Below are 55,774 nucleotides of genomic sequence, written 5' to 3' on the forward strand. Positions count from 1 at the left end.
AACGGGCTCGCGGTGCCGGAAGAGCCTGCAACCGACAAAAATTGATGCATTTCCCTCTCGGACTGGCATAGCTGCGTCACCGGCACCGGGTCGCACGCGGGCGCCGCGACAAAATAGGGGGAACTGCCATGGACAAATTTTTCGGAAATCTGCACGCCGTACTGGGCACCGGCCTTGTGCTTGCGATCATCCTGATGCTCTGCCTCAACGGCCAGAATTTTGAGGATGGGGTCGCGGCGGGCAACGCGATCATGCGCTGGCTGCACACCTTCTTCGGCGTGCTGTGGATCGGCCTGCTTTACTATTTCAACTTCGTCCAGATTCCGACGATGCCGAAAATCCCGGCCGAACTGAAACCCGCCGTCGGCAAGCATATCGCGCCCGCCGCGCTGTTCTGGTTCCGCTGGGCGGCGCTGGTCACCGTGCTGCTCGGCCTCGCGATCGCCGGCCACGCCAAATATCTGGCACCCGCGCTGGGGCTCCAGGACCCGTACAAGCTGATCGGCGTCGGCATGTGGCTGGGCCTGATCATGGCGTTCAACGTGTGGTTCGTGATCTGGCCGAACCAGAAGAAGGCGCTGGGCATCGTCGAGGCCGACGATGCGACCAAGGCGAAGGCCGCAAAGACCGCGATGATCTTTTCGCGGACCAACACCTTGCTGTCGATCCCGATGCTCTATGCGATGGTGAACTTCAGCTAAGTCAGCGAAGCTAGTCGAAAGGGCGTCCCAGGAAACCAGGGCGCCCTTTTTCTTGGGCCATCAGCCCTCGATCGCCGCCTTGTGCATGCGGCCGTTCATCACATAATGCGCGACGCCCATCTGCATTCCCGCAGCCTGCGCATCGTCGATCTCGCGCACGCGCCGCGCGGGCGATCCGGCCCATAGCTCACGCCCCGGAATTTCCTTGTTCTCGGTCAGCAGCGCACCCGCGGCGAGCATCGCGTCGCTGCCGATGCGGCACCCGTTCATCACCGTCGCCTTGAGGCCCACGAAGGCGCGATCCGCCAGCGTGCAGCCATGCACCATCGCCATATGGCCGATCAGCACATCCTCGCCGATGATCGTCGGGAAGCCGTCGGGGCGGTGCGGCATCTGGCCGTCGCAATGGACGACGCTGCCGTCCTGGATGTTCGAGCGCGCGCCGACGACGATGCGGCTGACATCGGCGCGCAGCACGCAATTATACCAGATGCTGACATCGGGCCCGATCGTCACGTCGCCGATGATCCGGCACCCCGGCGCGATAAAGGCGCTGGGGTCGATCTGCGGCGTCTTGCCGTTCACGCTGATGATGCTGACGTCCTGATAGGTCATTCGTCGCGGCCTCCGATGATATTCTTCCAGATCAGCACCGGTAGCGTCGAGGCATAATCGTCGGTCCAGCGCTCGAAACCGGGACGCGCCGCCAGCGGCACCCACGCATCGAGGTCCATCGCGTCCTTGCGCGGACGAATGCCGCCGGTCAATTGTTGCATCCGGGCAGGCGTCGCGGTCAGCGCGACCCAGTTCGATCCGGTGAGGTCGCCATATTCGTCGCCGATCGGGCCGGGGTCCATGCGGATCGCACTGGTCCAGCCCCGCGCCTTCGCCTCCGCCGCCAGCACCGGCTCCAGATCGAAGAAACGGTTCGAGATGTGGATGAGCAATATGCCGTCGGGCTTCATCGCGCGCGCATAGATGCCGATCGCCTCTTCGGTCAGCAGGTGCAGCGGGATCGCGTCGGACGAGAAGGCGTCGATGACGATGACGTCGAAGCGCCCCGCGGGTTGGTTGGCGAGTTGCAGCCGCGCGTCGCCGATGACGATCGGCGTGTCACCCGCGCAATCCGACAGGAAAGTGAATTTGGACGGATCGCGCGCAATATCGACCATCACCGGATCGATTTCGAAGATCGTCCAATGCTGGCCAGGCTTGCGATAACAGGCGAGCGTGCCCGCCCCCAGCCCGACGATGCCGATCGACGCACCCGGTCCCGCGAGCGCCCCAGCCTTGTCGAGCGTCAGCCCGACCCCCGACTGATGACCATAATAGGTCGTCGGATCGCGCCGGTGCGCGGCGTCGGTGCGCTGGAGGCCGTGGAGCGTCGTGCCATGCGCCAGGCGGCGCTGGTTCGACTGGGGATAGTCGGTGACGGTATAAACGCCGAAATAGCTGCGGACGCGCGCGTCGGTGAAGCTTTCCTGAATCGTGTCCCAGCCGCCGACGCCGATCATGAGCAATCCGAGCACGGGCACAAAGGCCCAGCGCCAGCCGATGACGAGGATGCCGATGACGAAGATCGCGATGCCCCACGAGGTCGTCGCGCCGTCGAGCCGGCCGGTCCAATCGCCGACCATATGCCAGGCGCCGAAGGCGGCGATCAGGACGAGAACTGCCGCAGTAATCCGCGCCGTCTTCGCCTCGAGCCCCAACCATTTGTCCCACGGGAGCAGCGCGGGGAGCGGCAACAGCACCCCCGCAGCGAGGATCAGGATCGGATGCTCATACACCCAATCGAAGATCAGCGGCGCGAACAGCGCGGCGAACAACCCGCCGAGCACGCCGCCTGCCGACATGATGAGGTAGAAAAGCGTCAGATACTGCGCCCCCGGCCGAAGATGATAGAGATAGCCGTGGAGCGCGGTCGCGACGACGAACAGCATCGCGAGGCTGGCGAGCGCGACCATCATCGACCCGCCGCCCGAGCTGAGCAGCCCAAGTCCGCCGACCGCGAGCAGCACGACGGGCGCAACCAGCGTGACGATCTGCGTCGGCCGCTCCATCGTCGAAAACGCGATCACGAAGCTCAGGAGATAGAGGCCGAGCGGCAACACCCAGAGCAGGGGCATCGCGACGATGTCGGTGGTGAGATGCGTCGTCGTCGACAGCATCAGCCCCGACGGCACCGCCGCGATCAGCAACCAGTGGAGCTGACGCCGCAGCGTCGGACGCGGTTCGTCGGTGGCCGCCGCATGGGCTTCGGCGCCGCCCTGCCAACGCGCTGCAGCCGCGCCCGCGACGAGCAGGACGAGCAGCGCGTAACCCGCAGTCCAGCCCCAGCTTTGCGTCGCAAGCGGCATCGTCGGTTCGACGAGCGCCGGATAGCTGATGAGGCCGGCAAAGCTGCCGAGGTTCGACGCCGCGTAGAGATAATAGGGATCGCCTGCGCGCGTGTCGGCGGCGAACCAGCGCTGCATCAGCGGCGCCTGCGCCGATACCACAAAGAAAACGGGGCCGATCGACGCAAGCAGAAGCAAGGGCACCCACAGCGCCTCCTGCCCTGGCCCGGGCGGCGCGATCTGCGCAATACCGATCGGGAGCCACAGCGCCGCGACGAGAAATAGCGCGAGGTGAATCGTCGCCTGACGCCGCACAGTGAACCGGCCCAGCCAATGAGCATAGGCATAGCCGCCAAGCAGCAGCGCCTGATAGACGAGCATCGCGCTGTTCCACACCGCGGGCGCGCCGCCCAGCTTGGGCAGCACCATGCGCGCGACCATCGGCTGGACGAGGAAGAGGAGGAAACTGCCGACGAGGATCGTCAGCACGAACAGCCAGCGGCGCGGCGATGCGGAAGCGATCATATTGTCAGGCGCCGAGGAGCCGCGCCGCGTGCAGCGCGTGATAGCTCAAAACCCCCGATGCGCCCGCACGGCGGAACGCAAGCAAGGTTTCGAAAACGAGCGCATCGCGGTCGCCCGCACCCGCGGCAGCCGCGGCCTCGATCATCGCATATTCGCCCGACACCTGATAGGCATAGACGGGCACGGCAAAATTGTCCTTCACCGCGCGGACGATGTCGAGATAGGGCAGGCCGGGCTTCACCATCACGCTGTCCGCACCCTCGGCGAGGTCCTGCGCCACTTCGCGCAAGGCTTCCTCGCTGTTCGCGGGATCCATCTGATAGGTCTTCTTGTCGCCTTTCAGCAGCCCGCGCGAACCGACCGCGTCGCGGAACGGGCCATAGAAGGCCGAGGCATATTTGGCGGCGTAGCTCATGATCTGGACATGCCCGAAGCCCTCGGCCTCCAGCGCCTGCCGGATCGCACCGATGCGGCCGTCCATCATGTCGCTGGGAGCGATGATGTCGGCCCCGGCGCGTGCCTGGTTGAGCGCCTGCCCGACCAGCACCTCGACCGTTTCGTCGTTGAGCACATAGCCCGCATCGTCGATCAGCCCGTCCTGCCCATGGCTGGTATAGGGATCGAGTGCGACGTCGGTAAGAATGCCGATATCGTCGCCGAGCGCCTGCTTGATCGCGGCGGTGGCGCGGCACATGAGATTGTCGGGATTAAGCGCCTCGCCGCCGTCCGCGCTGCGCCGCTCGGGCTGCGTATATGGAAAGAGCGCGAGGCACGGGATGCCCGCGGCAACCGCGTCACGCGCGCGTTCGACGAGCAGGTCGACCGACCAGCGCGATACGCCGGGAAGGCTCGATATCGGTTCCTCGGTGCCCGAACCATCGGCGACGAAGAGCGGCCAGATCAGGTTCGAAGGCGAAAGCTGGGTTTCGCGCACCATCGCGCGGCTCCAGCCGGTGCGGCGGGTGCGGCGCAGGCGCAGGTCGGGGAAAGCGGCTTGGGTCATGCGGGGTGCATAGCGGCGCCGGGCCGCGGGGCAAATGTTTCTTCTATAGCCCCTCCCCTCAAGGGGAGGGCTTGAGCATATTCAAATCCCGTCGCCCGCGCGTTTCGAGGCGACGTCGGCGAGGCTGCCGAGCTTCGGTCCCTCGACCTGTTTCGGCGCGATCGGGGTCAGCGCGGCGCCGGGCGCGATCGACGTCAGCGATCGAATGCGCGCGCGGAAATCGGCGAGCGCCTTGCCCTCGAGCAGCGCGCGGGTAACGAAAGTCACCGACGACGGGTTCACCGCGCGGCCGTTGCGATAGAGTTCGTAGTGGAGGTGCGGACCAGTCGAGAGGCCGGTCGAGCCGATATAGCCGATCACCTGCCCGCGATTGACGCGCTGGCCGGGCCGCACCGCGATGCGGCTCATATGGCCATAGCCTGTGCCAAGCCCGTTGCCATGGTTGAGCTTCACATAATTGCCGAAGCCGCCATGGCGACCGGCAATCGTCACGATGCCGTCGGTGACGGCATAGATCGGCGCGCCATAGCCGCCGCCGAAATCCATGCCGCTGTGCATGCGCTTATACCCGAGAATCGGGTGGCGGCGCATGCCGAAGGTCGACGTGACGCGTCCGTTGGTCGGCCGCGCCATCCCGCCGCGCTGTTCGCCGACCCCCGATGCCTCGAACCATTGGGTCCGGCCGTCGACATTCCATTCGAGCATCGAAAGCTTTGATTTTCCGCCCCGGATCAGCCCGGCATAGAGCAGCTTGCCCGTCTCGCTCTCACCCGTTTCGGCGCGGCGATGGTCGACGATGATGTCGAACTCATCGCCGGCGCGGATATCGCTGCCGACCGAAATCTGTTTGCCGACGACGCGCAGATAGGACTGGATCGCCGCGGGCGGCGCCCCGGCGGCGCGCGCCGAACGGTAAAGGCTGTCGCCGACCCGGCCGCGGATGCGCAGCGGCGTCGCGTCGACCGCGATCGGAATGCGGCGCATCACCAGCTGGCCGCCCTGCCGCTCCATCTCGATGCGGAGGTCGAAGCGCGCACGCATGGCCAGCGCCTCTACCGGGCGCGGCATGGTCCGCGCGGCACGGCGGCCAAGGATCAAGTCGATGCGCGTGCCCGGCGCGATATCGGCGAGCGGAACCGCGCCCGACACCTGATTTGCGAGCGCCTGCGCCTCGCTGCTGCCGACGCCCGAGCGTTCGAGCAGGCGCGCGAAGCTGTCACCGCGGCCAAGCGTGGCGGTCAGCTCGATTTGCGGGCGTTCGGGGGTTTGCGTCAGCGGGCGAACCGCGTCGGTCGCCGCCATATGGCGCCCCGTGTCGCCGCCGAACGCGAGCGGCACGATCATCTGCGCACGCGCTTCGTTGAAATCGGCGGCATCGAGCGCAGGCGTGCCCCCGATCTCGAACGGCTGGATTCCGGGGAAGGTCGCGATCGCCGTTCCGCAGAGCAAGGTTAATGTCGCAAGACCGCGCCACCACTCCGCCGAACCGATATTGTCGCCAAGGTCGGGAACGAGGTCGAACTGCGCCAGCCGGTCGCGCCAGCCGAGCTGCGGTTCGGCATCGGAATCGGCGCGCCGCAGCGGGATCGCCTGCGACATCGTGAGGGCGGCCGCGTTGCCGGACATCCCCGCGATCGGTTCGTGACGCTGAAACAAATTGCAACCCCCGCTCGGCAACCAAACCCTACACCCGGCCGCCGAATGATGTTTTCGAGGCGTTGTCTGTAAAGAAAGGTCGTTAAAGTCAATTTAATGGCGGATTTGCCGCAGTTCGTTGCGGCGAGGCGTGGCGGGGTCGGGATATTATGCAACACTGCGGGAAAAATCGGCCTCCACCCTGCGGTTCGACGATAGGCTGTTGCGCGTGGACCCCGCGCATGCCAGCGTGGCTTTCAAGAAAATGACCTCTTCCTCTTCCCAGCCGGTCAAGGCTGTCCTTGGCCCCACCAACACCGGCAAAACCCATTTGGCGGTTGAGCGCCTGACCGCCCATTCGAGCGGCATGATCGGCTTTCCGCTGCGCCTGCTGGCGCGCGAGGTTTACGACCGGGTGGTCGCGATCAAGGGCCCGGCGCAGGTCGGGCTGGTCACCGGCGAAGAGCGAATCATCCCGCCCGATGCCCGCTACCTGCTCGGTACGATGGAGGCTTTGCCCGTCGAGCGCGACGTCGCCTTCGTCGGGATCGACGAGGCGCAGCTGGGCGCCGACCCCGAACGCGGCCATGTCTTCACCGACCGGCTGCTGCGCGCACGCGGGCGCGAAGAAACGATGATCCTGGGCTCGGCGAGCATAAGGGGACTGGTCAAGGGGTTGGTGCCCGAGGCCGAGATCATCACCCGGCCCCGCTTTTCGACCTTGAGCTATGCGGGATCGTCGAAGCTGTCGCGCCTGCCCAAGCGGTCCGCGATCGTCGCCTTCTCGGCCGAGGAGGTGTATGCGATCGCCGAAATGCTGCGCCGCTTTTCGGGGGGCGCGGCGGTGGTGATGGGCGCACTCAGCCCGCGGACGCGCAATGCCCAGGTTGCGATGTTCGAGGCGGGCGAGGTCGACTATCTCGTTGCAACCGACGCGATCGGCATGGGCCTGAACCTGAACGTCCAGCACGTCGCCTTCGCTAGCCTGCAGAAATTCGACGGACGGCGCCTGCGGCGGCTGACGATTTCTGAAATGGCGCAGATCGCGGGCCGTGCCGGGCGGCACCAGCAGGACGGCAGCTTCGGCACCGTCGGCCTGCCGCAAGGCGGCTTCACGCCCGAGGAAATCGCGGCGATCGAGGGGCATCATTTCCCGCCACTACCAAGCCTGTTCTGGCGCAACCCGACGCCGGGCTTCGGATCGCTCGACCAGCTCCTGTCCGACCTTGCGCAGCCGCCGACGCAGCCGATGCTTCGCACAGCCCCGGAGGCGGTCGATATCGCGGTGCTCAAGCATCTGGCGGGCGATATGGAAGTGCGCGCGCGCGGCGGCGATTTCGACGCGGTGCAGCGCCTGTGGGACGTATGCGGGCTTCCCGATTTCGAGCAATTGGGCGCCGAGCATCACAGCCGCACCGTGTTCAAGCTGTGGCAGTGGCGCACGACCGGCGACGGCATGATCGACCCCGACTGGTTCGCGCGGCGCCTTGCCCGGCTGAGCGACGTCGAGGGCGATATCGACCAACTCGCGAGCCGCATCGCCGCGGTGCGGACACTCTGCTTCATCGCACAGCGCGGCGACTGGATCGCGGGCGCGGCGGGCTGGACCGAACGGACGCAGGCGCTCGAATCGCGATTGTCCGACGCGCTGCACGCGGCGCTTGCGCAGCGTTTCGTCGACCGGCGACTCGCCCTGTTGCTCCGCGACGCGGGGCAGCGCGACGCCGCCTTGCCGGTCGCTGTCGGCGCCGATGGCACCGTCGCGGTCGACGGCGAGCCGATCGGCACGCTGAAGGGCTTTCAGTTCAAGGTCGATCCGGTGGCCAAGGCGAGTGATCATCGCATGCTGCTCGCGGCGGCCGAGAAACATCTGCGCGCCGAACTCGCGCGCCGCGCGACCGCGCTTGCCGAGGGTGACGACAGCGCGCTGTCGCTGATCGCCGAACCGGGGACGGTGCCGCGCCTTGCCTGGCATGGCCATGCCATTGCAACGCTCGCGCGCGGGCCGACGCTCGTCCAGCCGGCGATCCAGATCGACCCCTCGTTGCGGCGGCTCGAGCTTCATCAGGTGCAGGCGATTTCCGAACGGTTGCAGCGCTTCGTCGCCGCGCAGCTCGCGCGTCATGCGGGGCCGCTTGCCGCGATGGGCGAGGCGGCGGGTGACCTATTCACCCCGCCGCGCGTGCGGGCGCTGCTTGCGGCGCTCACCGACAACAGCGGCACGATCGGCCGCGCGGCCGTCGAGGATCAGCTCAGCGCCCTTACCCCCGAAGAACGCCCCCAACTGCGAAAGCTTGGCTTCACGATCGGGTCGCTCGACCTGTTCCACCCGCTGCTCTTGAAGCCGGAGGCGGTACGCTGGCGCGCCGCGCTGACCGCCGCACAGCAAGGCGCGACCGTTCCCGCGCTGCCGCAGCACGGCGCAGTGCTGCAAAAAACAGGCAGCCACGCCGGATTGGTGATCGCGGGCTTCCGCCGCTGCGCGTCGGGCTGGCTGCGCATCGACATGGCCGAAAAGCTCGCACGCCAGGCGCACGCCGCGCGAATGCAGGCCGCAGCGCCGCCGACCGCACCGCTCGCCGGGCGCGACGAGCATCACGACGACCACGGCAATGACGACAGCGAAGGCCATCCCTCCGCCCTCCCCCCCGGCTTCATCATCGACCCGGCCCTCGCGACCTCGCTCGGGCTCGACGAGGAAACGCGCCGCGCGCTACTCGGCAGCTTCGGCTTTCGCGCCGTGGGCGAGCCCGCGCTCCAGCGCTGGCGCTGGTCGGGGCTGCGCAAGCCCGAGAAAAGGCCGCGCCGGAAGCCGCACCCGCATCGCAAGAATGCCGACGCGCCGCAGCGTCCCGCGGCGAACGGCGAGGCCCGGCGCGCGCCTGCCCATCAGGTAAAGGGCAAGCGTGGCAAGCCGGACAAGCCCAGGATCGATGGACCGCGCCCACCGCGTCCCGATCGTCCTGAGAGGCAGCCGCGTCGTGGCCCCTCGCCCAACAGCCCCTTCGCGGGCCTCGCCGCGCTCCTCGCGGACGCCCGCAAAGACTGATGGCGAGTCCGGGCGCCGCAGGGAGTATCCGGCTGGACAAGCTGCTATGGTTCCTGCGCTTCGCCCGCTCGCGCAGCGTCGCGCAGGCGATGGTCGAGGCGGGGCATATCCGGCTAGATGGGCGGCGGATCACGCGCTCGTCGTGCGCGGTGCATGCCGGGGCGACGCTGGTGCTACCCGTCGGCGAACGGATCGAGGTGATCCGCCTGCTGTCGATCCCCCTGCGCCGCGGCCCCGCGCCTGAGGCGCAGGCCTGCTACGTTCGCCTTGAGGCGCAGACGCCCGCCGCCTCCAGCTGAGCTATTGGGCCGACAGGAAAAGCTGTCACCCGAAAGCCGGCGCTTTTGCGTATCGAGTGAGAGTGATTCGCAACTGTCGCTTTGCGTTGACGTGCCGCGTCAACGCGGAATAGAGGCGTTTCCGATGGATGTCGGACGGCAAGGGTGCCGCCGACAAAGGGAGCTGAACCCATGACCTATGTCGTCACCGATGCCTGCGTCCGGTGCAAATATATGGACTGTGTCGAGGTGTGCCCCGTCGACTGTTTCTATGAGGGCGAGAATATGCTCGTCATCAACCCCAATGAATGCATCGACTGCGGCGTGTGCGAACCCGAATGCCCGGCCGAGGCGATCCTGCCCGACACCGAGAGCGGGCTCGAAAAATGGCTCGAAGTGAACAGCAAGTTCAGCGCCGAATGGCCGAACATCACGGTCAAGAAAGAAACGCCGGCCGATGCCGATGAATTCAAGGGCGTCGAGAACAAGTTCGAGACGCTCTTCTCGCCGGAACCCGGCGAAGGCGACTGAACCGAAATCGGACAATCGGAACGGGGCGGGACTTTCCCGCCCCTTCTTTTTGCCCCCTTGAAAGAGCTCCGCTTGGCGACGATGTAGGAGCCTAGAGGGGCCAGCCTGCCGGATTCTCCGGTGCGGCGTCCCGATAAACATAAGGACGAATTTCCAATGATCGACCCGCTCGCCGCTCTGGTTCCCGTCGTCGTCGAGCAGACGAGCCGCGGCGAACGCAGCTTCGATATTTTCTCCCGCCTGCTGCGCGAACGGATCGTCTTCGTCACTGGAGAGGTCGAGGACAATATGGCCTCGCTGATCGTCGCCCAGCTCCTGTTCCTCGAATCGGAAAATCCGAAGAAGGACATCTATATGTACATCAACTCGCCGGGCGGTGTCGTCACGGCGGGCATGGCGATCCACGACACGATGCAATATATCCGTCCGCGCGTCGGCACGGTGTGCATCGGCCAGGCAGCGTCGATGGGCAGCTTCCTTCTTGCCGCAGGCGAACCCGGGATGCGCGTCGCGCTCACCAACGCCCGCGTGATGGTTCACCAGCCTTCGGGCGGCGCGCGCGGCATGGCGTCGGATATCGAAATCCAGGCCAAGGAAATCCTGCGCATCCGCAAGCGGATGAACGATCTCTATGTAAAATATACCGGCAAGTCGCTGAAAGAGATCGAAAAGGCGATGGATCGCGACACGTTCCTCGAAGCCGACGAGGCGAAGGAATTCGGTCTCGTCGACCATGTCTACGACCGCCGTCCGGGCCTGCCCGGCGATGACGCGGCGAAGGACGTGAGCGAAGGCCCGACGCCCTGATACGGGCGCGGGACGACTCGGCATGCCGACGAAAGTTCCCGGTAACCGCGTTTCTTGACGTCCGCTTGGTACCTCGGTGCCAGGCTGGACATTGAACCGATGTCACCCAATTGCCATATTGTAATTGGGTGACCGGGGGCTAGGATAAGAAAGGCGACGCCCCTTTTGGGCCCGCCATAGGAATGTTTATGACGAAATTGAGTGGCTCGGACAGCAAGAGCACCCTTTACTGCTCCTTCTGCGGCAAGTCGCAGCACGAAGTCCGCAAGCTGATTGCCGGGCCGACCGTGTTCATCTGCGACGAATGCGTCGAGCTGTGCAACGACATCATCCGCGAAGAGATCAAGGGCGGTATCGCCGCGCGCAAGGACGGCGCGGTGCCGACGCCGCTCGAAATCTGCCAGCATCTCGATTCCTATGTGATCGGCCAGAACACCGCCAAGCGCGTGCTGTCGGTCGCGGTGCACAACCATTACAAGCGCCTGGCGAACAGCGGGCGCGGCGACGACGTCGAACTGGCGAAGTCGAACATCCTTCTCGTCGGCCCGACCGGCAGCGGCAAGACGCTGCTCGCGCAGACGCTGGCACGCTTCCTCGACGTGCCCTTCACCATGGCCGATGCCACGACACTGACCGAGGCGGGCTATGTCGGCGAGGATGTCGAGAACATCATCCTGAAGCTGCTGCAGGCCAGCGACTATAATGTCGAAAAGGCGCAGCGCGGCATCGTCTATATCGACGAAATCGACAAGATCAGCCGCAAGGCCGAAAATCCGTCGATCACGCGCGATGTGTCGGGCGAAGGCGTGCAGCAGGCGCTTCTGAAGCTGATGGAAGGCACCACCGCGAGCGTTCCGCCGCAGGGCGGCCGTAAGCATCCGCAGCAGGAATTCCTCCAGGTCGACACGACGAACATCCTGTTCATCGCGGGCGGCGCGTTCAGCGGCCTCGAAAAGATCATCGGCGACCGCCTGCAGGGCAAGTCGATCGGTTTCGGCGCGCATGTCGCCGGCCCCGACGAGCGCCGCAGCGGCGAAGTATTGAAGCAGATCGAGCCAGAGGATCTCCTCAAGTTCGGCCTTATCCCCGAATTTGTCGGCCGCCTGCCGGTCATCGCGACGCTTGAGGATCTCGATGTCGATGCGCTGGTCAAGATTCTTGGTGAGCCCAAGAACGCGCTGGTCAAGCAGTATAAGAAGCTGTTCGACCTTGAAGAAGTTGCGCTGACCTTCACCGACGACGCGCTCGTCGCGGTCGCCAAGAAGGCGATCGAACGCAAGACCGGCGCGCGCGGATTGCGCTCGATCGTCGAGGCGATCCTGCTCGACACGATGTTCGACCTGCCCGACCTGACCGATGTGGTCGAGATCGTCGTCGACAAGGATGTTGTCGAAGGCCGCAAGGATCCCGTGCGCGTCTATGCCGACAAGGCGAAGGAAGCGGCCGGCGACGCCGCCTGAGTCGCAAATGGGGCGCCTTTCGAGGCGCCCTTTTATGTTGCATTGCAGCAACAGTTTCCGGAAAAAACACATCTGCGCCTGTGGATAAAATTTGCTGCGCGACGGAAAATAGCGCTTTTTTAGCCCCGAGCTGACCCGCGCGCCCCTCCCCACTTGCACTGTCACAATTGCTGTCACAATCGTGCCACATGCGGGCTTCAGGGGCGCTCGCAGGTCAGGCGCGCCCCATTCGGGCGCCTGCCAAATGCACCACCAAAGGGGACAATCCAAATGCATTTCCGTCACTATCTGGCTGCGAGCGCTGCTGCGCTCAGCATGAGCGTTGCGCTCGCCGCTCCCGCGGCCGCCCAGGAAACCTCATCGTCGGTTCGCGGTACCGTCGAATCGGCAAGCGGGCCGGTCGCCGGAGCGACCGTCTCCGTGACGCACGTCCCGTCGGGCACCGTATCGCGCACAACCACTGACGGCAGCGGCAATTTCGGCGCCAATGGCCTTCGCGTTGGCGGCCCCTACACGGTCGAAGTAACCTCTGACGGGTTCGACAGTGCGCAGGTTACCGATCTCTTCCTGCAGGCCGGTCAGCCTTTCCGCCTGCCGATCACGCTCGAAGACACGGCGATTGTCGTGACGGCATCGTCGGTCAAGGGCGCAGTCGAAACCTCGAACGGCCCGATCACCGCGCTCAACCGCGAAGCGATCGAAGGCGCCGCCTCGATCAACCGTGATATCCGCGACCTTGCGCGCCGTGACCCGCTCGTCACGCTCGACCTGACGAACGCCCGCACGATCGAAGTCGCCGGCAACAACGGCCGTCTAAACCGCTTCTCGGTCGACGGCGTCCAGATGAGCGACGACTTCGGCCTCAACAACGGCGGCCTGCCGACCTCGCGCGGCCCGGTTCCCTTCGACGCGATCGAGCAATTCTCCGTGAAGGTCGCACCGTTCGACATCGCCGAGGGCGATTTCCAGGGCGGCGCGGTCAATGTCATTCTCCGCTCGGGCGGCAACAAGTTCCACGGCGGCGCTTTCTTCACTTATACTGACGACAGTCTGACCGGCAACCGCACCCGTGGCCGCGACGTCAATCTTGATTTCGACAGCAAGCAATATGGCGCCAACCTCAGCGGCCCGCTGATCAAGGACAAGCTGTTCTTCATGCTTGCCTATGAAAAGACCAAGGAAACTGATCCGTTCGACAGCGGCTTTGGTCCGGGCTTCGCCAATCAGGTCCCCGGCCTGACGCAGGCGGTGATCGACCAGGTCAGCAGCATCGCGCAGTCGCGCTATGGCTATGACACGCTTGGCCTGTCGCCAAACGCCACCGAGGAAGATGAAAAGATCATCGGCAAGCTCGACTGGAACATCAGCGACACGCAGCGCGCGTCGCTGACCTATATCCGCAACGTCGGCACGCAGCAGTTCCAGCAGAACACCTTCCTGACCACGCCCTTCGCGCTGGGTTTCCAGTCGAACGGCTATGAGTTGGCCGAAGAAGTCAATTCGGGGGCGTTCGAACTGAACTCGACCTGGTCGGACAGTTTCTCAACGACCTTCCGCGCTTCATACCGCGACTATAATCGCGACCAAACGCCTTTCGGCGGCCGCGATTTCGCGCAGATGGAGGTCTGCACCGATCCCGTTGCAACCAGCGCCAGCACGGCAACGGGCTGCAACGGCACGCGCCTGTTCTTCGGTCCCGACGTCAGCCGCCATTCAAACGACCTGAACACCGAAAACCTGTCGTTCGACCTGACGGCGCGCCTCGACGCCGGCAATCATTCGTTCCGCCTGCTCGCGGGTTACACCGATGTGTCGGTTTACAACCTGTTTGTGCAGCGTTCGCTCGGCGATTTCTATTTCGACAGCCTCGCCGATTTCGCCGCCGGCAATGCGAATCGTCTGCGCTACGGCAACGCGGTGCCAAGCCTCGACCCGGACGATGCCGCAGCCCGTTTCAGCACGCAGAACTATACCGTTGGCATCCAGGACGACTGGCAGGTCACCCCCGATCTCACGCTGTCGCTCGGCGTTCGTTACGACCTGTTCGGCAACGATGTGAAGCCGCCGCTGAACCCCAACTTCCTGGCACGCTATGGTTTCCACAACCGCGAAACCTTCAACGGCCGCGACGTTCTTCAGCCGCGCTTCGGTTTCAACTGGCAGGCCACCGACAAGCTGATCGTCCGTGGCGGCGTCGGCATCTTCTCGGGCGGCACGCCCGACGTCTATCTGTCGAACAGCTTCTCGAACACCGGCCTGCTCACCAACTCGGTCGATATCAACCGCACGAACTGCGCGGCTTCGGCCACCTGTAATGCGCTGAACGGTATTACCGGCGGCACCATTCCGAGCAGTGTCGACACCTTCCTCATTGGCGGTTCGCAGAGCCTCGCGCCGACCGATAATATCGATCCCGAGCTGAAGGTCGCGCGCAAGTGGAAGGCCTCGCTGCAGGCCGACTATGAAATCGGCGACGGCTGGTTCGTTGGTGGCCAGTTCCTGTACGACAAGAACATCTATGGTTACACGTGGACCGACCTGCGTTCGGTACCGAACGGCACACTGCCCGACGGTCGCCCGCGTTATAATGTGCTTGGCCCGGCCACGACTAACCGCGATCTTCAACTGACCAACAGCGAAAAGGGTCGCTCCTTCTTTGCGACCGCCCGTTTCGCCAAGGCTTGGGACTTCGGCTTGTCGATCGACGGCAGCTACACCTATTCGAACGTCAAGGATGAAGGGGCCATGACCTCTTCGACCTCGTCGTCGAACTATGGCAACAACGCCTTCGTGGACCCGAACCGTGCAGCCTATGGCCGGTCGATCTATGAATATACCCATCAGTGGAAGTTCAGCGCGGACTTCAAGCGTGACTTCTTTGGCGACAATGAAACGCGCATCAGCCTGTTCGGCGAATATCGTTCGGGCCGGCCGTACAGCGCGACGATGCTGGACAACAGTGGCAATCGTGGCACCACCTTCGGCACGGTCGGGAACCTTGGCAACATGCTGCTGTATGTTCCGACGGCCGGAGGCGATTCGAAGGTCAGCTTCGACTCGGCCGCTAGCGAGACGGCGTTCAACAACCTCATTTCGCAGCTCGGCCTCGAAAAATATCGCGGCCGGATCGTGAAGAAGAACAGCCAGACCTCGCCCGATTTCTTCAAGGTCGATCTCCACTTTAGCCAGGAAATTCCGGCCTTTGTCGGCAATGCGAAGTTCAAGCTGTTCGCCGACGTCGAGAATGTCCTGAACCTGATCGATAGCGATTGGGGTTCGCTTCGTCAGGTCGACTTCCCGTACAACGCGGCGATCGCGCGGGTTACCTGCCTGACGGCTGCTACTCCGACGGGAACGGCGGGAACGACGGCGTCCTTGTCACAAACCTGTGCGCAGTATCGCTACAGCAACGTTCTTGCACCGAACGAAGTGCTCACGAACCGCGTGTCGCTGTATGGCATCCGCGTCGGTGTGAAGGTCAACTTCTAAGCCATCCGGCTTCGACCGAAAGAAAAGGGCGCGGGAGGAAACTCCCGCGCCCTTTTTTCTTGCGCGTGGCGAAATGACAAGCCGCGCCGATGGCGGCAGGGGAAATCAGTCCGCGGCGATGCGGCGCGCAGTATCCTGAACCAGCGCGATCATGTTCGGAACGCCCTGCGTGCGGTTCGACGATAGCTGGCGCGTGAGGTCGAAGGGGGCGAGCGCTGCGGCGACGTCCATGTCGGCCACTTCGGCCGCGGACTTGTCCTGCACCGCGGCCAGCACGAGCGCGACGATCCCTTTGGTAATCGCCGCATTGCTGTCGGCGAGAAAATGTAGCTGTCCGTCCTCGCGCGGGACCGGATAGACCCAGACGCTCGCCGAGCAGCCGCGCACCAGTGTCGCATCGGTCTTAAGGGCGTCGGGCATCGGCTCGAGCGTCCGGCCGAGGTCGATCAACAGGCGATAGCGATCGTCGCCGTCGAGAAACTCATATTCTTCGAAGATGTCGTCGAGACTGCGCATGGCCGCGCCCCTCGCACAGATGGCGCCGGGTTGGAAGGCCCCGAAACAACATCGGCCCGCTCCCCTGTCAGCCGCCGGACGGATGGCGCCTGACAGGGGAGCGGGCCGGTGCCGCGCGGGGCGGGGTGTTTAAAGGTCGACCCCCGCCGCGATGGCTTCGAGCTTGCGCAGCCGTTCCTTAAGGTCGGCGATCTCGATCCGCGACCCGGCGTGCGGAACGCCGGGATCCTGCGCCAGCGGCGCGTGCCCCGCGGCGAGCTCCTCACGCTTGAGCTGGATCCAGTCGCGCCAGCCGCGGAGCGCGACAAGGCTGACGATGCTCAGCGCGGTGAGCGCGACGGCCGCGGCAGTGAAGTCTGGAGTGATGAAAGCCATGAGCGTTGCTCCTTTTCCGGCATTCAGATTTTGCTGCTGTCGCGCAGCTTCTCGATTTCCTGATCGAGCGTAACGGCGCGATTATTGTCGGTGGCGATGCGTTCAAGCACCTGGATGCGATCCTTGAGCGCGCGTATTTCGGCCTGCAGCGCCTTGGTCTCTGCATTGTCCGCAGCGTTGCCGACAAAAAATTCATTGCCCTTATTGTCGCGGCGGATGCCGTGCTTGGCGCGAATGATGCTGCCGATCGTCACGATCAGAACGATGCCGATGACCATTTCAAAGGGGTTCATGGGGAAGAATCCTTTCGTTTATTATTCAGTTCAGCGGGGCGTCGCGCAGCTTTTCGATCTCGTCGGCGACATCAATTCCCTTGTCGGTAACGATGCGCTCGAGAACGCGGACGCGTGCCTCCAGCCGTTCAGTTTGCGCCGCATATTGCGCGGCCTTTTCGGCGGTCTCGTTGGTGATCGCCTTGAACTGCCGTTCCTTGAACTTGAGGTGGCGTTCATAGGCAGCGTAGCCGATGCCGAGCGTGACGGGCAGACCGACGACGATAATGAGGATGACAATCGCTTCCATATTCCGTTTCCTCAGTTCGACGGGCGCCGCAGCGCCTCGATCTCGTGGCTCAGCCGGTGGCCCTCGTCGGTGACGATGCGCTCGATCACCGCGAGGCGATCTTTCACCGAACCAAGTTCGGCGCGCAGTTGGGCATTTTCCTGGCTGATCAGCTTGACGCGTTCCATCGCTTCGTCGCTGGTCTTGGGATAGATCGCCTTGCCCCAGCTGTTTTCGAGCGGATAGCCATTCTTGACGCGGATCCAGGTCGTGAAGACCCAACCGCCGACCCCGGCCAGGCCGACGACGGCGGCGACGGGGGCGATGGTATTCAGGACATCCAGATTCATGCTCTCAAATCCTCTCAGCGCAGGCGGTCGATCTGGTCGGCGAGCTGCGCCGCCTGACCGTTGTTCTCGGTCGCGATGCGTTCGAGCACCGAGATCCGCTCTTCCAGCCGGCTGACCTGCCCCGCCAGCTTGGCGTTGTCATCGGTCAGCAGGGCGATTTTTCGATCAGCGTCGGGGTCGGTTCGATGAACCGTGCCGCCCCATTCATTCTCAACGGGATAGCCGTGCTTTGCGCGGATCCAGGTGGTGAACATCCAGCCGCCGATCGACAATGCGATGATGGCGAGGACAAAACCGGTACCACCGAAATTCATTTTCTATCTCCCTGTTTGCGCCCCAAGGATCTTTGGGTGCCGCTCAGCGCAGCGCGTCGATCTCGTCGGCGAGGCGGCGATTGTGGCTCGTGTAATATTGCTCGATGTCGGCAAGCCGGCGGTCGATGTCGCGGAAGCGCGACTTGATGTCGCGGGTCGATGCCGTCGGATTGCTTCGCACCCCCTGCCAGAATTTCGCTTCCTCGGTCGAACCATAGAGCGCGAACGGCTTGGGCGTGCCCATCCATGCAACCATCCAGTAAGCGATCAGCGTCCAGGGGAAGCCGCCCATCAGCGTGAGGAGCACCGCCCCGACGCGAACCCAGAGGACATCGATCCCACTATAGTCGGCGATCCCGGCGCACACACCGCTCCATTTGGCGTTCTGCTTGTCGAGGTAGAATTTTGTGCGGCTGGCAGACATCTCAGTTCCTCCGGCTGTTGTTTTCGAGTTGCGCCAGCTCTTCATCGCTGCGTACCGCGGGGCGGAAGTCGGGATGGTCGGCGCTGATGATGCGTTCGACAGTGTGCAGGCGATTTTCGAGGCGCCGTGCGGTATCGTAAAGTTCGTCGAGCAGTTGTTCGTCTTCCCCGGTCAGTGTCTTGGCCTGCTTCCACTTCGTGATGTAGTGGAGGATCAGCCAGGGCAGACCGAGGAAGAGGGTTCCGATAACGATCGGGACGATAATGATCTCTTCCATCGGTCAGGCTCCTTACTGTTTGCTGGCCTGCGCGGCTTTCAGCGCGGCGAGTTCGTCGGCGACCTTGTCGGCGGCCTGCAGTTCGGCGATTTCCTCGTCGAGCGACTTTTTATAGCCAAGGCCCAGCGCATCGGCGCGGCCTTCGGCTTCGTCGACGCGGCGTTCGAGGATCTCGAAGCGCGAGAAGGCATCTTCGACCCGGTCGCCGTTCGTCATCTCGCGCAGCTTGTAGCGGTTCTCGGCGCTTTCGAGGCGGTTGACGACACTCGACTGGCGCGCGCGCGCTTCGCTGAGTTTTTTCTGCAGCTTGGTGATATCGGCTTCATAACCGGTCAGCGCGTCATCGAGGACGGCAATCTCGGCTTTCAGCTTCTCCGCCATGTCGCCAGCCTTTTGCTTTTCGACGAGCGCAGCGGTGGCGAGGTCTTCGCGGTCCTTCGACAGTGCGAGTTCGGCCTTTTCCTTCCAGCTATCCTGCAGGCTTTCGAGCTTGGCGATATGGCGGCGCATTTCCTTCTGGTCCGCGATCGTGCGGGCGGCGGAAGCGCGGACTTCGACGAGCGTTTCGTTCATCTCGAAGATGATCTGGCGGATCATCTTTTCCGGGTCTTCGGCCCGGTCGAGCAGGTCGGTGACGTTGGCGGCGATGATGTCGCGGGTTCGTGAAAAAATACCCATTTTGAAACTCCTGTCGAAAATCTTGAGACCATTGTCTTTTATAAAAAGCTGGTGCCGGGGCGGGGCAAGGGGGGAGAGTGCCCCGGCACCAGTGCCGGTCAGGCCAAAGCGCTGACCGCCGGGGACATGACAGCGGCAACCAGCGGGCCGGCGGGGGTGCCGGTGACGCTGGCAGCAACCTGGGGCTGGTCGATCACGCCGACGAGAATGGCCAGCGCTCCGGCCGCGCTGAGCGCGAAAGTGGCGGCCTGGGCAAACATCGTTTTCATGGATCAACCTTCCCTGTGTTTTTCGCTGCACCGACGCATCGTGCGCCGGTTCACAGAAATCTTTGCAGGAGGCGTGCCAATTGCGCAAAGGCGCACAAAACCGCCGAACTTCACTCGCAAATCGAGCCTTCAATCGATTTAACTTGCCAATCAACGGGAAAATTTGCCAATGATTGGGAATGGAACGCGAGACGCAATTCATTGGCCAGTCGGCGGCATTTCAGGACGCGGTCGAACGCGCCAGCCTCGCCGCCTCGCTCGACCGTCCGGTGCTCGTGATCGGCGAGCGCGGGACGGGCAAGGAACTCATCGCCGAGCGCCTCCACCGCCTGTCGACACGCTGGGATCGCCCCTATGTCATCATGAACTGCGCGGCGATGCCCGAAACGCTGATCGAGTCCGAACTTTTCGGGCACGAGGCCGGCGCCTTCACCGGCGCGACGCGCACGCGTGCAGGACGTTTCGAAGAAGCCGACGGTGGCACGCTGTTTCTCGACGAACTCGCAACGATGTCGATGGGCGCGCAGGAACGGCTGCTGCGTGCGGTCGAATATGGCGAGGTGACGCGCGTCGGATCGTCGCGTCCGATTCGCGTCGATGTGCGCATCGTCGCGGCGACCAACGAACATCTGCCCGCGCTGGTCGAGGACAATCGCTTCCGCGCCGACCTGCTCGACCGACTGTCGTTCGAAGTCATCACCCTGCCCCCCTTGCGCGCGCGCGAAGGCGATATCGAGGTGCTGGCTACCTATTTCGGCCAACGCATGGCGGCGGTGATCGGCTGGGACGAATGGCCCGGCTTCGGGCCGCGCGCGCTCGCGGCTATGGAGGGGCACGACTGGCCCGGCAATGTCCGCGAATTGAGGAACGTCATCGAACGCGCAATCTATCGATGGGCCGACCCCGAAAAGCCGGTCGATGCGCTGAGCTTCGATCCGTTCGCGAGCCCCTGGCAGCCGGTGGTGCGCAAGGCGCCCGCAAAATCCGAAGCGTCTGCGCCGGGCCCCGCGAGCGACGCGGTGCAAGCGCCTGCGACCGCGCCGTCAGGCTCGGTCAGCGACCTGCGGGCGGCGGTCGACGCTTATGAAAAGCAGATATTGTCGGACACGATGGCGCGCTGCCGTTTCAACCAGAAAGTCGCCGCCGAGGCGCTGGCGCTGAGTTACGACCAGATTCGCCACGCGCTGAAGAAACATGGGCTGAACCAATAGGCACGATGATCCTCCCTGCCGCAAAGCGACGGGAGGATATAAACTACTGCCCCGGCAGTTGCGCGTTCAGCGCCTCCAGCACCGCATCCTGCGTCGAGGCGAGATCGGCGAGCCGGTCGCGCAGCGCATAAATGTCCGGAAGCCCGTCGATCTGATCGTCGACACTGCGCTCGATATAGAGACGATCGATGTCGGCAAGCGCCGTCGTGAGCGGCGCGCGCGCGGCGATCAGGCGCGTAATCGCTTGTTGCGCCACGACCCAGCGCTCGCTGGAGACGGGAGCACCTGCGGCGGCCGAAACCGCCGATGCCGTCGCGGCGCGCTCGGCGGCAAAGGCTTGCTGCCCGGCAGCACCATCAGCTTCCCAGCGCTGGAGACGTCCGGCAAGGTCGGTGGGCAGCGGCCCCGGCGGCGCGACGACGACCGCGGGCGGCGCGACATCGAATCGCCCCTCGACCGCGCGCTTCGCGAGCGAGGGGCCATCATTGGCCTGTGTCCCGGCGCAAGCGGGCAGCGACAGGAGCAGCGGGGCAAAAAGAAGGGCGCGCTTCATTGCCGTCCCTGATATGGGCGCACCGACGGCGCAGCAAGTGCCGAATCGGCAGCGTGGGCGATAATCGACCTCGCCCCGCGCTTTTGGACGAAAAGCACGGGATTTGGCGGTTGACAGCGACGCCCTGTCTCGCTAGTGGCGCTGACTTTCCCGCATGCCGGAAAAATCGCCTGCTTTGGCGGGTGACTGGCAGCGTGGGTGTTTTAGTTTCTGATTGGATGGAAGACCATGTTCGCAATCGTGCGCACGGGCGGCAAGCAGTATCGCGTCGCCGCTGGAGACAAGATCGCCGTTGAAAAGATCGACGGCGAAGCTGGCGACACCGTGTCGCTGGGCGACATCCTGCTGGCCGGTGACGGCGGCGAAGTGAAGAGCGCCGAAGGCCTCGTCGTTTCGGCCGAGATCATCGCCCAGACGCGCGGCGAAAAGGTCATCGTCTTCAAGAAGCGCCGCCGGCATAACTACCGTCGCCGCAACGGTCACCGTCAGTCGCTGACGCTGCTGCGCATCCTCGCTGTCGGCGATGCCAAGAAGGCCGCGCCGAAGAAGGAAGCCGCTCCGAAGGCTGAGGCCGCTCCGGCTGCCGAAGCCAAGGCTGCAGCACCCGCCAAGGAAGCCGCACCTAAAAAGGCTGCTGCTCCGAAGGCCGAAGCCGCTGCCGAAGCGCCCGCAAAGAAGCCCGCTGCCAAGAAGGCAGCCCCCAAGAAGGAAGCCTGAGCGCGGCAACGCGGCTCGGCCTCTCGAACGAACGAATTAAGGAGCATCAGTCATGGCACATAAGAAAGCAGGCGGTTCTTCGCGCAACGGTCGCGACTCAGCCGGCCGCCGCCTTGGCGTGAAGAAGTTCGGCGGTCAGGAAGTGATCGGCGGCAACATTATCGTGCGCCAGCGCGGCACCCGGGTCTACCCGGGCGTCAACGTTGGCATGGGCAAGGACCACACGCTGTTCGCAACCGCCGACGGCCAGGTCCGATTCCACGATGGCAAGCTTGGCCGCAAATATGTGTCGGTCGACGCCATGGCGGAAGCCGCCGAATAAGGACGATCTTCCAGGGTCGTCCACCAGGGATGACCCGGAACGGTCCTTTCCGCCCCAAGCGGAAACCAGTTCGAAAAGAGGGAGACGGGTCACCCCGGGCTCCCTTTTTTCTTGCCTGAAATCCGCGCTCTAGCGGTCAGGCGCGAAAATCGGGCCATCCATCTCCCTCCGTATCGAATGTCGTCAAAGCGTCACCATCTGGCGCCAAGGCGACAGGCAATTGGGAGTTAGAAAAGATGTTCGCGCGTACCGAAAGACTGTTGCTGCGGCCCGGCTGGCTGGAAGACGCCCCCGCGCTCGCCCAAGCGATCGGCGAAGAGGCGGTGGTCCGCAACCTCGCGACCGCACCCTGGCCCTATGGCGAGGATCAGGCGCAGGAGTTTCTGAGCAAACCGCTCGACCCCGACCAGCCGCGTTTCCTGATCTTTGCCCGCACCGGCGGCGCGCCGCGCCTTGTCGGCGGCTGCGGCATTTCGCCGAGCCCCGAAGGCGGCCCCGAAATGGGATATTGGATCGCCCGTCCCTATTGGGGCCTGGGTTTCGCGACCGAGGCGGGGCGTCAGCTCGTCCATATCGCGCGGGCAATGAACCTGCCGAAACTGTCGGCGGGCCATTTCCTCGACAATCCGGCGTCGGGTGCGGTGCTGCGCAAGCTTGGTTTCAAGCCCACCGGCAAGGTCGCGCCGCGTTACAGCCTCGCGCGCGGCGGCGAAGCGCCCTGCGCGCTGTTCGAGGAAGGCGACGCCGATTCCGATGGCGCCGTCACCCCGATGCGAAGCCGCATCGGGGTGGACGAGGATTTCCGTGAGGAATTGCGCCTGATGGCAGCGTAAAGCCGATCGCGCGGTGAGCTGAGGCGACATGGCGGCTTAGGGGTGGGGAGCGGGCGTTGCCTCCCCCCACTTCCGTCATCCCGGGCTTGACCCGGGATCCCGCTTTTTTGACGCACTCACTGGCATCGACTTCAAGCGGGACCCCGGATCAAGTCCGGGGTGACGAGGACGTGGACGGCAGCAATCGGTCGAAAGGGAACCGTCCGACTGCGGCCGCCTATCCCCGCATCTTGTTGACCATGCCCATGATATCGTCGAGCGGATTGCCGTCGCCGTCCATGTCGAGCATTTTTCCCAAACCGCCAAGGCCTCCCGCCGATGGCGCCGCGCCGCCGCCCATCGCGCCGCCGAGCACATTGCCGAGCATGCCGCCCAGACCGCCGGAAAGTCCGCCGCTTTCGCCGGACTGGCCGCCCTGCTTCGCCATATAGCCCGCAACCATCATCGCGAGCATCGGCAGCATCTGTTTGAGAATGCCCGAATCGAGTCCGGTCTGTGCTGCGGCCTGCCCTGCGACAGTGCGGCTCACATCTTTCGACCCGAAAATCTGCCCAAGCACATCATTGCCCTGTTGAACGGGAGTCGGCTGCGATCCGAGTACCGAGTCGAGCAGGCCGCCGCCGCCGAGTTGGCCGAGGAGACCTCCAAGCGCTCCAAGCCCTTCGGCTCCGCCGCCGGCCGATTGAGCCTGCTTTTTGAATCCGCCGAGAATCGCGGGAAGCAGCGCGTCGGCGCCCTGTTTCGCCATCGCGGGAGGAATGCCCAGCTCCTTCGCCATCGATTCGATGCCGCCGGCTTGCGCCAATATGTCGGTGAGATTCATGTCGTCATACTCCCGCTTCGGCACGGATCGGACGCCGCGCCGATGCAAATGAGTATAGCAGCAGGCAGGACGAGGAGGAGTCGTTCATTTGGCTGTCATTCTCAAATGCATAGTCCTAGCCTGCGACTGTACGACTCGCCTTTCGGCGATGCGCCATGGTTTCTAGTGGGAGCTAAACAATGAGCATTTTCGGCAAGATCAAGGACGCCATCTTCGGCAAGAAGGCCGTCGCCGCAGAACCCGCCGCCCCGGCCGCGCCCAGCCCCGTCGGCACCGCGCTGGACGCCGCGACGCAAGCCATGGCCGCGGCCGCCGCCGCGCCCGTCGATGTCGATGCCATCCTCACCGCCGAGGCCGCGAACGCCGGACAGGATCTCAACTGGCGCACGTCTATCGTCGACCTCATGAAGCTGCTCGGCATTGATTCGAGCCTCGCCAACCGCAAGGAACTGGCGCAGGAACTGGGTTACACCGGCGAACTCGACGGCAGCGCCGAAATGAACATCTGGCTGCACAAGGCGGTTATGCGCGAACTCGCGGCGAACGGCGGCAAGGTGCCCGCCGATCTTACCGACTGATAGACAGCCGATAATTTTCGACGGGGGTCGGGAGGGCGCAAGCTTTCCCGGCCCCTTTTCGTTGACCGCCGCGCGGGTGTGCCTAGACAGGTTTCACAAGAAACAAGTCGCCAGGGAGCTGCCCGTGTCTAATCCGCTTTCCACCCCCGTCAGTCGCCGCCAGACGCTTGCCACGCTCGGCGCGGGCACCGCGGGGCTTGCCATCGCCGGTCCCGCAGCCGCTCTTCAGTCGGCGCCAAAGAGCGACGCGCAGCAACTGCTCGATTCGATCGCCGACAATCTGCTCGCGCTCTCGCCCGAAGGTGCGACTTCGCTCGGCATCGACACCGGTGCACGCGCGGCCGAACGCGGCAAGCTCGGCGACCGGTCTGCAGCAGGCCAGAAAGCCGTCGCCGATACGCTGAAGGCCGATGTCGCGCGCGTCCGCGCGTTCGACAAGGCAGGGCTCGATCACAAGACGCGCACCAGCCTTGCGGTCGTGGAGAGCGCCTATGGCGTTGCGCTCGACGGCTTTGCCCTGCCCTATGGCGACGTCGCGGTCGGCGGCTGGCGCAACACGCCCTATGTCGTGATCCAGAATGTCGGCGCCTATCTCGACGTCCCCAAATTCCTCGACAGCGATCATCCGGTGAAAAATACCGCCGACGCCGAAGCCTATCTGTCGCGCCTCAACGCTTTCCCCGGCGTCCTCGACGGTGAGACCGGCCGGCTGAAAGCCGCCGGCGGACAAGGGCTGATCGCCCCTGCCTTCTTGATCGACAAGGCGGTGAAGCAGATGGAAGCAACGATCGCCGACGCAAAAGCGGGCGGATCGATGGTCGAAAGCCTCGTCCGCCGCACGGGCGAAGCGAAGATCGCGGGCGACTGGTCGACACGCTCGGCGAAGATCGTGCAGGGTCCCGTCGCTGCGGCGCTCGAACGCCAGCTCGCCGAACTCAAGGCGCAGCGCGCGAAGGCGACGATGGACGCGGGCATGTGGGCGCGTCCCGGCGGCGACGAATTCTACGCCTGGGCATTGCGCGCTTCGACGACGACGCGGATGACGCCCGAAGAGGTCCACCAGATGGGCCGCCATGAACTCGCCGAACTCCACGGCAGGATGGATCCGATCCTCAAGAAGCTTGGTTATACGCAAGGCTCGGTCGGCGACCGCATGAACGCGCTCGCCAAGGATCCCAAATATAAGTTCCCCGACAACGACGCGGGTCGCGCCGAAATCACCGCCTATATCCAGACTTGGCTCGGCAAGATCCGCGCGCAGCTACCGCGCGCGTTCCGCACGCTGGTAAAGGGCAATGTCGAGGTGAAGCGCCTGCCGCTGGCCGAAGAACCCGGTGCACCTGCGGCCTATGGCGGCGCGGGATCGATCGACGGGACGGTGCCGGGCAAATTCTGGATCAACCTGCGCACCACAGAGCTGCACAGCAAGTATTCGCTCCCCGATTTGACGATGCACGAGGCGATTCCCGGCCATGTGTGGCAGGGCGAATATGCGAACCAGATGCCGCTCATTCGCACGATGCTGGCGTTCAATGCTTACTCCGAAGGCTGGGCGCTCTATGCCGAGCAACTCGCCGATGAGCTTGGCCTCTACGACGATTTCGAGGTCGGGCGTCTGGGCTATCTCCAGTCGCTGGCATTCCGCGCCTGCCGCCTCGTCGTCGACACCGGCATCCACGCCAAGCGCTGGACACGCGAGCAGGGCGTCGAGTTTTTCGTCAAGGAAAATGGCTCGAACCCGCTCGAGGTGTCGAGCGAGGTCGACCGCTATTGCAGCTGGGCCGGGCAGGCGTGCGGCTACAAGGTCGGGCACAGCGAGATCGTGCGGCAGCGCGGGCTGGCGCAAAAGGCGTTGGGCGCGAAATATGACCTCCGCGATTTCGACAATGTCGTCGTCGAGGGCGGCAACGTCCCGCTCGACGTGCTCGCGCAAAATGTCGACGCCTATGTGGCGGAGAAAAAGGGCTGATGCGTCGCGCCGCCTTGCTGGCGGTACTCGCCGCCAGCATGACTTGGAACCCGGCCAGCCGCGCTGCCGATCAGCCGGCCTCTCCGGCGCGCGTCGCGATCGTGACCTCGGACGTCGAGCGTTTCTTCGCGCTCGCCGATGATCCGGCGCTTGCGGCGCAGCCCGAGCAGCTCGCCATACGCTATCTCGCCGATCCCTCACCGGGGCTGGTCGAGTTCATGGCGCTGCGCCGTATCACACCCGAAAAGCTGGCCGCAGCGCTGCGCACCAAACCGCAACTCTTTGCCGATGCGCGCGGCTGCGCGGCAAAACTCGGCAATGTCCGGACGCGGCTGGTCGCAGCGACCGACCGGCTCGCTGAAATCTATCCTGCCGCCAAATTCCCGCCGATCACCATCGCGATCGGGCGCGGGACGACCGCAGGCACTGCAAACGCCAAGGGGCTTTATATCGGGCTCGAAACCCTGTGCATGGCAAAGTTCATCGAGGCTGACGACGAAGACCGCTTCGTCCACATCATCGCGCACGAATATGTCCATGCACAGCAGCCGCTCGCGCAGGTCGAGAGCGAGGACGATACCGTCCTCCACGCCGCGCTTGTCGAGGGCGCTGCCGAGTTCGTCGCCGAGCGGATGAGCGGTTCGGTCGGCTATCCGCTGCTCCACCAATGGGCGAAGGGACGCGAAGCCGAGTTGGAAACCGCCTTTCTTGCCGAAAAGGACGGCAAGGCGATCGGGTCACGCTGGCTCTATAACCAGCAGGGCAAGGACGGTTGGCCCGGCGACCTCGGCTATTGGGTCGGTTACCGCGTCGCCAAAAGCTACTATGATCGCGCACCCGACAAGGCCGCGGCGATCAAGGCGATTATCGAGATGCGCGACCCCGCCGCCTTCCTTGCGGAAAGCGGCTGGGCGCCCGGAATGAAGCTTTAGGCCGGAAAGGGCACAAGATCGGGTTCGACAAAGCCGCGCCGCGCCGGGACCGAAAAGAGCAGGTCGCGGGTGTAGAAGCGCAGCGGCCAGTCGCGGCCGCCCATGTCGGAAAGCAACAGCGCGTTGACGCGCGCAGCCAGCCCGACCTCGGCGGTTTCCGACAGGAACAGCCGCACCCCTGCGACATAGGCACGCGTGATAGTGTCATGATAGCCCTGTGTGTCGTCGTTCACACCACCGACACTCTCGTTATAGCGGCTGATGATCGTCGCAATCTCGGCATCGATGTCGATGTCGGGGCGCTCGCTGACAAGCCAGAGGCAGGCGCCCAGATGCGCCTCATGCGTCCACGCTTCGCGCGGCAGGCTGCGCGCGAGCAGGCCACTGCCGATCGCGCGTATGTCTTCGTCGCGCTCGAACAGGCGCGGGCGATATTCGGTGGTCATTGGTCCGGTCCTTCCGGGTGAATGAACACCCGGAAGGTTCCGGGTAGGTTATGCTGCGACGGCCGCCTGCGGCGCGGCTTGGCGGACGCCTTCGTCGACATGATCCGCAAATTGCGCGAAATTGTCGATGAATTGTCCGACGAGCGTTTGCGCCGTGCGGTCATAGGCTTGTTTGTCGGCCCAGGCTTCGCGCGGATCGAGCAAGGCACTGTCGACGCCCGGAACCGCGACGGGCACCATGAAGCCGAAATTCGGATCCTTGCGGAATTCGGCGTCGTTGAGGCTGCCGTCGAGCGCGGCGTTGAGCAGCGCGCGCGTCGCCTTGATCGGCATGCGCTTGATGCCGTCCATCGTCGCCATGCCGCCGGTCCAGCCGGTGTTGACGAGCCAGCACTGGACACCGCCCTTGGCGATGCGCTCTTTCAGCAAATTGCCATAGACCGACGGGTGACGCGGCATGAAGGGTGCGCCGAAGCAGGTCGAGAAGGTCGCCTCGGGCTCGGTCACGCCGATCTCGGTCCCCGCGACGCGCGCGGTGTAACCCGAAAGGAAATGATACATCGCCTGGTCGGGCGTCAGCTTCGCGATCGGGGGCAAGACGCCATAGGCATCGGCGGTGAGCATGATGATGTTCTGCGGGACCGGACCCATATTCCGTTCCGACGTGTTCGGAATGAAATCGATCGGGTACGAACCACGGCTGTTCTCTGCGAGGCTCGCGTCGTCGAAATCGAGTTCGCGCGTGACCGGATCGATCACGACATTTTCGAGCACGGTGCCAAAACGCTTGGTCGTCGCGAAAATCTCGGGCTCGGCCTCCGGCGAAAGGCGGATCATCTTGGCGTAGCAGCCGCCTTCGAAATTGAAGACCGCGGTGTCCGACCAGCCATGCTCGTCGTCGCCGATCAGCGTGCGCGAGGCGTCGGCCGACAGCGTCGTCTTGCCGGTGCCGCTGAGGCCGAAGAAGACTGCGGTGTCGCCCTTGGGTCCCATGTTCGCCGAGCAGTGCATGGGCATCACGCCCTTAACCGGGAGCAGATAGTTGAGGATGCCGAACACCGACTTCTTCATCTCGCCCGCGTACTGCGTGCCGCCGATCAGCACGAGCTTCTCCGAGAAATTCACCGCAACGACAGTCTCGGTCCGCGTGCCGTGGCGCGCCGGGTCGGCGCGGAAGCTCGGCAGGTCGATGATCGTATATTCGCTCGCGAACGCCGCGAGCTCGGCCGCGGTCGGGCGGCAGAGCAAGGTGCGGATGAACTGGCTGTGCCAGGCGAATTCGGTGACGACCTGAACCGCGACGCGGTGCTCGGGCTGCGAGCCGCCGAAAAGCTGCTGACGGAACAGGCGCGGGCGCTGCGCCAGATGCGCGAAGAAATCGGCCTTCAATGCCGCGAAATTATCAGGGGTCATCGCGACGTTCGTCTTGCCCCACCAGATCGTATCGGCGGTCTCTGCGTCCTTGACGATGAACTTGTCCTTGGCGCTGCGGCCGGTGTGCTTGCCGGTTTCGACGACGAGCGGGCCGTCCTTGGCGAGCACGCCCTCCCCGTGGCGAACCGCATCCTCGATCAACTGCGGAGTGCCCCAGTTTTCGGCGACTTCCGCCTTCGTCTCGACGGTGTCCGCGCCGATCACAACCTTGGTCATTTGCCTTCGCCTTTCCTTGTCCGGCGGCGTCGTTGCATACCTATGCAATGCTTAGCGCACTAATGGGTTGGCCCGCATTCGCATGGGTGCCGACGTGACCGCCGATTCCGAAATCTCGGCCGCGTTAGCCCGCTTGGCGGGGGAGGTCAAAAGATTAAAGCGGAGCTGCGCGGCGCTTGCGATGAGCGCTTGCGGCGGGCGTGCCAAAAGGGAACTGTACTAACGCCCCGATGTTGTCGCTGAACCGCGGATAGGCTAATCGCTGCTTGGGCCCGCCAAACGGAAAGAGCATGACGGCAACCATCGCGCTGGTCGACGACGACCGCAATATCCTGCAATCCCTGTCTATCGCGCTTCAAGCCGAAGGCTTTGTGACGCGCGTCTATTCGGACGGCGAGGCGGCGTTGAAGCCGCTGATCGACAATCCGCCCGATCTGGCCGTGTTCGACGTCAAGATGCCGCGAATGGACGGACTCGAACTGCTGCGTCGCCTGCGCGAGAAGAGCCAGCTTCCCGTCATATTCCTGACCAGCAAGGATGACGAGATCGACGAGGCACTGGGCCTGGCGATGGGCGCCGACGATTATATCGCCAAACCCTTTTCGCAGCGGCTGGTGATCGCCCGCATCCGCGCCATCCTGCGCCGCGTCGAACTCAACCGGTCGGCACCCAGCGAAGACGACGAACCCGTCGCCGAGCCGATCACCCGCGGACGGCTGCAGATGGACCCGGCGCGCCACAAGGTCGCGTGGGACGGCAAGGACGTCACGCTGACCGTCACCGAATTCCTGATCCTCGAAACGCTTGCCGCACGCCCCGGTATCGTGCGCAGCCGCAATCAATTGATGGACGCCGCCTATCAGGACGACGTCTATATCGACGATCGCACGATCGACAGCCACATCAAGCGCCTGCGCCGCAAGTTCCGCGAGGTCGACCCCGAGTTCGACGCGATCGCAACCCTTTATGGCGCAGGGTATCGCTTTGCAGACGAGAGCTGATGCCATGAAGCCCGACGCCAGCATCGCCGAACAGGAGGAATCGCCGCTGGTCTGGTCGGCGCGCTGGTCGCTGACCACGCGTATCCTTGCGGTGAACATCCTCGCCATCGCGCTGCTTGCCGGCGGCTTCTATTATCTCGACTCCTATCGGAGCCGACTGGTCGATACGCGCATCGAGGTGATGAAGGACCAGCTCGCAATGCTCGACAGCGCGCTGGAAGCGGCGCGGCCCGAAGAGCGCACGCGGCTGATCGATGAATTTACCGCCGCGACCGAGTCGCGCCTGCGCTTCTATGCCGCCGACGGCCGGCGCATTTCGGACAGTTTCGAGACGGGTCCGCCGACCTATACGTTGCGCGATCCCGATCTGCAGCCCTGGAAGCGCGACGCCGCGCGCGCGATGGATCGCGGCATCGACTGGATCGTCGGCGCGCCGGCCTATCCCGAGTTCGAGGAACCGCGCGTCGACAATGCGAAATCCTGGCCTGAGGTCCTCGAAGCGCAACGCAGCGACATCGAGACGAGCCGTTTCCGCTATGCCCCCGAACGCACCCCGCTGCTCAGCGCGGCACGCGTCGTCGACCTCGATACGCCGCAAACGGTGCTGATGACGCTCAATGCGCGCGACATCACGCGCACCGTGCGCGCCGAACGCTTTCGCATCGCCGTCGTCGTCGCAATGGTGCTTATGGCGTCGGTCCTCCTGTCCCTGTTCCTTGCCCGCACCATCGTCCGCCCGCTCCGCCGCCTTGCGCGCGCCGCAGTTCGCGTCCGCCTCGGCCGCGCCCGTGAGGTTGTCGTACCGCGCCTGCCCAGCCGCCGTGACGAGATCGGAACGCTCGCCCGCGCGCTCAGCGACATGACGCAGGCGCTGCGCGAACGTATCGACGCGGGCGAACATTTCGCTGCCGATGTGACGCACGAGCTCAAGAATCCGATCGCCTCGGTCCGCTCCGCGATCGAGGGGCTGGGACGCGTCAAAAGCGACGAGCAGCGCGCGCAACTCCTGGCGATCGCCGACGAGGATGTCCGCCGGCTCGACCGGCTGGTGAACGACATCAGCGAGGCGAGCCGGGTCGACGCGCAACTGTCGCGTACGCTGTTCGAACCGATCGACGTCGGCATCATGATCGAATCGATGCTCGCGGCGCGCGCGGCGCGCGTCGACACGACCGTGCCCCAGCCGCGCGTCGCCTTCGCGCGTCCCCGCAAAGGTACGACAGTGGTGATGGGCGATGGCCATCGGCTTGAACGCGCGATCGACAATGTGATCGACAATGCGATCAGCTTTTCGCCCGATACCGGCCTCGTCTGCATTTCGGCGACCCGCCTCGGCGATGAGGTTCATGTCAAGGTCGACGACGACGGCCCCGGCATCGACCCTACGCAGCGCGACGCCATTTTCCGCCGTTTTCATAGCGAACGCCCCGCGGGCGAGGCCTTCGGTCGCCATAGCGGGCTGGGCCTGGCGATCGCGCGCACGATCGTCGAGGGGCATAGCGGTACGATCAATGCCAAGGATCGCGATGACGGCAGGTCGGGCGCCAGCCTGCTCATCACCCTGCCCGCGCGCGAAGGTACGACCGAAACCGGCTGACGCCGTCATCCTATCGTCTTGCGGCACCGCACCGTCGCCGGTAAGCCATGCGACATGCTTCCGAGCCGGACCAACACGCAAATCGTCAATATCCATGCGAGCTGCGTCGCAGCGGGCAATGGCGGCGTGCTGATCCTCGGCAATTCGGGACAGGGCAAATCGGACCTGGCGCTGCGGCTGATCGATCGCGGCGCGCGGCTGGTTGCCGACGACCGCTGCGATATCTGGTTCGAACGCGGCCGGCTGTGGTGCCGGCCGCCCGAAAACCTGGCGGGCAAGCTGGAAGTGCGCGGGATCGGGATCGTCGAGCGGCCGTGGACGGCACCCGTCCCGCTCGCGCTCGCGGTGCGCCTGACCGACCGCTACGACCGCATGCCAGCAGTCAATCAGGTCGAGACGGTCGCGGGCCACCCGCTGCCCGCGCTGTTGCTGTCGGCGTTCGAGGCGTCGGCGCCGATCAAGATCCTGCTCGCGCTCGAACGACTGGCACCCGCGGCATGAGGCATCGACGATGAGCGCGGCCGCCGAATCGCGCCTGTTGCTGGTCACCGGCCTGTCGGGTGCGGGCAAATCGACCGTGCTGAAGGTGCTCGAGGACCTTGGCTGGGAAGTGGTCGACAATCTGCCACTCGCGCTGCTCGAAACGCTGATCGACGCGCCGATGCAGCGCAGCGAGGCGGGGCGCCCGCTCGCGATCGGCATCGACAGCCGTAGCCGCGGCTTCCGTCCCGCGCTGCTCGTGCGCCGAATCAAGGATTTGCGCGAGGCGGGCGGACGCGACATCCAGACCCTGTTCCTCGATTGCGCCGGTGCCGAACTCGAACGCCGTTTCTCTGAAACGCGCCGCCGCCATCCCATGGCCGAGGACCGCCCCGCCGCCGACGGGATCGCGCGGGAGCGCGAGATGATGGAGCCGCTCCGCCGCTGGGCCGAGCATGTCGTCGACACGACCAACTACAGCAGCAACGATCTGCAGCAGGAAATCCGCCAACGGTTCGGCGATGCCGACGAGGGCGAACCCGTCCTCAATGTGATGAGCTTCGGCTTCGCGCGCGGGCTGCCGCGCAACGCCGACCTCGTCTTCGACATGCGTTATCTGCGCAACCCGCACTGGGATCCGAAGCTCAAGCCCGGAACCGGGCTCGATTCCGATGTCGCCGCCTATGTGATTGCCGATCCCGCCTATGAAGACAGCCTGTCGCAGATCGAGAAGTTGATCCTCACCTTGCTGCCGCGCTACCGCGCCGAGGGCAAAAGCTATGTCACCATTGCCTTCGGCTGTACGGGGGGACGCCACCGATCGGTCCATGTCGCGAGCCGTGTTGCCCAAACGCTACGCGAGTCCGGATATGAGCCAACGCTGACCCACCGCAATCTTGACTCTGCCCCGCAAGATGGGCTTGAGGGCAGGCCCCCGCCCGCGGCTTCCGCGCCCGGCGGCAACATATAAGGGTCGACGACTGCATGGCGAACGATAAGGCTCTGCCGCTTCTGGGAATGGTGCTCGTCACCCACGGCCGCCTTGCCGAGGAAATGGTGCGCGCGATGGAGCATGTCGTCGGTCCGCAAAGGGCGGTCGCGACCGTGTGCATCGGCCCGAACGACAATATGGAGATGCGCCGCAAGGAAATCGCCGACGCGATTCGCAAGGTCGACGAAGGCCGCGGCGTCGTGATGCTGACCGACCTGTTCGGCGGCACCCCGTCGAACCTCGCGATCAGCCTGCTCGAGGCGGGGCGCACCGAAGTGATCGCAGGCGTCAACCTGCCGATGCTGATCCGCCTCGAAAGCGCGCGCAAGACGATGGAACTTCGCGCCGCGGTGATCGCGGCGAAGGAAGCCGGCCAGAAATATATTTCGGTCGCGTCGGAAATGCTGGGAGTGGGCCCTTGAACGAAAATTCCGAGACGGTCGAAATCACCAATCAGCGCGGCCTTCACGCGCGTGCGAGCGCCAAGTTCGTGACCTTTGTCAGCCGCTTGCCCGAAAGCGTGTCGGTTGAGGTCGAAAAGGGCGGATCGCGCGTCAACGGCACCTCGATCATGGGACTGATGATGCTCGGCGCCGCAAAGGGCGACTCGATCACGATCCACACCAAGGGCGACGGCGCCGACGCGGCGCTGCTGAAGCTGGTCGGGCTGGTCAAGGACAGCTTCGGCGAGGATTGACCGGATGACCGGTCGCCGTTCAACCATCGAAAGCCTATCGAACCCGCTGGTGAAGCGGATGCGGCTGTTGCGCGAAAAACGCCACCGCCGCGCCGAGGGACTGTTCCTCGCCGAGGGGCTGCGTATCGCGACCGAGGCGCGCGAGGCGGGCGTGCTCCCGCAATGGCTGTTCCTGGGCCCCGAGGGTGACGCGCACCCTCTCGCGGCGGCGCTGGTCGCCGACACGCTGGCCGCGGGCGGCGAAGTCATCGACACGACGGGCGCGATCCTTTCGAAACTGTCGGGCAAGGATAATCCGCAGACCATCGTCGGCATCTATGCCGAGCCGCAGACGACGCTTGCCGACATCGACCGCGATGCCGCGCCGATCTGGCTCGTCGCCGAGCGGCTGCGCGATCCCGGCAATCTGGGCACGATGCTTCGTACCGGCGACGCGGTCGGCGCGGGCGGGCTGATCCTGCTCGATGAAAGTACCGATCCCTATGCGGTCGAGGCAGTGCGCGCGAGCATGGGCGCGATCTTTACGCAGAAGCTGGTGGTGACGCGCTGGGAGGAGTTTCTCCCATGGCTGCGCCAGGGGACCGGCCAACTCGTCGCGACGTGGCTCGGCGACGATACCGAGGATTATCAGGCAGTGCGCTACGCCGCGCCGACCTTCATCCTCACCGGCAATGAATCGCAGGGCATGCCCGCCGACTATGCCGCCGCCGCAGATGTGCGGGTGAAGATGCCGATGATGGGCAAGGCCGACAGCCTGAACGCGGCGGTCGCGACGGCGGTGATGGCTTATGAGGTGTTGAACCAGCGGCGGAACCAATAGCCGGCCGCGCGGTTCATCGATCGATCAGCATGAAGCGTTCAGGAGATGCCGCATGATCAGGATCCTACCCGCCGCTTCGCTGCTCGCGCTCGCCGCCTGCACCCCCGTTGCCGATACGCCGCCGCAAGGTCCGGGCGATCAGCCCGCCGCCTATATGGCGCTCGGCACCGAACCCGGCTGGACGCTCGAAATCACGCCGTCGCGGCTGAATTATGATGGCGACTATGGCGAGACGAAGATCATGGTGCCGAACCCCGGCGCGAAGTCGTCGTCAAACGGACGCTCCTATGTAACCGACCGGCTGTCGGTCACCATCCAGAAGACGAAGTGCAGCGACGGGATGAGCGATCGGCTTTATTCCGACACGGTGCGCGTCGTCGCCGATGGCAAGAGCGTGCAAGGCTGCGGCGGCGCGGTGCTGCCGCCCGACACGCTCGCGGGGTCGAACTGGACCTTCGTGTCGATCGGCGGAAAGCCGGTCACCTCGGACCGCCCGACCTCGCTGCAATTCGGCGGCGACCGGCTCAGCGGCAGCGCGGGCTGCAACCGCTTTTCGGGCCGCTATTCGGCGACCGGCGACACGCTGACAGCGGGGCCGCTGATGGCGACCGAAATGGCCTGTCCAGGCATGGAGCTGGAACAGCTCTTCTTCAAATTGATGACGACAACGGTCAATCTGACCTTCGCCGACGACGGCACGCTCGTCCTGACGGGCAGCGGCGATCGAACGGCGGTGTTGCGGCGGGTGATCTAGACGCAGCCCCATCCTCCGTTCGTGTCGAGCGAAGTCGAGACACCGTGAAGGCATGCGCTGCTGATGGGTGTCTCGACTTCGCTCGACACAAACGGGTTGGGGGCGGCTCAATTCCCCCGCAGCCCCTATTCCCCCGCGTCGTTGACCGCCGCGGGCGTCCCAGCCAGCTTGGCCAGCGGGCGCGCCGCCTGTTCGGCGACGGGGAGCGCCGGGATTTCCTTGTCGCCGGTTTCGATGTCGAGCGCCTCGAAACGCTTTGCCTGCGTCAGCACCTGCGATTCGAAGCTGCCGACGAAAGCGTTGTACGCCCCCGTCGCCTGATCGAGATTGCGCCCGACCTTGGCGATATGCCCGCCCATCACCGACATGCGCGCGTAAAGCTCCTTGCCCAGCGCGGCGATCTCGCGCGCCTGATTGGCGAGCTTTTCCTGCCGCCACACCGCCGCGACGGTGCGCGCGATCGCGATGAGGTTGGTCGGGGTCGCGAGCAGCACCTTGCGCTCGAACGCATAATCCCAAAGCCCCGCGTCCTGATCGAGCGCGGCGGCAAGGAAATGCTCGCCGGGCACGAACATCACGACGAAGTCGGGGGTGTCGTCGAACTGGTTCCAATAGGCTTTGGCGCCAAGCGTATTCACATGCGCCTTCATCGCCGCAGCGTGCGCGACGAGATGTGCCGCTTTCTCTCGCTCCTCCACCGCGCCGAACGCATCCTGATAGGCGTTCAAGGACACTTTGGCGTCGATCACGAGATTCTGCCCGCCGGGTACGCGCACGACGACGTCCGGGCGCAGCCGCCCGCCGTCGCCGTCGTTCACGCTAACCTCGGTCTGGAAATCGGCGTGCTCGGAGAGGCCGCAGCTTTCGAGCACGTTGCGCAGTTGCTGCTCGCCCCAGCGCCCCCGCGCCTTGGGCGCGTTGCGCAGTGCGTTGACGAGTTTCGCAGCCTCGCTCGACACGCGTTCGGTGCCCTCGCGCATCGCCGCGATCTGGCCATGGAGCAGGCCAAAGGCGTCGCGGCGCTCGGCCTCGACCTTCGCCACCGCCGCCTCATATTTTTCGAGCCGGTCGTGGACCGGATGCAGCAGCGCTTTCAGATTCTGCCCTGCGGTCGCCTCGCTCTCCTTAAAGCGCGCCTCGGCGCGTTCGAGGAACGCTTTTTGCGCACCATCGAGCATCACCTGCCCGACCTCACGAAACTGCGCCGTCAGCGCGGCCTGCGCGTCTTTCAGTTGCGCGATCTGCGCATCATGCGCCTCGTCGCGCGCGCGCTGTTCGCTGAGCAAAGCCGCAAGCTGGATATCGGCTGCCTTGCGCGCCTCGGCCTCGGCCGCGAGGTCCGTCACCGCGGTCTTGAACCGCTCCGAAAGCCCGTCGCGCTCGGCCTTGAGCGCGCCCGACTGGCGGCCGGCAAAAAGCCAGCCGATCAGGCCCCCGATGGCGAGGGCAACAAGGGCGACGACGAGGGCGGTTCCATCCATGAGAGGAACATAGGACGAACGCCGCCCCTCTGGCTAGCCGGTAATTGTCGCATCCATCATGCCGCGTCCCATGATGACGGCAGTATCGCACGATAGGCCTCGATTCCCGGCGCGCCGCCGACGACCAGCCCCTGGGTCAGCAACCAATAATGACGAACGATCTCGGCCTGTTGTTCGAGCCCGTAGCGTTCGAGCAGCCAACCGGGTTTGAGGCTGTAGCTGTAGGTCGCGAAGGGATGGCGCATCAGCACCAGATACCAGCGTCCGCGCGTCTGCGCCTGCCAGACATGCGTCATCTCGTGGATGAACAGCCCCTGCAATCGCTGCGACGCGACGCTGAAATCGTCGCAATAAAGATCGCCATGCGGGTTGAAATGCAGGCTGCCCATCGGCGCCATGACGATGTGGCGCGGCTGGAAGAAAATCCACTTATGGTGGTTCACGCGCACGCGGTCATAGGCGATCCCGCCCCCGAACACCGTCCGGGCAAGCGCGACCTCGCCAGGCGTGAGCGGTCGCGACGGACGCGGCATTAAAACCCCGTCATTGCGAGGAGCGAAGCGACGCGGCAATCCAGAGTGGCGTAAACCGCTCTGGATTGCTTCGCTTCGCTCGCAATGACGAAGTGTCGGAATGCATCCCTATTTCTTCGCAGCGTCCGGGGCCGCTTGGTCGGCGCCCTTTTCCATCGCGCCATGGTCCATCGCGCCATGATCGGCGGCTGCCTCGGCACCCTCGGCAGGCTTGATCACCATGTCGAAGAGGATGCGTTCATTATTGTTGTTGGTGAAAACGAACGCCATCGGCAACTTGCCCGCGCGGACCGCGGCGCCGTTGATGCCCCAGATCATCAAATGCTTGCCGCCCTGTTTGAACACCAGGTCGCCCTTGGCAGGCACGTCGGCGCGCAGCAGCGGCTTCATCGTCACGACGCCATTTTCCTTCACGCTTTCGTGCATTTCGACACGCTGCGCGAGGTCGGCGGTCACCGCGACAAGCCGGACCGGCTGCGGGCCGCCCTGGACGCGAAAATAGCCGACCGCCGGACGGTCGGGCGTCGCCCCCATCACGATATGCCCGCTCACCACATTGAGCGGCTTGGCGGCGACCAGATTATCGCCGCAGCCGGTCAGGCTGAGCGCAGTGGCGGCGAGAGCGGCAAGAGCGAAGGGTTTCATTTTGGGAGGACTCCGTAAAAGCGCGATATTTTCGCACCCTCGATAAGCCGTGAAAGCCCTTGTGCCAAGGCAAAGCGCACCTATATCGCCCCCATCAAAACCATGGACGGCGTGCCTTTTCAGGGCGTCGAGGAAGCAACAAGGACGTATTATCAATGGCCAAAGTGATCGGGATCGACCTCGGCACCACGAACAGCTGTGTCGCGGTGATGGAAGGCGGAAAACCCAAGGTTATCGAAAATGTCGAAGGCACGCGCACGACCCCGTCGATCGTCGCCTTTGCAAAGGATGGCGAGCGCCTGATCGGCCAGCCGGCGAAGCGCCAGGCCGTCACCAACCCCGAAAACACGATTTTTGCGGTGAAGCGCCTGATCGGCCGCCGCTTCGACGATCCCATGACCAAGAAGGACATGGAACTCGTCCCCTATACCATCGCCAAGGGTTCGAACGGCGACGCGTGGGTCAAGGCGGGCGGTGAGGATTATTCGCCGTCGCAGATCAGCGCCTTCATCCTTCAGAAGATGAAGGAAACCGCCGAAGCCTATCTGGGCGAAAAGGTCGAGCAGGCGGTCATCACCGTTCCCGCTTACTTCAACGACGCCCAGCGTCAGGCGACCAAGGACGCCGGCAAGATCGCAGGCCTCGAAGTGCTGCGCATCATCAACGAGCCGACCGCGGCGGCGCTGGCCTATGGCCTCGACAAGACCGAGAATAAAACGATCGCAGTCTATGACCTTGGCGGCGGCACCTTCGACATCTCGATCCTCGAAGTCGGCGACGGCGTGTTCGAGGTGAAGTCGACCAACGGCGACACCTTCCTCGGCGGTGAAGATTTCGACAGCAAGCTCGTCGAATATCTGGCCGACGGGTTCAAGAAGGACGAAGGCATCGACCTGCGCGGCGACAAGCTTGCGCTGCAGCGCCTGAAGGAAGCCGCCGAAAAGGCAAAGATCGAACTGTCGTCGGCCGCGACGACCGAGGTCAACCTGCCCTTCATCACCGCCGACGCCAATGGGCCGAAGCATCTGGTGAAGACGATCACGCGTTCGGACCTGGAAAAGCTGGTCGAAGAGCTGGTCAAGCGCACGCTCGAACCCTGCAAGAAGGCGATCAAGGACGCGGGCATTTCGGCCAGCGAAATCGACGAAGTCGTTCTCGTCGGCGGCATGACGCGCATGCCGCGCGTGCGTGAAGTCGTGAAGGATTTCTTCGGCAAGGAACCGCACACCGGTGTGAACCCCGACGAAGTCGTCGCGATCGGCGCTGCGATCCAGGCGGGCGTGCTGCAGGGCGACGTCAAGGACGTGCTGCTGCTCGACGTGACTCCGCTGTCGCTGGGCATCGAAACGCTGGGCGGCATCATGACCAAGATGATCGACCGCAACACGACGATCCCGACCAAGAAGTCGCAGGTCTACTCCACGGCTGACGACAATCAGTCGGCGGTGACGATCCGCGTGTTCCAGGGCGAGCGCGAAATGGCGCAGGACAACAAGATCCTCGGCCAGTTCGACCTCGTCGGCATTCCGCCCGCTCCGCGCGGCGTGCCGCAGATCGAAGTGACCTTCGACATCGACGCCAACGGCATCGTGTCCGTCCACGCCAAGGACAAGGGCACCGGCAAGGAACAGCAGATCAAGATCCAGGCTTCGGGCGGCCTGTCGGATTCGGACATCGACCAGATGGTCAAGGACGCCGAGCAGTTCGCCGAAGAGGACAAGACGCGCCGTGAGGCGGCCGAGGCGAAGAACAACGCCGAAAGCCTGATCCACTCGACCGAAAGCCAGCTCCGCGAGCATGGCGACAAGGTCGACGCGGGCCTGAAGTCCGAGATCGAAGCCGCGGTTGCCGAAGCCAAGACCGCGGTCGAAGGCGGCGATGCCGCCGCGATGACCGAAAAGAGCCAGGCGCTCGCGCAGGTCGCGATGAAGCTTGGTCAGGCGATCTACGAGAAAGAGCAGCAGTCGGCAGCATCCCCCGGCGCCGACGATGATGCCGGTGCGGCGAAGACCGACGAAGACGTCGTCGACGCCGAATTCTCGGAAGTCGAAGACGACAAGAAGTAAGAAAACTCCCTCGCCGGGTCCGCGCCATGCGGGCCCGGCGGGCCGGAGGGGGCCTGTTTGACCTATGTCACTCGACATCGATTATTACGAACTGCTGGAAGTCGAGCGCTCAGCCGACGATGCGACGCTGAAGGCGAGCTATCGCAAGCTCGCAATGAAATATCACCCCGACAAGAACCCGGGGTGCGATGACAGCGAAGCGCGCTTCAAGGCCATCAGCGAAGCCTATGACTGCCTGAAGGATCCGCAGAAGCGCGCAGCCTATGACCGGTTCGGCAAGGCGGGCGTCAATGGCGGCGCGGGCGGCTTCGGCGGTGGCGGCAATGCCGATTTCGGCGACATCGGCGATATTTTCGAATCGATCTTCGGCTCGGCATTTGGCGGAGGCGGACGTCAGCAGCGCGGTCCCGCGCGCGGCGCCGACCTGCGCTACGACATGGAAATCCGGCTCGAGGACGCCTTTTCGGGCGTCACGCGCGAGATTCAGGTCGATGTCGCGGCGCGCTGCGAGACGTGCGACGGATCGGGCGCCAAGCCCGGCACCCAGACCAATCGCTGCACGACCTGCGCCGGCCATGGCAAGGTGCGCGCGCAGCAGGGTTTCTTCATGGTCGAACGCACCTGCCCGACCTGTCAGGGCGCGGGCGAAGTCATCGCCGACCCCTGTAACTCATGCCATGGCGAGGGCCGGGTCGACCGGCGCAAGACGCTGACCGTCAACATCCCGGCGGGTGTCGACGAGGGCACGCGCATCCGCCTGTCGGGCGAAGGCGAAAGCGGCGCACGCGGCGCGGCGCCGGGCGACCTTTATATTTTCCTGCATATGGCGCGGCACAAAGTGTTCGAGCGCGAGGGCACGACGCTGTTCACGCGCGCGCCGATCAGCTTCACCACCGCTGCATTGGGCGGCGAGATCGGCATTCCCGGCCTCGATGGCCAGATGCACGACATCGCCATCCCCGCGGGCATCCAATCGGGCAAGCAACTTCGCCAGCGCGGCGCGGGCATGCCGGTATTGAACGGCCGCGGTCATGGCGACCTTGTCGTCCAGATCGACGTCGAGACGCCGACGAAGCTGACCGCACGGCAAAAGGAATTGCTCTGCGAATTCCGCGAGACCGAAACCGGCGAGGAATGCCCCGCAAGCCAGGGCTTTTTTGGTCGTATCAAGGAAATGTGGGACGATCTGACGGACTGATCCGTCGTTCTTCAACTTCGTCATTGCGAGCTACGCTCGCAATGACGAAGATAATTAGCCGATCTCACCCCTGAGCTCGTCGATCAACGCCTTCACCTTGGGCAATCGCCCCTCTTCCTCATCGAGGATCGCGTGGAAGGCGCGGCGCTTCAGCATCTTCAGCTCGTCCGCAGGCACCGAATCGTCGCCGTTGACGCTGCTCGCGACAATATCGATCAGCCGGTCCGCGCCGTGGAGCCGCCCCCAGAGATAGTCATTCTCGCGATAGGCGCGGCTGAAGAAGGCGCCGAAGCTGTTGAATTCGACCCCCTTCAGCATCGCCGCCGCGCCCCCCGTGCGGATCGCGGTCGCGTCCGACGGCGAGATGCGGTCGATCTTGATGGGGTCGAACTCGTCGAAGCCCTCGCCCTGCAAAAGCGGCAAGGTCGCGATGTCGTAAAAGGGATAGCCGAGATAGGCGAACAGCATCGTCCGCCGGTCGTCCTTTGGAAGCTTGGCGAGCGCCGCCGCAATCACTTCGTCGGTCTCGGCATCGAGCGCGACAAGATCGCGGCGCGCGGCGATCGCGTCGATCCACTGGCCGGGCTCGGTATCGGCGGGCACGTCGAGGTCGGCGAGCCAGCTATCGCCCTCGCGCTCAAGATACTGGCCGAGGGCGGTGAAGATCGTCTCGCGCATTTCTTCGCACACAGGGTCGCGCTTCTCGCGCGTCGCCTCGACCGACGCGTCGAGTTCACGGGCGAGGAAGCGCAGGCGGCGAATGCGGAAGCCCAGATCATGGGTGCGGAAAAACTCGATCGCCTCGCTGCTCGCGCCCGTGCCCTTCTTGCCCGAAATCCGGTCGAGACCGCGGGCGCGCGCCTCGGTCCACATCGCAATCCGGCGGTTGATGACATGCACCGGCCCTTCGGGCGGGACGAGCCGGTCGACGATATTCCCCAGTTCGTCGATCACCGCCGAAAGCTTGAGGTGGCCATAGGGCGCATAGGCAAAGCCCGCGCGCACCGCGGCCTGATCCTGCGCCTTCGCGCGCCATTTCGCGAGCCGCGCCGGGGTCGGCGTGTCGAGGAAGAAGGTCGTGCCGAACAGCGCCGCGACCTGTTCCTCGACCTCGACCTTCATCGCGTCGATGATGTGCTGCATTCGGCGGATGCGCCGCGACATCCCCTCGATCATCTCGATATTCTCGCGGATCGGCTGCTCGCGCGGGATCGCCGACAATGAGCCGAGGATCGTCGGAAGGAAGCCCGGAAGCTGGCCCTGTTCGGTGGCTTCGCCGGGCTTGCCGACACTGATCGCCTTATAATCGGGTTTCGGGTCGATATAGATGAAGCGGCGGTCGATCTCGCGCCGCGCCGGACGCTGCTTAAGCGCCGCGATCGCCGGTCGGAACGGCGCATTCGCGAGCACCGCACCGTCGATCAACACGCGGTCGGCGGGATCGCTGTCGGGCACGCGCGGCAGTTGCGCGCGGATGAAGGCATCGCGGCCCGGCCATTCAACGCCGCGCTTTTCGAGCGCGGCATCGAGTTCGCGCAAGGTGAAGGGCGGAAAGGCGCCCGGGAAGCTGGCGGTCGCGCGCGCGGCGGCGACAAGCGCCGGCACATCGTCGAGCCGCCTTCCCGCGCGGCCATTCTGCCGGAAATGCATCATCAACCGATGCTCCTGCTCGATCACGCGCGGCGGGCTGTTGAGCGTCAACTGCTCCTTGTGGCCCGCGAAGTCGGTTACCGAGACGATGAGGTCGACGGGCTGCTCGGCGGGCACGAGCGGCGGGCCCTGAGGCCCTGCATCCATCGCGTCAAAGGCATTGAGCAAGAGGTTCGAGAAAGTGACACCGCCGAAGGGCGGCTCGAACCAGCGCGCACGGACGAAGCGCGACAGCTTGGCACGCACCTCGTCCTGCGCGTCTTCGCCGACGGTGCGGTCGATGGCATTGCCGCGCCGCTTCATCGCCCAGCCGGCGATCGGCACCGCCCAGAATTTGGTCATCGCCGAAAGCGGCCGCGCGTCGGGGTCGAGCAGGCTGTCGACGTCGGCGTCCTGCAGCCACAGTTCGGTTAGCGGGTCGAGCGATTTGCCCGTCGCAAGCGCACGCGCGAGGAAGATGCCGTTGATCCCGCCCGCGCTGGCCCCCGCAACGATGTCGGGAAGGACACGGAGCTTGACGCTGCCATGCTCGGCGATCGCCGCGAGCAGGTCGCGATAGACACCGCCCGACCCGCCGATCGCCTCGCCATCGTGAAAGGCGCGCGACGCCGCGGCGAGCCGCCAGATCTCTTTGGTAATGCCGTGCATATAGACGGCGAGGCTGATGCCGCCGTAACAAATCAGGGCGAAGCGCAGTTCCTTTTCCCGCATGACCAGAGTGATAGCGTGGTTTGAAGGGCCTGTCCCCCTGTCCCTTGGTCGAGAGTATAGGCTCATTTTTTCTTGCTTTTGCGAATAGTTCGCACTAGCGGCCGCTTCCGAAAAGGGAGCTCTCCGAATGAATCGCAAATTTGTCCTCGCCGCGCTCGCATGCACGGCGCTTTCCTCGCCCGCCTTCGCGCAGGACAGCGCGCCGATCGCCGATGGCGACGAGAGCGGGGGCACGATCGTCGTTACCGCTGCGCGTACGACCCTGCCGCCGAACGCCCTGCCGCTGACAATCGATGTCATTTCCAAGGACAGTCTGGATCAACAGGTTGCCGTCTCCGGCTCGGTCATCGATGCGGTCGCAAACCTGACGCCCAGCTTCTCGCCGACACGGCAAAAGCTGTCGGGCTCGGGCGAGACGCTACGCGGCCGGTCGCCGCTCTATGCGATCAACGGCATTCCGCAATCGACCCCGATCCGCGACGGATCGCGCGATGGCTATACGATCGATCCCTTTTTCCTCGATCGCGTCGAACTAATCTATGGATCGAACGCCTTGCAGGGGATCGGCGCCACGGGCGGCGTCGTCAATCAGGTGGTGATCAAGGCGCCGCGCGAAGACGGCCTGTCCGGCCGCGCGCTGGTGCAGGGATCGACCGGCAATTTCGAAAGCAGCAGCTTTGGCGGCAAGCTAGGCGGATTGCTCGCCTATCGCCGGGGTGCGTTCGATGTGACGGGCGGCGTCGCCTATGAAACGCGCGGCCTTTATTATGACGGCGCGGGCCGCCGGGTGGGCATCGACAATACGCAGGGCGATGTACAGGACAGCAAGAGCCTCAGTTTCTTTGCGCGCCTGGGCTATGACCTGTCATCGACAGCCCGCGTCGAATTGTTCGCCACGCGTTTCAACCTAGAGGGCAATGGCGACTGGGTGCAGGTCGCCGGCAATCGATCGACGGGCCTTCCGACCAGCTCGCGGCGCGGCGAAATAGAGGGCGAAGCAGCCTCCAACCGCGTCGAGACCGTCAATCTGACGCTGACCGATACGGATCTCGGCGGCGGCAATCTGATCTTCCAGGCCTTTTTCAACCGGTCGCGCGACATTTTCGGCGGCGATATCAGCGCGACTTTTCAGGACGCCAGCATCGCCCCCATCGGCACATTGTTCGACCAGTCGGCAAACCGCTCGCGCAAGCTGGGTGCGCGCGTCAGTTATGAGCGGCAATTCTTCGACGCGCTCAACGTCACGCTCGGTTTCGACTCGATGTGGGACAAGACCCAGCAGGTGATGATCGCGACATCGCGCTATTGGGTCCCGCCCACGACCTTCCGTACGCTTGCCCCCTTCGGCCAGGCCAATCTGAAACTGTTCGACGGCGCAGTCCGCGTTGCGGGCGGCGCGCGCTGGGAAAATGGTCAGCTCAAGGTCGATGACTTCGTGACTCTGGCTTCGTATAATTCGGCTCGCGTCTCCGGCGGCACGCGCAATTTCGACGACCTGCTGATCAATGGCGGGCTGATCGTTGAACCTGTGCAGGGCATCCGCGCCTATGCCAGCTATGCCGAAGGCTATTCGATCGCGGACGTCGGTCGCATCCTGCGGTCGGTCAACGGCCGGACCCAGCCGAATTTCCGCATCGAAGACGTCAACGTCACCCCCGTTATCTCCAACAATCGTGAATTGGGTATCGAAATCAAGCGGGGTCCGCTCGATGCCAGCGCCTCCTATTTCTGGTCGACGTCAAAAGATGGCGGCCTGTTGGTGATGAACAGCGCGGGCGTTTATGACGTCCAGCGCCAGCGCATCGAAATTCAGGGCTTCGAAATCAATCTTGCGGTTGAGCTTCCGGTCGACGGGCTGAAGCTCGGCACCGGCTATGCCCATCTGTCCGGCCGCACCGACAGCAACAAAGACGACAAGGTCGATATCGACCTCGACGGCGCGAATATTTCGCCCGACCGTGTCAATCTTTGGGCCAGCTATAACAGCGGGCCGGTGTCCGCGCGCGTCCAGGCTGGACTCTATCTCGACCGCAAATTCGATGGCGCGCCGGCCAATACGGCTTTTTCGGGCTACACGCTGACCGACGCCGTGCTGCGCTATGACCTGCCGCGCCTGGGCGGGATCACGCTCGCCGCGTCCAACCTGTTCGATGTCGACTATGTCACCTATAACAGCCAGACGATCCGCTCGACCGTCGCGGCGACCGACAATGCCCGCTTCTTTACCGGACGCGGGCGGACGTTCACGCTCGGCTGGGACTACAGGTTCTAATCCGACATGATGAAGTTGCTCGACACGCTGCACCGCTGGACGGGGGGGCTGATCGGCCTCGTGCTGGCGCTGCTCGGCCTGTCGGGCATTATCCTGCTCTATGACTATCTGTGGATCGGGTTGCCGGGCACCGGCGATCCGCTACGCGGCGACCTGACCACGGTCGCCGCAACCACCGAACGGCTGATGGCGAACCCCGGCGCGCAGGGCATCATCTATGCCGATGAACGCTTCGGGCTGCACCAGCTTCGCTTCGGCAAGGATGCCGGTGCCTATGCCAGCCAGTCGGGCGAGATCGTCACGCGCTGGGCCAGCCAGTGGGAGCGGCCCGAGCTCTGGATTTTCGATTTCCACCATCATCTGTTCACCGGCGACAGCGGCGAATGGGTGATCGGCATCGCGGGGCTTTGCGGGCTTTTCTTCGTCATCTCGGGCGTCATCCTTTGGTGGCGGACGCGCAAGACCTTTCAGTTTCGGTTGTGGCCCAAACGCATGTCGCGCCCGGCGATCGTCATGCATCACCGCGACCTCGGCGTGATCGTCGCGCCGTTGCTGCTGATCTCGATCGTCACCGGGACGATGATGATCTTCCGCCCCTTTGCACTCGGCGTCGTCGCGCCCTTCGGTCCGGTCGCGGAGACGGCGAAAGCGCTCGATCCGCCGAAATATAAGGGCGGCCCGCTCGCCGAAAAGCCCGATTACAGCGCGATGCTAGGCGAAGCGCGGCGCCGTTTTCCCGACGCAGAATTCCGTATCCTCAGCCTGCCGCGGCGGCCCGGCGACCCGATCAGTCTGCGCCTGAAACAGCCCGCCGAATGGTTGCCCAACGGACGAACGACCTTGGCATTCGACGCCGCGACGGGCGAGGTCCTGGGCGCGCGCGATGCCCTGAAGCTCGCGCCCGGCGCGCAGGCGTTCAACATGGCCTTCCCGATCCATGCGTCGAAAGTCGGCGGCTGGACCTGGCGCGTCCTGCTGACGATATCGGGCCTCGCAATGACGATGCTCGGCAGCCTGGCGGTGTGGAGCTTTTGGTTCAAGCGGCCAAAGCCGGCGAAGCGCCCCGTGAAAAAGGCGGGGCTGGCATCGGCCTAGGCGCGGACGGCCGTCCGCCTTGGGGTGGGGAGTTGCCGTTGCGTTACCCCACTTCCGTCATCCCGGGCTTGACCCGGGATCCCGCTTTTCTTCAGCATCGACCGCCTTCGACATCAAGCGGGACCCCGGATCAAGTCCGGGGTGACGACGAAAGAATGGGGCAGCCTGCGGTCGCTTGCCGTCATCGCCCACCGCACCGCTTTCCTATTTCCCCCGCCGCCCTATATCGTGCGCAGCCCATGACCCGCGCCCGCGTCCTCCTTCTTACTGCCGCTCTCGGCCCGCTCGACTATCGCGTCCCGCGCGAAAGCGAAGCGCCGCTCGGCAGCGTCGTCGTTGCACCTCTCGGCCCGCGGCGACTTGGCGGGGTCGTGTGGGAGGACGCCAGCTTCGGCGCGCCCGAGGCGGTGGGCGACAACCGGTTGCGCAATCTCTACGAAGTCGTGCCCGTCCCGCCGGTGCCCGCGCCGCTCCGCCGCCTCGTCGAATGGACGAGCGACTATTATCTCGCACCGCCCGGCGCAGTGCTGAGGATGGTGCTGCCCGGCGTCGCCTTTGCCGATGCGCGGCGCCCGATCGTCGAATATCGCGCCACCGGCGAACTCCCCACGCGGATGACGCCGCAGCGCATCGTCGCGATCGAGGCGATCGGCGACCGGCAGGGCATGGTGCGCGAACTCGCCGCGCTCGCCGACGTCAGCGATGCGGTGATTCGCGGGCTGATCAACAGCGGCGCGCTCGAAGCCGTCGCGGTCTCGGCCGATGCGCCCTATCCCGAGCCCGATCCCGCCTTTGCCCCGCCAGACCTTTCGGACGAACAACGTGCCGCAGCAGGGCAGCTCAAGGATGCCGTGACCGCCGAGAAATTCGAGACATTGCTGCTCGACGGCGTCACCGGGTCGGGCAAGACCGAAGTCTATATGGAGGCGATCGCCGCCGCATTGGATGCGGGCAAGCAAGCGCTCGTCCTGCTCCCCGAAATCGCACTCACCGAACCGATGCTCACCCGCTTCGCCGCGCGCTTCGGCTGCGAGCCCGTCGGCTGGCACAGCGGCCTCCGCTCGGCGGAACGGCGCCGCGCCTGGCACGCGATTGCCGGCGGCGACGCACGCATCGTCATCGGCGCCCGCTCGGCGCTGTTTCTCCCCTATGCCAATCTCGGCGTCATCGTCGTCGACGAAGCGCATGAAACCAGCTTCAAGCAGGAAGACGGCGTCCATTATCACGCGCGCGACGTCGCGGTGATGCGCGGGCATTTCGAGGGGCTGCCGGTGATCCTCGCCAGCGCGACCCCCGCGCTCGAAAGCCTCGCGATGGTCGAGGCGGGGCGCTATCGCCATATCGTCCTCCCCGCGCGCTTCGGCGGCGCGACATTGCCCGATCTCGCCGCGATCGACATGCGGCAGGACCCGCCCGACCGCGGCCGCTGGCTCGCTCCGCCGCTCGTCGACGCGCTTGCCGACCGGCTTGCGAAGGGCGAGCAAAGCCTGCTGTTCCTGAACCGCCGCGGCTTCGCGCCGCTGACGCTGTGCCGCACTTGCGGCCACCGTATCCAGTGCCCGAACTGCACCGCATGGATGGTCGAGCACCGCCTCGTCCATCGCCTCGCCTGCCATCATTGCGGTCATGTCATGCCGCCGCCGCGGCTGTGTCCCGAATGCGAGGATGAAGACAGCCTCGTCGCCTGCGGCCCCGGCGTCGAGCGCGTCGCCGACGAAGTCGCGCTGCGCTTTCCCGAAGCCCGAACCGCCATCGTGACCTCGGACACGCTATGGTCGCCCGCGAAGGCGGCCGAATTCGTCGACAATGTCGAGGGCGGGCTGGTCGACATCATCATCGGGACCCAGCTCGTCACCAAGGGCTATCATTTCCCCAATCTGACGCTCGTCGGAGTGGTCGACGCCGACCTCGGGCTCGACGGCGGCGATCTGCGCGCCTCCGAACGCACCTTTCAGCAGATCGCACAGGTTGCAGGCCGCGCCGGGCGCGGGGTGAAGCCCGGCGAAGTGCTGATCCAGACGCGCGTGCCGGAGGCGCCAGTGATGGCCGCACTCGTCGCCAACGACCGCGACGGCTTCTATTCGGCAGAAGCCGCGGCGCGAAAATTCGCGGGCGCGCCGCCCTATGGCCGCTTCGCCGCGCTCGTTATCTCGTCGGAGGATATCGAGGTTGCGCGCGGGCAAGCGCAGCGGCTGGGGCAGAAGGCGCCGGTTGCCGAAGGTCTCGCAGTTTACGGCCCCGCCCCCGCCCCGCTCGCGATGCTGCGCGGCCGCCACCGCTTCCGCCTGTTGCTCCACGCTCCGCGCAGCTTCGACCTGCAAGGTACGATCCGCGAGTGGGTGAACAGCGTCGATTGGTCATCGAAAGCGCGGCTGGCGATAGATATTGATCCATATAGCTTTGTTTAAGCGTAACAGGGCTTTACTGTAATCGAACGCACTGGCAGCATCCCCACAAATTTCGATGCGGGGCGCAGAATGAAGAAAATCGGTTTTGTCTTGCTGGCCGGGATCGCGATGATCGCAATAATCGGAACGGCCGAGGCCAAATGGTTGCGCGCGGATACTGACAGCTTCATCATCTATAGCGAGGGCAGCGAGAAATCGCTCCGCGACTTCGCGCAGAATCTGCAGCGGTTCGACACTACATTGCGCATCTTGTTCAAGATCACGGCGACCGGGGAAGAAAGCAAGCTACCGATCTATCTGGTGCCGGCCGCCAATGATGTCGCGGAACTGGCAAGCGGATCGAGCCGCAGCTCGATCGCGGGCTTTTACCGGCAGGACCGCGACGGCAGCTTTGCCATGTCGTTTCGCCAGAACGGCTCCAGCCCCGCCATCGGCACATCGGAATCGCAGCAGATGTTGTTCCACGAATATAGCCACCATTTCATGAAGCGGCACTTCCGCGCGGCGTTTCCAGCGTGGCTCATCGAGGGTTTCGCCGAATATTATTCGACTGTCGATTTCGACAAGCAGGGCCGGGCGGTGATCGGGCAACTGGTCTCTCGCCGCGCCTATGGCCTACTGCGAATGCCAAAAATTCCGGCGGAAAAACTGTTGCTGGAACAGCCGCTCACAATGCGCAACGGCGGACAAATCGACGTCTATTACGGCCGCGCATGGATACTCACCCGCATGCTCTTCCACAGTGCGGCGCGGAAAGGCCAGATGGACGCCTATACCGAAGCAATCAACGCCGGCACCGAACCGAAGCAGGCGGCGATCGGTGCATTCGGCGATCTGGCTGCGCTCGACAAGGAGCTCAACCGATATATCGAGGAAAAGCTCAGCTACGGCACCACTCGCGACGCGGTTCCCATTTCGACCAATATCAAGATCACACCGCTGTCGGCCGACGAGGACGCCGTCATCATGCCCCGGCTTGAACGGCTGAACGCGAGCGGCGACGCCGCGCGGCTGACGAAGGCGCGCGACGCGCTGCGCAAGCTTGCCGCCGCGCAGCCCGCCAATGCCGAAGCGCAATTCGAACTCGCGGCCGCCGAATGGGACATGGAAAAGGACGAGCGCGACCTTGCAGCGATACAGGCCGCGCTTGACAAGGTGCTCGCGGCAAAGCCCGACCATGTCCGCGCCAATGTGCTGCTCGGGCGGCTCAAGCTGTATCAACTGCGCGAAAAGGGTGAGGATGACCCCGCAGCCTGGCGCGACGCGCGAAAGCCGATCCTGCTCGCCAATCGCACCGACCCCGACGACGCCGTACCGCTCTATGCCTATTTCGACAGTTTTCTGGCCGAGGGAAAACGGCCTGGCGAAATGGCGATCAAGGCGCTCGAACGCGCTTTCACCCTGACGCCCGAAAATATCGAGATGCGCGTCGCCTATGCCTTCGCACTCGCGAACACTGGCGAGTTCGACCGGGCGCTGCGACTGGCGAAGACTGTCGCTTTCGACCCGCACGACAACGGCCGCGGCGACGCGATGCTCGCGCGGCTCGAGGCGATGCGCGACCGCCGCGCCGGCGACAGGGAGGACCCCACCCCCGACGAGGATGCCGACTGACCGTCAATAATCGGGTTCGGCGCCGCCCATCACCTGCGCCGCCTGTGCAGCCAGCCAGGCCATTGCCGCCGCCCAGGGCTGGTGCCCATGGCTGATCCGCGCGACGCCGAGGTTCGCGAGTTCCTTGTGCGTCGGCCCGCCCTTGCCGCGCAGGATGTTCACCGGGAGCGGCGATGCATCGCAAATCGCACCGATGCATTTCGGATCGAGCAGGAAGGGGACGAATAGCGAGCCCGCTCCCGCGTCGGCATAGGCGCGCGCGCGCTCCAGCGTCGCGGCGACGAGCGCGTCGCCATCCTTCGCCGCATCGGCCCCGCGAAACGTATCGCAGCGCGCATTGACGAAAATGCCGGTGCCGGCCGCGGCGCTATAACGCGCGACGGCTTCGTCGACGGGGAGCAGCGCGGTCGCACCGGGCAACCGGTCTTCCATATTGATCCCCGCGGCACCCGCGGCCCTCGCGCGGCCGACCGAAACGCCGACCGCGGCTGGATCGGCGCCATAGCCCGCCTCCATGTCGATCGTGACCGGCAGGTCGGTGACCGACAATATGCGATCGAGATTTTCCAGCGCCTCGTCGAGCGGAAAATCCTCGCCATCGGCGCGGCCCTGCGCTCCGGCGACGCCGAAGCTGCCCGTGGCGATCGCCTTCGCGCCCGCACCCGCGACGGCCTTCGCGCTTCCCGCGTCCCAAATATTTACGAGGATCAGCGGATCGCCCGGAACGTGCAACGCGCGGAAGGCGGCAATCTTGTCGGTCATTCTCTCTTCTCCTCGGCGAGGCCCGGTCAAAAGGGCGATAAACGGCGAATCTCAGACGGTTGAAGCATCGGATACGGTTGATATAGTCGCCCCGCGAAAATTTACCGGGGAAAACAAATGATCGCATTTCTGAGAACCGCGTTGCGCGGCGGCCTTGTCGTCGCGCTCGTTGCCTTGAGCAGCACGGCCCACGCCGAATGGTGGGAAGCCGAGACAAGCCATTTCATCATCACGTCCGAAAGTACGAAGGAAGACGTCGAGCGTTTTGCGACGCGACTTGAACGGTTCGACAACGCGTTGCGCTATATGCAGGGGCTTCCGATACCGGGGCCCGATATCGGTCCGTCGAACAAGGTTCGCGTCTATCGTTTCGGCGGTATCGACGACATCGGTCGCCTTGCCGGCAGCGCCGGCGTAGCGGGCTTTTACATCCCGCGAGCGGGTGCCGCCGTATCGTTCGTTCCGGCGGTCGAGGAACAGCGCGACCGTTTCAGCCGCCATCTCGACCAGCGCGAAATCAACCAGAAAACCGCGCTGACGGCCGAGGGCATATTGTTCCACGAATATGTGCATCACTTCATGCTGCAGAAATTCAGCACCGCCTATCCGCATTGGTATGTCGAAGGCTTTGCCGAACTCTATGGCACGCTCGAGCTGCTCGACAATGGCGCCTTCCGGGTCGGCAACGTCCCGCAACACCGCGGAGACGATCTGTTCGAGCTGCCTGGCATCCGGCTGACGCGCTTGTTCGATCACAAGAAGCGGCTCGACGGGCAGGAATATTTCCAGTCCTATTCGTTCGGCTGGATGATCGCGCATTATCTGAACTTCAACAAGGCGCGGCAGGGGCAGCTCGCGCAATATCTGAAAGCGCTGAACGCGGGCGAAGACAGCCTGACCGCAGCGCAGCGCGTGTTCGGCGATCTCGACAAGTTGCAGGGCGAACTTCGCAAGTACAAAAGCGGGCCCTTTCCGACGCTCGACGTCAAGCCGGTCAATTATGTCGCGCCGAAAGTCGATGTCCGGCGCCTGACACCGGCCGAGGAAGCCATCATCAAGGCGCATATCCGCACCCAGCGCGGGGTCTCCGAACGTCAGGCACGCACTGTCGCGAACGAGGTCGACGGTCTGGATGCGAAATATCCCGACAGCCTGCCCGTACAGTTGGCGGCCGGCGAGGCCTATGTCGATGCGAAGGAGTTCGCGAAAGCCGAAACGGCGTTGAAGCGCGCGATCGCGCTCGATCCGCAATCCGAAGACGCGCAGATCCTGATGGGCGGCCTGTTCATGACCCGCGCCAAGGAGGAAAAGAATCCGGCTCTCTATGCCTCGGCACGCAAGTGGTTCGCCGAAGCGTATCGGCTCGATCCCAAGGACCCGCGCGCCGCGATCGGCCATTATATGTCCTATTACGACGCGAAGGAGCCCATTCCGGAACCGGCGATCATCGCGCTGGAAAGCGTGTTCGAATATTCGTCTTACGACGATGGCTATCGTATGCTTCTCGCCCGCCAGTTGCTCGATGAAAACAAGGGCAAGCTGGCGCGGTCGGTTCTCGCACCGCTCGCCTTTTCCAGCCACAAGCAGGAAAAGGCGAACAAGGTCGCCAAGGTGGTCGACGAAATCGACGCCGGTCAGATCGAAGCGGCGCGCACCACGATGGCAAGCATTTTCGCGGACCAGGACAAGGACGAAATCTGACCGCATCATTGCGTCGCCAAATGGCGCCGGGCCGCATCGGACGCTGCCCGGCGCCATATTCGCTCAGCGCCCTTCGCGCTTCAGCAATTCTTCCTTGATCGGCAGGCCATAGGCATAGCCGCCGAGCGTTCCGTCGCTTCGCACGACGCGGTGGCACGGGATCAGCACCGCGACATTGTTCGCGCCATTCGCGCTGCCCGCCGCGCGCACCGCTTTGGGTTTGCCGACGGCGGCGGCGATGTCGGCATAGCTGCGCGTCTCACCCGTCGGAATCTTCCTGAGTTCGCGCCACACCGCCTCCTGAAAGGCGGTGCCCTTCACGTCGATCGGGATATGGTCGAAGCCGTTCACCGGCGCCTCGACCGCGTCGACGACCTGTTTCAGCAAGGCTTCGAACTCTTCGCCGCCTTCGATCAGGCTCGCCGCGGGAAAACGCTCCTCGAGCGCCTCGCGTCCCTCGTCGAAACTCAGGCGGCAAACACCTTTCTCGGTCGCGGCGACGAGCATCGCGCCGAGGCTGGTCGGCACAACCGCCCAATGGATCGTCGCGCCCTTGCCGCCGTTCACCCACGCCGACGCCGTCATCCCCATACGGCCCTCCATATTCCGATAGAAGCGCGACGGCCCCGAAAAGCCCGCGTCATAGATCGCATCGGTCACCCGCGTGCCATCGCTCAGCGCCTGCCGCGCGCGCTCCTCGCGCAGCGCACGCGCATAGGCGGCAGGCGACAGCCCGGTGTGGCGCGTGAAGACGCGTTGGAAATGCGTCGGCGAATAGCCGGTGCGGCTCGCCAGATCGCCAAGCGCGAGCGGTTCCTCGCTCGCCTTGATCGCCTGGATCGCCGCCAGCACCGCGCCCTCGTCGCGCGCGACATCGTCGGGCAGGCAGCGCTTGCACGGGCCCAGGCCCGTCGCGCGCGCGGCCACACCGTCGGCGTAGAAGCGGACATTATCACGCAAAGGATGCCGCGCCGCGCAGCTCGGCCGGCAATAGATGCCGGTCGTCAGCACGCCGGTGACGAAACGCCCGTCGAGTGCGCGATCGCGGCGCAGAACCGCCGCCCAGCGATCGTCGTCGGTCATCAGGTCGGCGCTCATGCTGCGTCCCTTTCGATTCGCGCCGCGAAACAGCCATGCGCGGCATTATGGGCGTCGATATAGGAAATGGCGGTGTCGGCGAACAGGTCGCGGATCGCCCCATCGGCCTCACCCGGCCCCGCAAGCCGCGCGGTCCGCAGCATTCCGTCGGCATCGAAAGCGCGGAGCGCGAGCGGGCGCCCCTCAAACACCGGCGGCAGTTCGCCACGGTAACTCGCCGCCTCGACTCCGGGCCGAACATAGATCGCATAGGCGCTGCGATACGGCGTTTCGACATCGTGGCTGGTGTGATGGAGGAGGATCAGCGCTTCGCCCGCCTTTGCATCCTCAAGGCTGATGCGGCACGGAAAGCCGCGATCGGCGGTCGCCGTGACTCGGCGCGCGTTGATCGCGGCAAGGCCCGCATCGTCGAGCCTGAAAAGCGGGGCAAAGGGTTCGGGGTCCAGCCCCCGGATCGAATATGTCATCGGAACATCCTTTCTCGGCTGTCGGAATATTCCTGCCACGGCGCGATTCGCGCCGCGTCCCGATGCTTGCGTTCAAACATTCCGGCCTCAGTGTGTTACTGTATTATATCATTGACTC

General features: G+C 64.5%; 55 protein-coding genes (1 of these 55 only partly in view). 30 read left to right on the forward strand and 25 right to left on the reverse strand.

The features are described from left to right. Together SC1_RS16485 and SC1_RS16490 are read left to right on the forward strand one after the other, a co-directional pair. A protein-coding gene (locus SC1_RS16485; protein ID WP_062185108.1) for an inner membrane-spanning protein YciB crosses the window boundary here: on the forward strand, positions 1-45 show its final stretch. The gene continues 627 nt to the left of window position 1, outside the view; 45 of the gene's 672 nt are visible here — the last part of the coding sequence; the start codon falls outside the window, past its left edge; it ends in the stop codon at positions 43-45. A gap of 83 nt (positions 46-128) precedes the next feature. Continuing rightward, positions 129-701 carry a urate hydroxylase PuuD gene (locus SC1_RS16490; RefSeq protein WP_062185110.1) on the forward strand — a complete coding sequence of 191 codons (573 nt, stop codon included), beginning with the start codon at positions 129-131 and terminating at the stop codon, positions 699-701. Between the two features lie 60 nt (positions 702-761). On the opposite strand, the gene SC1_RS16495 is transcribed toward SC1_RS16490, so the two are convergent. The 4 genes from SC1_RS16495 to SC1_RS16510 all read right to left on the reverse strand — a co-directional run bounded on the left by SC1_RS16495 (position 762) and on the right by SC1_RS16510 (position 6,194). After that, the gene (locus tag SC1_RS16495; RefSeq protein ID WP_062185113.1) at positions 762-1,316 is read right to left on the reverse strand and encodes a gamma carbonic anhydrase family protein; all 555 of its coding nucleotides are present in this window, start codon (positions 1,314-1,316) and stop codon (positions 762-764) included. Next, positions 1,313-3,565, reverse strand: a complete 2,253-nt coding sequence (locus tag SC1_RS16500) for a fused MFS/spermidine synthase (protein WP_062185115.1) — start codon at positions 3,563-3,565, stop codon at positions 1,313-1,315. The genes SC1_RS16495 and SC1_RS16500 overlap by 4 nt, the downstream gene beginning before the upstream one ends. 4 nt (positions 3,566-3,569) lie before the next feature. Beyond that, complete coding sequence (gene hemB / locus SC1_RS16505; protein ID WP_062185118.1) at positions 3,570-4,568, reverse strand: porphobilinogen synthase; 999 nt, start codon at positions 4,566-4,568, stop codon at positions 3,570-3,572. Positions 4,569-4,649: 81 nt separating this feature from the next. Further along, positions 4,650-6,194 carry a M23 family metallopeptidase gene (locus tag SC1_RS16510; protein WP_062185121.1) on the reverse strand — a complete coding sequence of 515 codons (1,545 nt, stop codon included), beginning with the start codon at positions 6,192-6,194 and terminating at the stop codon, positions 4,650-4,652. 274 nt (positions 6,195-6,468) lie between these two features. On the opposite strand from SC1_RS16510, the gene SC1_RS16515 reads away from it, so the two are divergent. From SC1_RS16515 to SC1_RS16540, 6 genes are all read left to right on the forward strand, one after another. Beyond that, positions 6,469-9,252, forward strand: a complete 2,784-nt coding sequence (locus SC1_RS16515) for a helicase-related protein (RefSeq protein ID WP_062186878.1) — start codon at positions 6,469-6,471, stop codon at positions 9,250-9,252. Further along, positions 9,252-9,551 (forward strand): RNA-binding S4 domain-containing protein, encoded by a 300-nt coding sequence (locus tag SC1_RS16520; RefSeq protein WP_062185124.1) that lies wholly within the window; start codon positions 9,252-9,254, stop codon positions 9,549-9,551. The genes SC1_RS16515 and SC1_RS16520 overlap by 1 nt, the downstream gene beginning before the upstream one ends. Before the next feature lie 171 nt (positions 9,552-9,722). Then, a complete protein-coding gene (gene fdxA, locus SC1_RS16525; RefSeq protein WP_037513620.1) occupies positions 9,723-10,061 on the forward strand; it encodes a ferredoxin FdxA in 339 nt (112 codons plus the stop codon). Between the two features lie 156 nt (positions 10,062-10,217). Continuing rightward, complete coding sequence (gene clpP, locus SC1_RS16530; RefSeq protein WP_062185127.1) at positions 10,218-10,868, forward strand: ATP-dependent Clp endopeptidase proteolytic subunit ClpP; 651 nt, start codon at positions 10,218-10,220, stop codon at positions 10,866-10,868. A gap of 188 nt (positions 10,869-11,056) precedes the next feature. After that, positions 11,057-12,328, forward strand: coding sequence for an ATP-dependent Clp protease ATP-binding subunit ClpX (gene clpX / locus SC1_RS16535; protein ID WP_062186880.1), 1,272 nt, complete (start codon positions 11,057-11,059; stop codon positions 12,326-12,328). A gap of 270 nt (positions 12,329-12,598) precedes the next feature. Then, positions 12,599-15,817 carry a TonB-dependent receptor gene (locus SC1_RS16540; protein WP_062185130.1) on the forward strand — a complete coding sequence of 1,073 codons (3,219 nt, stop codon included), beginning with the start codon at positions 12,599-12,601 and terminating at the stop codon, positions 15,815-15,817. 105 nt (positions 15,818-15,922) lie between these two features. On the opposite strand, the gene SC1_RS16545 is transcribed toward SC1_RS16540, so the two are convergent. From SC1_RS16545 to SC1_RS22285, 10 genes are all read right to left on the reverse strand, one after another. Further along, positions 15,923-16,333 (reverse strand): SufE family protein, encoded by a 411-nt coding sequence (locus SC1_RS16545; RefSeq protein WP_062185133.1) that lies wholly within the window; start codon positions 16,331-16,333, stop codon positions 15,923-15,925. A gap of 129 nt (positions 16,334-16,462) precedes the next feature. Further along, positions 16,463-16,708, reverse strand: a complete 246-nt coding sequence (locus SC1_RS16550; protein ID WP_062185136.1) for a hypothetical protein — start codon at positions 16,706-16,708, stop codon at positions 16,463-16,465. Between the two features lie 23 nt (positions 16,709-16,731). Further along, positions 16,732-17,001 carry a hypothetical protein gene (locus SC1_RS16555; protein ID WP_062185139.1) on the reverse strand — a complete coding sequence of 90 codons (270 nt, stop codon included), beginning with the start codon at positions 16,999-17,001 and terminating at the stop codon, positions 16,732-16,734. A 25-nt stretch (positions 17,002-17,026) separates the two neighbouring features. After that, positions 17,027-17,290: a hypothetical protein gene (locus SC1_RS16560; RefSeq protein ID WP_039577096.1), complete on the reverse strand. Its 264-nt coding sequence runs from the start codon at positions 17,288-17,290 to the stop codon at positions 17,027-17,029. Positions 17,291-17,301: 11 nt separating this feature from the next. After that, positions 17,302-17,619, reverse strand: a complete 318-nt coding sequence (locus SC1_RS16565) for a hypothetical protein (protein ID WP_062185141.1) — start codon at positions 17,617-17,619, stop codon at positions 17,302-17,304. Between the two features lie 14 nt (positions 17,620-17,633). After that, on the reverse strand, positions 17,634-17,933 hold the full coding sequence (locus SC1_RS16570; protein ID WP_062185144.1) for a hypothetical protein: 300 nt from the start codon (positions 17,931-17,933) through the stop codon (positions 17,634-17,636). A 43-nt stretch (positions 17,934-17,976) separates the two neighbouring features. Continuing rightward, a complete protein-coding gene (gene pspC / locus SC1_RS16575) occupies positions 17,977-18,357 on the reverse strand; it encodes an envelope stress response membrane protein PspC (protein WP_062185147.1) in 381 nt (126 codons plus the stop codon). A gap of 1 nt (position 18,358) precedes the next feature. Next, positions 18,359-18,634, reverse strand: coding sequence for an envelope stress response membrane protein PspB (gene pspB, locus SC1_RS16580; protein WP_056367989.1), 276 nt, complete (start codon positions 18,632-18,634; stop codon positions 18,359-18,361). Positions 18,635-18,646: 12 nt separating this feature from the next. After that, entirely contained in the window at positions 18,647-19,312 is a 666-nt protein-coding gene (gene pspA / locus SC1_RS16585; protein WP_062185149.1) for a phage shock protein PspA, read from the reverse strand. A gap of 98 nt (positions 19,313-19,410) precedes the next feature. Then, complete coding sequence (locus SC1_RS22285; RefSeq protein WP_193749205.1) at positions 19,411-19,581, reverse strand: hypothetical protein; 171 nt, start codon at positions 19,579-19,581, stop codon at positions 19,411-19,413. A gap of 179 nt (positions 19,582-19,760) precedes the next feature. Between SC1_RS22285 and pspF the strand changes: the two genes are divergently transcribed. After that, positions 19,761-20,792: a phage shock protein operon transcriptional activator gene (pspF, locus tag SC1_RS16590; protein WP_062185151.1), complete on the forward strand. Its 1,032-nt coding sequence runs from the start codon at positions 19,761-19,763 to the stop codon at positions 20,790-20,792. 43 nt (positions 20,793-20,835) lie between these two features. Here pspF and SC1_RS16595 read toward each other — a convergent pair whose 3' ends face one another. After that, the gene (locus SC1_RS16595; RefSeq protein WP_062185153.1) at positions 20,836-21,345 is read right to left on the reverse strand and encodes a hypothetical protein; all 510 of its coding nucleotides are present in this window, start codon (positions 21,343-21,345) and stop codon (positions 20,836-20,838) included. Positions 21,346-21,573: 228 nt separating this feature from the next. On the opposite strand from SC1_RS16595, the gene rplU reads away from it, so the two are divergent. From rplU to SC1_RS16610, 3 genes are all read left to right on the forward strand, one after another. Continuing rightward, positions 21,574-22,062, forward strand: a complete 489-nt coding sequence (gene rplU / locus SC1_RS16600; protein WP_062185155.1) for a 50S ribosomal protein L21 — start codon at positions 21,574-21,576, stop codon at positions 22,060-22,062. Positions 22,063-22,114: 52 nt separating this feature from the next. After that, positions 22,115-22,384 (forward strand): 50S ribosomal protein L27, encoded by a 270-nt coding sequence (gene rpmA / locus SC1_RS16605; RefSeq protein WP_062185156.1) that lies wholly within the window; start codon positions 22,115-22,117, stop codon positions 22,382-22,384. Between the two features lie 236 nt (positions 22,385-22,620). After that, complete coding sequence (locus SC1_RS16610) at positions 22,621-23,217, forward strand: GNAT family N-acetyltransferase (protein WP_062185159.1); 597 nt, start codon at positions 22,621-22,623, stop codon at positions 23,215-23,217. 217 nt (positions 23,218-23,434) lie between these two features. On the opposite strand, the gene SC1_RS16615 is transcribed toward SC1_RS16610, so the two are convergent. Continuing rightward, positions 23,435-24,040, reverse strand: a complete 606-nt coding sequence (locus tag SC1_RS16615; RefSeq protein WP_062185161.1) for a DUF937 domain-containing protein — start codon at positions 24,038-24,040, stop codon at positions 23,435-23,437. A 179-nt stretch (positions 24,041-24,219) separates the two neighbouring features. Here SC1_RS16615 and SC1_RS16620 point away from each other — a divergent pair, with 179 nt between their 5' ends. The 3 genes from SC1_RS16620 to SC1_RS16630 all read left to right on the forward strand — a co-directional run bounded on the left by SC1_RS16620 (position 24,220) and on the right by SC1_RS16630 (position 27,519). Further along, positions 24,220-24,618 carry a DUF3597 domain-containing protein gene (locus SC1_RS16620; RefSeq protein ID WP_039577117.1) on the forward strand — a complete coding sequence of 133 codons (399 nt, stop codon included), beginning with the start codon at positions 24,220-24,222 and terminating at the stop codon, positions 24,616-24,618. Positions 24,619-24,742: 124 nt separating this feature from the next. After that, the gene (locus SC1_RS16625) at positions 24,743-26,587 is read left to right on the forward strand and encodes a DUF885 family protein (RefSeq protein WP_062185164.1); all 1,845 of its coding nucleotides are present in this window, start codon (positions 24,743-24,745) and stop codon (positions 26,585-26,587) included. Further along, positions 26,587-27,519: a DUF2268 domain-containing putative Zn-dependent protease gene (locus SC1_RS16630; RefSeq protein ID WP_062185167.1), complete on the forward strand. Its 933-nt coding sequence runs from the start codon at positions 26,587-26,589 to the stop codon at positions 27,517-27,519. The genes SC1_RS16625 and SC1_RS16630 overlap by 1 nt, the downstream gene beginning before the upstream one ends. Here SC1_RS16630 and SC1_RS16635 read toward each other — a convergent pair. Next, on the reverse strand, positions 27,516-27,965 hold the full coding sequence (locus SC1_RS16635) for a hypothetical protein (RefSeq protein ID WP_062185170.1): 450 nt from the start codon (positions 27,963-27,965) through the stop codon (positions 27,516-27,518). The two genes, SC1_RS16630 and SC1_RS16635, sit on opposite strands and share 4 nt — an antisense overlap. Before the next feature lie 48 nt (positions 27,966-28,013). After that, positions 28,014-29,615: a phosphoenolpyruvate carboxykinase gene (locus SC1_RS16640; RefSeq protein WP_062185171.1), complete on the reverse strand. Its 1,602-nt coding sequence runs from the start codon at positions 29,613-29,615 to the stop codon at positions 28,014-28,016. Between the two features lie 290 nt (positions 29,616-29,905). On the opposite strand from SC1_RS16640, the gene SC1_RS16645 reads away from it, so the two are divergent. The 8 genes from SC1_RS16645 to SC1_RS16680 are packed head-to-tail and all read left to right on the forward strand — an operon-like array spanning position 29,906 to position 35,955. Then, positions 29,906-30,616 (forward strand): response regulator transcription factor, encoded by a 711-nt coding sequence (locus tag SC1_RS16645; RefSeq protein ID WP_062185174.1) that lies wholly within the window; start codon positions 29,906-29,908, stop codon positions 30,614-30,616. A 4-nt stretch (positions 30,617-30,620) separates the two neighbouring features. Beyond that, positions 30,621-32,213, forward strand: coding sequence for an ATP-binding protein (locus tag SC1_RS16650; protein WP_062185176.1), 1,593 nt, complete (start codon positions 30,621-30,623; stop codon positions 32,211-32,213). Between the two features lie 54 nt (positions 32,214-32,267). Beyond that, positions 32,268-32,714 carry an HPr kinase/phosphorylase gene (locus tag SC1_RS16655; RefSeq protein WP_062185179.1) on the forward strand — a complete coding sequence of 149 codons (447 nt, stop codon included), beginning with the start codon at positions 32,268-32,270 and terminating at the stop codon, positions 32,712-32,714. A gap of 10 nt (positions 32,715-32,724) precedes the next feature. Beyond that, the gene (rapZ, locus tag SC1_RS16660; protein WP_062185182.1) at positions 32,725-33,663 is read left to right on the forward strand and encodes an RNase adapter RapZ; all 939 of its coding nucleotides are present in this window, start codon (positions 32,725-32,727) and stop codon (positions 33,661-33,663) included. A gap of 14 nt (positions 33,664-33,677) precedes the next feature. Continuing rightward, complete coding sequence (locus SC1_RS16665) at positions 33,678-34,106, forward strand: PTS sugar transporter subunit IIA (RefSeq protein ID WP_062185184.1); 429 nt, start codon at positions 33,678-33,680, stop codon at positions 34,104-34,106. Beyond that, positions 34,103-34,381 (forward strand): HPr family phosphocarrier protein, encoded by a 279-nt coding sequence (locus tag SC1_RS16670; protein WP_037555414.1) that lies wholly within the window; start codon positions 34,103-34,105, stop codon positions 34,379-34,381. Before SC1_RS16665 ends, SC1_RS16670 begins: the two co-directional genes overlap by 4 nt. Positions 34,382-34,385: 4 nt before the next feature. Then, entirely contained in the window at positions 34,386-35,201 is an 816-nt protein-coding gene (locus SC1_RS16675) for an RNA methyltransferase (protein ID WP_062185186.1), read from the forward strand. Positions 35,202-35,253: 52 nt separating this feature from the next. Then, positions 35,254-35,955 (forward strand): META domain-containing protein, encoded by a 702-nt coding sequence (locus tag SC1_RS16680; RefSeq protein WP_062185188.1) that lies wholly within the window; start codon positions 35,254-35,256, stop codon positions 35,953-35,955. A gap of 125 nt (positions 35,956-36,080) precedes the next feature. Here the strand turns inward: SC1_RS16680 and SC1_RS16685 are convergent, their stop codons facing one another. From SC1_RS16685 to SC1_RS16695, 3 genes are all read right to left on the reverse strand, one after another. Next, positions 36,081-37,436: a DNA recombination protein RmuC gene (locus tag SC1_RS16685; RefSeq protein WP_062185190.1), complete on the reverse strand. Its 1,356-nt coding sequence runs from the start codon at positions 37,434-37,436 to the stop codon at positions 36,081-36,083. A gap of 56 nt (positions 37,437-37,492) precedes the next feature. After that, entirely contained in the window at positions 37,493-37,969 is a 477-nt protein-coding gene (locus SC1_RS16690; RefSeq protein WP_062185191.1) for a hypothetical protein, read from the reverse strand. A 108-nt stretch (positions 37,970-38,077) separates the two neighbouring features. Next, complete coding sequence (locus SC1_RS16695) at positions 38,078-38,614, reverse strand: copper chaperone PCu(A)C (protein WP_062185193.1); 537 nt, start codon at positions 38,612-38,614, stop codon at positions 38,078-38,080. 155 nt (positions 38,615-38,769) lie between these two features. On the opposite strand from SC1_RS16695, the gene dnaK reads away from it, so the two are divergent. Further along, positions 38,770-40,680 (forward strand): molecular chaperone DnaK, encoded by a 1,911-nt coding sequence (gene dnaK, locus SC1_RS16700; RefSeq protein ID WP_062185195.1) that lies wholly within the window; start codon positions 38,770-38,772, stop codon positions 40,678-40,680. A 64-nt stretch (positions 40,681-40,744) separates the two neighbouring features. After that, positions 40,745-41,878 carry a molecular chaperone DnaJ gene (gene dnaJ, locus SC1_RS16705; protein ID WP_062185198.1) on the forward strand — a complete coding sequence of 378 codons (1,134 nt, stop codon included), beginning with the start codon at positions 40,745-40,747 and terminating at the stop codon, positions 41,876-41,878. Between the two features lie 54 nt (positions 41,879-41,932). Here dnaJ and SC1_RS16710 read toward each other — a convergent pair whose 3' ends face one another. Then, the gene (locus tag SC1_RS16710; RefSeq protein WP_062185201.1) at positions 41,933-44,239 is read right to left on the reverse strand and encodes a patatin-like protein; all 2,307 of its coding nucleotides are present in this window, start codon (positions 44,237-44,239) and stop codon (positions 41,933-41,935) included. A 127-nt stretch (positions 44,240-44,366) separates the two neighbouring features. Here SC1_RS16710 and SC1_RS16715 point away from each other — a divergent pair, with 127 nt between their 5' ends. The 4 genes from SC1_RS16715 to SC1_RS16730 all read left to right on the forward strand — a co-directional run bounded on the left by SC1_RS16715 (position 44,367) and on the right by SC1_RS16730 (position 51,628). Beyond that, on the forward strand, positions 44,367-46,511 hold the full coding sequence (locus tag SC1_RS16715; protein ID WP_062185204.1) for a TonB-dependent receptor: 2,145 nt from the start codon (positions 44,367-44,369) through the stop codon (positions 46,509-46,511). Positions 46,512-46,520: 9 nt separating this feature from the next. After that, positions 46,521-47,606, forward strand: coding sequence for a PepSY domain-containing protein (locus SC1_RS16720; protein ID WP_062186882.1), 1,086 nt, complete (start codon positions 46,521-46,523; stop codon positions 47,604-47,606). Positions 47,607-47,845: 239 nt separating this feature from the next. Beyond that, entirely contained in the window at positions 47,846-50,014 is a 2,169-nt protein-coding gene (locus tag SC1_RS16725; protein WP_062185206.1) for a primosomal protein N', read from the forward strand. 69 nt (positions 50,015-50,083) lie between these two features. Then, entirely contained in the window at positions 50,084-51,628 is a 1,545-nt protein-coding gene (locus tag SC1_RS16730; RefSeq protein ID WP_062185209.1) for a tetratricopeptide repeat protein, read from the forward strand. Positions 51,629-51,631: 3 nt separating this feature from the next. On the opposite strand, the gene SC1_RS16735 is transcribed toward SC1_RS16730, so the two are convergent. Continuing rightward, positions 51,632-52,390, reverse strand: a complete 759-nt coding sequence (locus SC1_RS16735) for an isocitrate lyase/phosphoenolpyruvate mutase family protein (RefSeq protein ID WP_062185212.1) — start codon at positions 52,388-52,390, stop codon at positions 51,632-51,634. Between the two features lie 117 nt (positions 52,391-52,507). On the opposite strand from SC1_RS16735, the gene SC1_RS16740 reads away from it, so the two are divergent. Beyond that, positions 52,508-54,091, forward strand: coding sequence for a tetratricopeptide repeat protein (locus SC1_RS16740; protein WP_062185216.1), 1,584 nt, complete (start codon positions 52,508-52,510; stop codon positions 54,089-54,091). Positions 54,092-54,154: 63 nt separating this feature from the next. Here SC1_RS16740 and ada read toward each other — a convergent pair whose 3' ends face one another. Together ada and SC1_RS16750 are read right to left on the reverse strand one after the other, a co-directional pair. Continuing rightward, positions 54,155-55,189, reverse strand: coding sequence for a bifunctional DNA-binding transcriptional regulator/O6-methylguanine-DNA methyltransferase Ada (gene ada / locus SC1_RS16745; RefSeq protein WP_152682475.1), 1,035 nt, complete (start codon positions 55,187-55,189; stop codon positions 54,155-54,157). Beyond that, positions 55,186-55,656, reverse strand: a complete 471-nt coding sequence (locus tag SC1_RS16750) for a DUF1203 domain-containing protein (RefSeq protein ID WP_062185218.1) — start codon at positions 55,654-55,656, stop codon at positions 55,186-55,188. The genes ada and SC1_RS16750 overlap by 4 nt, the downstream gene beginning before the upstream one ends. Between the last annotated feature and the right edge of the window lie 118 nt (positions 55,657-55,774).

Source organism: Sphingopyxis sp. C-1, from assembly GCF_001047015.1.
In the GTDB taxonomy this organism is placed as follows: domain Bacteria; phylum Pseudomonadota; class Alphaproteobacteria; order Sphingomonadales; family Sphingomonadaceae; genus Sphingopyxis.

Coding starts and splice junctions, on each gene's coding strand:
- SC1_RS16490 (WP_062185110.1), top strand. CDS start 129: ATGGACAAATTTTTCGGAAATCTGCACGCCGTACTGGGCACCGGCCTT.
- SC1_RS16495 (WP_062185113.1), bottom strand. CDS start 1,316: ATGACCTATCAGGACGTCAGCATCATCAGCGTGAACGGCAAGACGCCG.
- SC1_RS16500 (WP_062185115.1), bottom strand. CDS start 3,565: ATGATCGCTTCCGCATCGCCGCGCCGCTGGCTGTTCGTGCTGACGATC.
- hemB (WP_062185118.1), bottom strand. CDS start 4,568: ATGACCCAAGCCGCTTTCCCCGACCTGCGCCTGCGCCGCACCCGCCGC.
- SC1_RS16510 (WP_062185121.1), bottom strand. CDS start 6,194: ATGTCCGGCAACGCGGCCGCCCTCACGATGTCGCAGGCGATCCCGCTG.
- SC1_RS16515 (WP_062186878.1), top strand. CDS start 6,469: ATGACCTCTTCCTCTTCCCAGCCGGTCAAGGCTGTCCTTGGCCCCACC.
- SC1_RS16520 (WP_062185124.1), top strand. CDS start 9,252: ATGGCGAGTCCGGGCGCCGCAGGGAGTATCCGGCTGGACAAGCTGCTA.
- fdxA (WP_037513620.1), top strand. CDS start 9,723: ATGACCTATGTCGTCACCGATGCCTGCGTCCGGTGCAAATATATGGAC.
- clpP (WP_062185127.1), top strand. CDS start 10,218: ATGATCGACCCGCTCGCCGCTCTGGTTCCCGTCGTCGTCGAGCAGACG.
- clpX (WP_062186880.1), top strand. CDS start 11,057: ATGACGAAATTGAGTGGCTCGGACAGCAAGAGCACCCTTTACTGCTCC.
- SC1_RS16540 (WP_062185130.1), top strand. CDS start 12,599: ATGCATTTCCGTCACTATCTGGCTGCGAGCGCTGCTGCGCTCAGCATG.
- SC1_RS16545 (WP_062185133.1), bottom strand. CDS start 16,333: ATGCGCAGTCTCGACGACATCTTCGAAGAATATGAGTTTCTCGACGGC.
- SC1_RS16550 (WP_062185136.1), bottom strand. CDS start 16,708: ATGGCTTTCATCACTCCAGACTTCACTGCCGCGGCCGTCGCGCTCACC.
- SC1_RS16555 (WP_062185139.1), bottom strand. CDS start 17,001: ATGAACCCCTTTGAAATGGTCATCGGCATCGTTCTGATCGTGACGATC.
- SC1_RS16560 (WP_039577096.1), bottom strand. CDS start 17,290: ATGGAAGCGATTGTCATCCTCATTATCGTCGTCGGTCTGCCCGTCACG.
- SC1_RS16565 (WP_062185141.1), bottom strand. CDS start 17,619: ATGAATCTGGATGTCCTGAATACCATCGCCCCCGTCGCCGCCGTCGTC.
- SC1_RS16570 (WP_062185144.1), bottom strand. CDS start 17,933: ATGAATTTCGGTGGTACCGGTTTTGTCCTCGCCATCATCGCATTGTCG.
- pspC (WP_062185147.1), bottom strand. CDS start 18,357: ATGTCTGCCAGCCGCACAAAATTCTACCTCGACAAGCAGAACGCCAAA.
- pspB (WP_056367989.1), bottom strand. CDS start 18,634: ATGGAAGAGATCATTATCGTCCCGATCGTTATCGGAACCCTCTTCCTC.
- pspA (WP_062185149.1), bottom strand. CDS start 19,312: ATGGGTATTTTTTCACGAACCCGCGACATCATCGCCGCCAACGTCACC.
- SC1_RS22285 (WP_193749205.1), bottom strand. CDS start 19,581: ATGAAAACGATGTTTGCCCAGGCCGCCACTTTCGCGCTCAGCGCGGCC.
- pspF (WP_062185151.1), top strand. CDS start 19,761: ATGGAACGCGAGACGCAATTCATTGGCCAGTCGGCGGCATTTCAGGAC.
- SC1_RS16595 (WP_062185153.1), bottom strand. CDS start 21,345: ATGAAGCGCGCCCTTCTTTTTGCCCCGCTGCTCCTGTCGCTGCCCGCT.
- rplU (WP_062185155.1), top strand. CDS start 21,574: ATGTTCGCAATCGTGCGCACGGGCGGCAAGCAGTATCGCGTCGCCGCT.
- rpmA (WP_062185156.1), top strand. CDS start 22,115: ATGGCACATAAGAAAGCAGGCGGTTCTTCGCGCAACGGTCGCGACTCA.
- SC1_RS16610 (WP_062185159.1), top strand. CDS start 22,621: ATGTTCGCGCGTACCGAAAGACTGTTGCTGCGGCCCGGCTGGCTGGAA.
- SC1_RS16615 (WP_062185161.1), bottom strand. CDS start 24,040: ATGAATCTCACCGACATATTGGCGCAAGCCGGCGGCATCGAATCGATG.
- SC1_RS16620 (WP_039577117.1), top strand. CDS start 24,220: ATGAGCATTTTCGGCAAGATCAAGGACGCCATCTTCGGCAAGAAGGCC.
- SC1_RS16630 (WP_062185167.1), top strand. CDS start 26,587: ATGCGTCGCGCCGCCTTGCTGGCGGTACTCGCCGCCAGCATGACTTGG.
- SC1_RS16635 (WP_062185170.1), bottom strand. CDS start 27,965: ATGACCACCGAATATCGCCCGCGCCTGTTCGAGCGCGACGAAGACATA.
- SC1_RS16640 (WP_062185171.1), bottom strand. CDS start 29,615: ATGACCAAGGTTGTGATCGGCGCGGACACCGTCGAGACGAAGGCGGAA.
- SC1_RS16645 (WP_062185174.1), top strand. CDS start 29,906: ATGACGGCAACCATCGCGCTGGTCGACGACGACCGCAATATCCTGCAA.
- SC1_RS16650 (WP_062185176.1), top strand. CDS start 30,621: ATGAAGCCCGACGCCAGCATCGCCGAACAGGAGGAATCGCCGCTGGTC.
- SC1_RS16655 (WP_062185179.1), top strand. CDS start 32,268: ATGCTTCCGAGCCGGACCAACACGCAAATCGTCAATATCCATGCGAGC.
- rapZ (WP_062185182.1), top strand. CDS start 32,725: ATGAGCGCGGCCGCCGAATCGCGCCTGTTGCTGGTCACCGGCCTGTCG.
- SC1_RS16665 (WP_062185184.1), top strand. CDS start 33,678: ATGGCGAACGATAAGGCTCTGCCGCTTCTGGGAATGGTGCTCGTCACC.
- SC1_RS16675 (WP_062185186.1), top strand. CDS start 34,386: ATGACCGGTCGCCGTTCAACCATCGAAAGCCTATCGAACCCGCTGGTG.
- SC1_RS16680 (WP_062185188.1), top strand. CDS start 35,254: ATGATCAGGATCCTACCCGCCGCTTCGCTGCTCGCGCTCGCCGCCTGC.
- SC1_RS16685 (WP_062185190.1), bottom strand. CDS start 37,436: ATGGATGGAACCGCCCTCGTCGTCGCCCTTGTTGCCCTCGCCATCGGG.
- SC1_RS16690 (WP_062185191.1), bottom strand. CDS start 37,969: ATGCCGCGTCCGTCGCGACCGCTCACGCCTGGCGAGGTCGCGCTTGCC.
- SC1_RS16695 (WP_062185193.1), bottom strand. CDS start 38,614: ATGAAACCCTTCGCTCTTGCCGCTCTCGCCGCCACTGCGCTCAGCCTG.
- dnaK (WP_062185195.1), top strand. CDS start 38,770: ATGGCCAAAGTGATCGGGATCGACCTCGGCACCACGAACAGCTGTGTC.
- dnaJ (WP_062185198.1), top strand. CDS start 40,745: ATGTCACTCGACATCGATTATTACGAACTGCTGGAAGTCGAGCGCTCA.
- SC1_RS16710 (WP_062185201.1), bottom strand. CDS start 44,239: ATGCGGGAAAAGGAACTGCGCTTCGCCCTGATTTGTTACGGCGGCATC.
- SC1_RS16715 (WP_062185204.1), top strand. CDS start 44,367: ATGAATCGCAAATTTGTCCTCGCCGCGCTCGCATGCACGGCGCTTTCC.
- SC1_RS16720 (WP_062186882.1), top strand. CDS start 46,521: ATGAAGTTGCTCGACACGCTGCACCGCTGGACGGGGGGGCTGATCGGC.
- SC1_RS16725 (WP_062185206.1), top strand. CDS start 47,846: ATGACCCGCGCCCGCGTCCTCCTTCTTACTGCCGCTCTCGGCCCGCTC.
- SC1_RS16730 (WP_062185209.1), top strand. CDS start 50,084: ATGAAGAAAATCGGTTTTGTCTTGCTGGCCGGGATCGCGATGATCGCA.
- SC1_RS16735 (WP_062185212.1), bottom strand. CDS start 52,390: ATGACCGACAAGATTGCCGCCTTCCGCGCGTTGCACGTTCCGGGCGAT.
- SC1_RS16740 (WP_062185216.1), top strand. CDS start 52,508: ATGATCGCATTTCTGAGAACCGCGTTGCGCGGCGGCCTTGTCGTCGCG.
- ada (WP_152682475.1), bottom strand. CDS start 55,189: ATGAGCGCCGACCTGATGACCGACGACGATCGCTGGGCGGCGGTTCTG.
- SC1_RS16750 (WP_062185218.1), bottom strand. CDS start 55,656: ATGACATATTCGATCCGGGGGCTGGACCCCGAACCCTTTGCCCCGCTT.